The 57,671-nt window shown below is 64.4% G+C and carries 50 protein-coding genes (1 of these 50 running past the window's edge); 22 read left to right on the top strand and 28 right to left on the bottom strand.

The window, feature by feature from the left end; all coding sequences use genetic code 11:
* Positions 1–2,857, top strand: partial view of an autotransporter outer membrane beta-barrel domain-containing protein gene (locus tag A7Q26_RS06910; protein ID WP_066858565.1) — the 3' portion only. The gene continues 359 nt to the left of window position 1, outside the view; 2,857 of the gene's 3,216 nt are visible here — the last part of the coding sequence; its start codon lies beyond the left edge, outside the window; its stop codon occupies positions 2,855–2,857.
* A gap of 147 nt (positions 2,858–3,004) precedes the next feature.
* Here A7Q26_RS06910 and A7Q26_RS06905 read toward each other — a convergent pair whose 3' ends face one another.
* Genes A7Q26_RS06905 through gatC form a run of 4 tightly spaced genes read right to left on the bottom strand, consistent with a single transcriptional unit; the run spans position 3,005 to position 7,219 of the window.
* Complete coding sequence (locus A7Q26_RS06905; RefSeq protein ID WP_198162861.1) at positions 3,005–3,892, bottom strand: hypothetical protein; 888 nt, start codon at positions 3,890–3,892, stop codon at positions 3,005–3,007.
* 51 nt (positions 3,893–3,943) lie between these two features.
* A complete protein-coding gene (gatB, locus tag A7Q26_RS06900) occupies positions 3,944–5,446 on the bottom strand; it encodes an Asp-tRNA(Asn)/Glu-tRNA(Gln) amidotransferase subunit GatB (RefSeq protein ID WP_066858558.1) in 1,503 nt (500 codons plus the stop codon).
* A gap of 1 nt (position 5,447) precedes the next feature.
* Positions 5,448–6,932 (bottom strand): Asp-tRNA(Asn)/Glu-tRNA(Gln) amidotransferase subunit GatA, encoded by a 1,485-nt coding sequence (gene gatA, locus A7Q26_RS06895; RefSeq protein WP_066858555.1) that lies wholly within the window; start codon positions 6,930–6,932, stop codon positions 5,448–5,450.
* The gene (gatC, locus tag A7Q26_RS06890) at positions 6,932–7,219 is read right to left on the bottom strand and encodes an Asp-tRNA(Asn)/Glu-tRNA(Gln) amidotransferase subunit GatC (protein ID WP_066858551.1); all 288 of its coding nucleotides are present in this window, start codon (positions 7,217–7,219) and stop codon (positions 6,932–6,934) included. Before gatC ends, gatA begins: the two co-directional genes overlap by 1 nt.
* 105 nt (positions 7,220–7,324) lie before the next feature.
* On the opposite strand from gatC, the gene A7Q26_RS06885 reads away from it, so the two are divergent.
* The 3 genes from A7Q26_RS06885 to A7Q26_RS06875 all read left to right on the top strand — a co-directional run bounded on the left by A7Q26_RS06885 (position 7,325) and on the right by A7Q26_RS06875 (position 9,436).
* Entirely contained in the window at positions 7,325–8,443 is a 1,119-nt protein-coding gene (locus A7Q26_RS06885; protein WP_066858548.1) for a DUF3089 domain-containing protein, read from the top strand.
* Between the two features lie 36 nt (positions 8,444–8,479).
* Positions 8,480–8,947 (top strand): Holliday junction resolvase RuvX, encoded by a 468-nt coding sequence (gene ruvX, locus A7Q26_RS06880; RefSeq protein ID WP_198162865.1) that lies wholly within the window; start codon positions 8,480–8,482, stop codon positions 8,945–8,947.
* An 87-nt stretch (positions 8,948–9,034) separates the two neighbouring features.
* Entirely contained in the window at positions 9,035–9,436 is a 402-nt protein-coding gene (locus tag A7Q26_RS06875; RefSeq protein WP_066858542.1) for a Rap1a/Tai family immunity protein, read from the top strand.
* A gap of 37 nt (positions 9,437–9,473) precedes the next feature.
* Here A7Q26_RS06875 and A7Q26_RS06870 read toward each other — a convergent pair whose 3' ends face one another.
* Positions 9,474–9,857 carry a MerR family transcriptional regulator gene (locus A7Q26_RS06870; RefSeq protein WP_066858539.1) on the bottom strand — a complete coding sequence of 128 codons (384 nt, stop codon included), beginning with the start codon at positions 9,855–9,857 and terminating at the stop codon, positions 9,474–9,476.
* 66 nt (positions 9,858–9,923) lie between these two features.
* On the opposite strand from A7Q26_RS06870, the gene A7Q26_RS06865 reads away from it, so the two are divergent.
* Positions 9,924–10,673 carry a MauE/DoxX family redox-associated membrane protein gene (locus A7Q26_RS06865; protein ID WP_066858535.1) on the top strand — a complete coding sequence of 250 codons (750 nt, stop codon included), beginning with the start codon at positions 9,924–9,926 and terminating at the stop codon, positions 10,671–10,673.
* Positions 10,674–10,682: 9 nt separating this feature from the next.
* Here the strand turns inward: A7Q26_RS06865 and A7Q26_RS06860 are convergent, their stop codons facing one another.
* From A7Q26_RS06860 to serB, 3 genes are all read right to left on the bottom strand, one after another.
* Positions 10,683–12,170 (bottom strand): L,D-transpeptidase family protein, encoded by a 1,488-nt coding sequence (locus A7Q26_RS06860; RefSeq protein WP_066858531.1) that lies wholly within the window; start codon positions 12,168–12,170, stop codon positions 10,683–10,685.
* Between the two features lie 68 nt (positions 12,171–12,238).
* Positions 12,239–12,493 (bottom strand): hypothetical protein, encoded by a 255-nt coding sequence (locus tag A7Q26_RS06855; protein WP_066858528.1) that lies wholly within the window; start codon positions 12,491–12,493, stop codon positions 12,239–12,241.
* A gap of 151 nt (positions 12,494–12,644) precedes the next feature.
* Positions 12,645–13,523: a phosphoserine phosphatase SerB gene (gene serB, locus A7Q26_RS06850; protein WP_066858525.1), complete on the bottom strand. Its 879-nt coding sequence runs from the start codon at positions 13,521–13,523 to the stop codon at positions 12,645–12,647.
* Here serB and miaA point away from each other — a divergent pair.
* The 8 genes from miaA (at position 13,522) to leuA (ending at position 21,667) form a co-directional block, all read left to right on the top strand.
* A complete protein-coding gene (gene miaA, locus A7Q26_RS06845) occupies positions 13,522–14,478 on the top strand; it encodes a tRNA (adenosine(37)-N6)-dimethylallyltransferase MiaA (protein ID WP_066858522.1) in 957 nt (318 codons plus the stop codon). The two genes, serB and miaA, sit on opposite strands and share 2 nt — an antisense overlap.
* Positions 14,479–14,579: 101 nt before the next feature.
* Positions 14,580–16,331 (top strand): acetolactate synthase 3 large subunit, encoded by a 1,752-nt coding sequence (locus tag A7Q26_RS06840; RefSeq protein WP_066858519.1) that lies wholly within the window; start codon positions 14,580–14,582, stop codon positions 16,329–16,331.
* Positions 16,332–16,341: 10 nt separating this feature from the next.
* A complete protein-coding gene (locus tag A7Q26_RS06835; RefSeq protein ID WP_066858516.1) occupies positions 16,342–16,698 on the top strand; it encodes a hypothetical protein in 357 nt (118 codons plus the stop codon).
* Positions 16,698–17,213: an acetolactate synthase small subunit gene (gene ilvN, locus A7Q26_RS06830; protein ID WP_066858513.1), complete on the top strand. Its 516-nt coding sequence runs from the start codon at positions 16,698–16,700 to the stop codon at positions 17,211–17,213. The genes A7Q26_RS06835 and ilvN overlap by 1 nt, the downstream gene beginning before the upstream one ends.
* Positions 17,214–17,392: 179 nt before the next feature.
* Positions 17,393–18,412, top strand: a complete 1,020-nt coding sequence (gene ilvC, locus A7Q26_RS06825; RefSeq protein ID WP_066858510.1) for a ketol-acid reductoisomerase — start codon at positions 17,393–17,395, stop codon at positions 18,410–18,412.
* Between the two features lie 113 nt (positions 18,413–18,525).
* Complete coding sequence (locus A7Q26_RS06820) at positions 18,526–19,143, top strand: YceI family protein (RefSeq protein ID WP_066858507.1); 618 nt, start codon at positions 18,526–18,528, stop codon at positions 19,141–19,143.
* A 3-nt stretch (positions 19,144–19,146) separates the two neighbouring features.
* Entirely contained in the window at positions 19,147–19,761 is a 615-nt protein-coding gene (locus tag A7Q26_RS06815) for a YceI family protein (protein WP_232313707.1), read from the top strand.
* Between the two features lie 232 nt (positions 19,762–19,993).
* Positions 19,994–21,667 (top strand): 2-isopropylmalate synthase, encoded by a 1,674-nt coding sequence (gene leuA, locus A7Q26_RS06810; protein ID WP_066858502.1) that lies wholly within the window; start codon positions 19,994–19,996, stop codon positions 21,665–21,667.
* 109 nt (positions 21,668–21,776) lie between these two features.
* On the opposite strand, the gene A7Q26_RS06805 is transcribed toward leuA, so the two are convergent.
* Positions 21,777–23,144: a M20/M25/M40 family metallo-hydrolase gene (locus A7Q26_RS06805; protein WP_066858499.1), complete on the bottom strand. Its 1,368-nt coding sequence runs from the start codon at positions 23,142–23,144 to the stop codon at positions 21,777–21,779.
* A gap of 245 nt (positions 23,145–23,389) precedes the next feature.
* Here A7Q26_RS06805 and A7Q26_RS06800 point away from each other — a divergent pair, with 245 nt between their 5' ends.
* Positions 23,390–24,700: a dicarboxylate/amino acid:cation symporter gene (locus tag A7Q26_RS06800; RefSeq protein WP_066858496.1), complete on the top strand. Its 1,311-nt coding sequence runs from the start codon at positions 23,390–23,392 to the stop codon at positions 24,698–24,700.
* A gap of 46 nt (positions 24,701–24,746) precedes the next feature.
* Here the strand turns inward: A7Q26_RS06800 and A7Q26_RS06795 are convergent, their stop codons facing one another.
* Positions 24,747–25,970, bottom strand: coding sequence for a polyhydroxyalkanoate depolymerase (locus tag A7Q26_RS06795; protein WP_066858493.1), 1,224 nt, complete (start codon positions 25,968–25,970; stop codon positions 24,747–24,749).
* A 126-nt stretch (positions 25,971–26,096) separates the two neighbouring features.
* On the opposite strand from A7Q26_RS06795, the gene A7Q26_RS06790 reads away from it, so the two are divergent.
* Together A7Q26_RS06790 and A7Q26_RS06785 are read left to right on the top strand one after the other, a co-directional pair.
* A complete protein-coding gene (locus tag A7Q26_RS06790; RefSeq protein WP_066858490.1) occupies positions 26,097–26,753 on the top strand; it encodes a glutathione S-transferase in 657 nt (218 codons plus the stop codon).
* Positions 26,754–26,795: 42 nt separating this feature from the next.
* Complete coding sequence (locus A7Q26_RS06785) at positions 26,796–28,448, top strand: M28 family metallopeptidase (RefSeq protein ID WP_066858487.1); 1,653 nt, start codon at positions 26,796–26,798, stop codon at positions 28,446–28,448.
* Between the two features lie 34 nt (positions 28,449–28,482).
* On the opposite strand, the gene A7Q26_RS06780 is transcribed toward A7Q26_RS06785, so the two are convergent.
* From A7Q26_RS06780 to A7Q26_RS06745, 8 genes are all read right to left on the bottom strand, one after another.
* Positions 28,483–29,832 (bottom strand): glycoside hydrolase family 27 protein, encoded by a 1,350-nt coding sequence (locus A7Q26_RS06780; RefSeq protein ID WP_066858484.1) that lies wholly within the window; start codon positions 29,830–29,832, stop codon positions 28,483–28,485.
* A gap of 74 nt (positions 29,833–29,906) precedes the next feature.
* Positions 29,907–30,608 carry a glutamine amidotransferase gene (locus tag A7Q26_RS06775; protein ID WP_066858481.1) on the bottom strand — a complete coding sequence of 234 codons (702 nt, stop codon included), beginning with the start codon at positions 30,606–30,608 and terminating at the stop codon, positions 29,907–29,909.
* Between the two features lie 150 nt (positions 30,609–30,758).
* Positions 30,759–33,428, bottom strand: a complete 2,670-nt coding sequence (gene acnA, locus A7Q26_RS06770; protein ID WP_066858477.1) for an aconitate hydratase AcnA — start codon at positions 33,426–33,428, stop codon at positions 30,759–30,761.
* Between the two features lie 506 nt (positions 33,429–33,934).
* The gene (locus A7Q26_RS06765) at positions 33,935–36,700 is read right to left on the bottom strand and encodes a bifunctional aconitate hydratase 2/2-methylisocitrate dehydratase (RefSeq protein ID WP_066858474.1); all 2,766 of its coding nucleotides are present in this window, start codon (positions 36,698–36,700) and stop codon (positions 33,935–33,937) included.
* 165 nt (positions 36,701–36,865) lie between these two features.
* On the bottom strand, positions 36,866–38,620 hold the full coding sequence (locus tag A7Q26_RS06760) for a DUF885 domain-containing protein (RefSeq protein ID WP_066858471.1): 1,755 nt from the start codon (positions 38,618–38,620) through the stop codon (positions 36,866–36,868).
* 42 nt (positions 38,621–38,662) lie between these two features.
* Positions 38,663–38,866 carry a DUF5818 domain-containing protein gene (locus A7Q26_RS06755; RefSeq protein WP_066858468.1) on the bottom strand — a complete coding sequence of 68 codons (204 nt, stop codon included), beginning with the start codon at positions 38,864–38,866 and terminating at the stop codon, positions 38,663–38,665.
* 5 nt (positions 38,867–38,871) lie between these two features.
* Positions 38,872–39,057, bottom strand: coding sequence for a DUF1328 domain-containing protein (locus A7Q26_RS06750; RefSeq protein ID WP_066858674.1), 186 nt, complete (start codon positions 39,055–39,057; stop codon positions 38,872–38,874).
* 76 nt (positions 39,058–39,133) lie between these two features.
* The gene (locus A7Q26_RS06745) at positions 39,134–40,132 is read right to left on the bottom strand and encodes a 2-hydroxyacid dehydrogenase (protein ID WP_066858465.1); all 999 of its coding nucleotides are present in this window, start codon (positions 40,130–40,132) and stop codon (positions 39,134–39,136) included.
* A gap of 130 nt (positions 40,133–40,262) precedes the next feature.
* On the opposite strand from A7Q26_RS06745, the gene A7Q26_RS06740 reads away from it, so the two are divergent.
* Positions 40,263–40,733 (top strand): SH3 domain-containing protein, encoded by a 471-nt coding sequence (locus A7Q26_RS06740; RefSeq protein ID WP_232313706.1) that lies wholly within the window; start codon positions 40,263–40,265, stop codon positions 40,731–40,733.
* Positions 40,734–40,770: 37 nt separating this feature from the next.
* Here A7Q26_RS06740 and A7Q26_RS06735 read toward each other — a convergent pair whose 3' ends face one another.
* The 9 genes from A7Q26_RS06735 to A7Q26_RS06695 all read right to left on the bottom strand — a co-directional run bounded on the left by A7Q26_RS06735 (position 40,771) and on the right by A7Q26_RS06695 (position 50,685).
* The gene (locus tag A7Q26_RS06735; RefSeq protein ID WP_066858461.1) at positions 40,771–41,454 is read right to left on the bottom strand and encodes a Fe2+-dependent dioxygenase; all 684 of its coding nucleotides are present in this window, start codon (positions 41,452–41,454) and stop codon (positions 40,771–40,773) included.
* 16 nt (positions 41,455–41,470) lie between these two features.
* Positions 41,471–42,241, bottom strand: coding sequence for an energy transducer TonB (locus A7Q26_RS06730; protein ID WP_066858458.1), 771 nt, complete (start codon positions 42,239–42,241; stop codon positions 41,471–41,473).
* Positions 42,242–42,420: 179 nt separating this feature from the next.
* Positions 42,421–44,706, bottom strand: coding sequence for a TonB-dependent receptor (locus A7Q26_RS06725; RefSeq protein ID WP_066858455.1), 2,286 nt, complete (start codon positions 44,704–44,706; stop codon positions 42,421–42,423).
* An 81-nt stretch (positions 44,707–44,787) separates the two neighbouring features.
* Positions 44,788–45,057 (bottom strand): ribbon-helix-helix domain-containing protein, encoded by a 270-nt coding sequence (locus tag A7Q26_RS06720; RefSeq protein ID WP_066858452.1) that lies wholly within the window; start codon positions 45,055–45,057, stop codon positions 44,788–44,790.
* Positions 45,057–45,779, bottom strand: coding sequence for an acetoacetyl-CoA reductase (phbB, locus tag A7Q26_RS06715; protein WP_066858449.1), 723 nt, complete (start codon positions 45,777–45,779; stop codon positions 45,057–45,059). The genes A7Q26_RS06720 and phbB overlap by 1 nt, the downstream gene beginning before the upstream one ends.
* A 24-nt stretch (positions 45,780–45,803) precedes the next feature.
* Positions 45,804–46,802: a ferrochelatase gene (hemH, locus tag A7Q26_RS06710; protein WP_066858446.1), complete on the bottom strand. Its 999-nt coding sequence runs from the start codon at positions 46,800–46,802 to the stop codon at positions 45,804–45,806.
* Positions 46,799–49,078, bottom strand: a complete 2,280-nt coding sequence (locus A7Q26_RS06705; protein ID WP_066858444.1) for a molybdopterin cofactor-binding domain-containing protein — start codon at positions 49,076–49,078, stop codon at positions 46,799–46,801. The genes hemH and A7Q26_RS06705 overlap by 4 nt, the downstream gene beginning before the upstream one ends.
* A gap of 38 nt (positions 49,079–49,116) precedes the next feature.
* The gene (locus tag A7Q26_RS06700; RefSeq protein WP_066858440.1) at positions 49,117–49,551 is read right to left on the bottom strand and encodes a CoA-binding protein; all 435 of its coding nucleotides are present in this window, start codon (positions 49,549–49,551) and stop codon (positions 49,117–49,119) included.
* Positions 49,552–49,707: 156 nt separating this feature from the next.
* Positions 49,708–50,685 carry an Mrp/NBP35 family ATP-binding protein gene (locus A7Q26_RS06695; protein ID WP_066858437.1) on the bottom strand — a complete coding sequence of 326 codons (978 nt, stop codon included), beginning with the start codon at positions 50,683–50,685 and terminating at the stop codon, positions 49,708–49,710.
* 74 nt (positions 50,686–50,759) lie between these two features.
* On the opposite strand from A7Q26_RS06695, the gene hflK reads away from it, so the two are divergent.
* The 5 genes from hflK to A7Q26_RS06670 all read left to right on the top strand — a co-directional run bounded on the left by hflK (position 50,760) and on the right by A7Q26_RS06670 (position 56,511).
* Positions 50,760–51,884, top strand: coding sequence for an FtsH protease activity modulator HflK (gene hflK, locus A7Q26_RS06690; protein ID WP_198162860.1), 1,125 nt, complete (start codon positions 50,760–50,762; stop codon positions 51,882–51,884).
* Entirely contained in the window at positions 51,884–52,729 is an 846-nt protein-coding gene (hflC, locus tag A7Q26_RS06685; protein WP_066858431.1) for a protease modulator HflC, read from the top strand. Before hflK ends, hflC begins: the two co-directional genes overlap by 1 nt.
* A 123-nt stretch (positions 52,730–52,852) precedes the next feature.
* Complete coding sequence (locus tag A7Q26_RS06680) at positions 52,853–54,352, top strand: Do family serine endopeptidase (RefSeq protein WP_066858428.1); 1,500 nt, start codon at positions 52,853–52,855, stop codon at positions 54,350–54,352.
* A 99-nt stretch (positions 54,353–54,451) separates the two neighbouring features.
* Positions 54,452–56,083 (top strand): helicase HerA-like domain-containing protein, encoded by a 1,632-nt coding sequence (locus tag A7Q26_RS06675; protein WP_066858425.1) that lies wholly within the window; start codon positions 54,452–54,454, stop codon positions 56,081–56,083.
* 35 nt (positions 56,084–56,118) lie between these two features.
* Positions 56,119–56,511, top strand: coding sequence for a hypothetical protein (locus A7Q26_RS06670; RefSeq protein ID WP_066858422.1), 393 nt, complete (start codon positions 56,119–56,121; stop codon positions 56,509–56,511).
* A 188-nt stretch (positions 56,512–56,699) separates the two neighbouring features.
* On the opposite strand, the gene A7Q26_RS06665 is transcribed toward A7Q26_RS06670, so the two are convergent.
* Entirely contained in the window at positions 56,700–57,593 is an 894-nt protein-coding gene (locus tag A7Q26_RS06665) for a GGDEF domain-containing protein (RefSeq protein WP_269747229.1), read from the bottom strand.
* Between the last annotated feature and the right edge of the window lie 78 nt (positions 57,594–57,671).

The raw sequence follows: 57,671 nt of genomic DNA, 5'->3' as shown, positions 1-57,671 counted from the left end.
CGACGACACCGATGGTGCCTTTGCCGAAGGATCGGGCAAGAACGGCATCAGCGTCCAGTCCGGCGCGGCGCATGTCGGCAATATCGTCCAGAGCGGCACCATCACTATCGAGGGCAATGAATCCGCCGGCATCCGTCTCGACGGCGCACTGACCGGCAATCTATCCAACAGCGGCACCATATCCGTCACGGGCGACAACAGCTATGGCATCGTGGCCAACGATGTTACCGGCAACGTCACAGTGCAGGGCGCCGTCACTGCCGTGGGCGGAAACAGCGTAGGCGTCGCGCTGCTGGGCGACGTGACCGGCGCGGTGAAAATCCAGGGCAGCATCGTCAGCACTGGTTATCGCTACACCACCCGTCCCAGCGACACCACCGACCTGGATGGCGACGACCTCCTGCAGGCCGGGTCGGCCGTGGTGATTGCCGGCAATGTCAGCGCTGGCGTGATCTTCGACGTGCCGCCTACGGCGAGCGACGATGACGACGAAGATGATACCGACATCGACGACGACGGCCTGACCGACAGCAGCGAAGGCACTGCCTCGGTCGTGACCTATGGTTCGGCCGCGGCCGTGCAGGTGGGTGCGGCCGATATCGACACCGTCATCGGCTCGGTAGCGACCGACAGTTCGGGCTATGGCCTCGTCATCAATGGCAGCATCGCCGGCTATGGCATCTATGACGGTGTCGCCGCCAACGGCCTGGTCGTCGGTGGCCTGGGCGGCGCGGTCGACATCGCCAGCGGCATTTTGGTGGACGGCACCGTGGCAGCGGTGTCCTACGACAGCGACGCGACCGCTCTGCGCCTGGGATCGGGCGCAAGCACCGGCACGATCGAGGTGAACGGCACGGTCGGCGCCACCGGGTCCGCCAGCACGGGCACGGCAGCGCGGGGCCTGGTGATCGACGCTGGCGCGAGCGTCGACAGCATCGTCGTCAGCGGAACCGTCGGCGCTGTGGCGCTGGACGATGAGGACGGGACGGCAATAGCCATCCTCGATGCCTCGGGCACCGTTTCGCGCCTGAGCAACAGCGGCGCGATCGGGGCGACCGGCGGGCTGACCAACACCGCGATCGACCTCCGCGCCAACAGCAGCGGCGTCACCCTGACCCAGGCACTGGCGGACGCGGATGCCAGCGCACCCGCGATCACCGGCGACATCTATTTGGGGTCTGGCAATGACATCGTGACGGTATCCGCTGGCACCATTACCGGCGACCTCAGCCTTGGCGCGGGCAACGACAACCTGTCACTGTCCGGCACCTCCAGCCTGACCGGCGACGTCACCTTCGGCACCGGGGATGCGACGCTGACGCTGGCAGACAGCGCCGCCATCACCGGCGGCGTCGATTTCGGCGGCGGCAGCGGCACGTTGACGCTGGGCGGCACGTCTTCCCTGTCCGGCGCGATCAGCAACAGCAGCGGCATCGCCGTGGTGCTGAACGGCGGCACGCTGAACGCCACCAACACCGGCAGCGTCGGCCTCGCCTCGCTGTCGGCCAGCGGCACCTCCACCATCGGCGTCACCATCGACGCGGCCACCGGCACCCATACGGTCTATGACGTGACGGGCGCCGCCAGCTTCGCCAGCGGGTCGCAGGTGAAGGTCAACCTGACGCAGGTCGCAGGATCGGAAGGCGACTATGTCATCGTCCGCGCCGGCGCGCTCAACGGCACTCCCTCGCTGGATACCGACACCCTGCTGCCCTATATGTTCAAGGGCAGCCTGGCGAGCGACACCGGCGCCGGTACCGTAACCCTCTCGGTGGCGGCGAAGAGCGTTTCGGAACTGGGGCTCAGCGGATCGCTGGCGCGCGCCTATTCGGCGATCTTCAACGCCCTCGACAATGACAGCGACATCGCCAACGCCTATCTCGGCATCACCGATGGCAGCACGCTGACCGCCAACCTGCGTCAGATGCTGCCGGACCATGCCGGTGGCACCTTCGAAGCGGTGACGGCCGGGTCGCGCGCGACCGCGCGCATCCTGTCCGACCCCAACGGCATCTACCGCACGCGGGACGGCCGGCTCGGCTTCTGGCTGCAACAGGTCGCCTTCGGCAGCGCCAAGAGCGTGGGCAGCACCGCCTCCTACGACATCAACGGCTGGGGCGCGGGCGGCGGCGTGGAATATCTGACCGATCTCGGCGCCTTCGGTGGCTCGCTCGCCTACATTCATGGCAGCGATTCCAGTGGCAACTCCAACAATGCGGTCGATTCCGACCAATATGAACTGGCGGCGCACTGGCGCGGACAATGGGGTCCGCTGCTCGCCTTCGCCCGACTGTCCGCTGCGGCGATCAACTTTGCGGGTACGCGCCATTTCGAGAATGGCGACGTCACTCGCACCGCCAACGGCAGTTGGAACGGCAGGCTCTATTCCGCCACGGCCGGCGCCTCCTACCAGTTCCAGATGGGCCGCCTCAGCCTGCGGCCCGCTGTCGGCCTCGACTATTATCGCCTCAAGGAGGATGGTTATGCCGAAACCGGGGGCGGCGACGCGTTCAACCTGACCGTGCTCGGCCGCAACAGCGATGAGGCGACCGCCAGCGGCACGATCACGGCGGGCTATGACTTTGGCGCCCTCAAACGGGAGGATGGCTGGCTGCGTGTCGAACTGGAAGGAGGCCGCCGCCAGATCATTGGCGGGTCGCTTGGCGACACCATCGCCTATTTCAAAGGCGGCGATCAGTTCACCCTGGTGGCCGAAGACCGTACCAACGGCTGGACCGGCCGCGCGCGGCTCTACGGCGGGACCGACACGTTCCGCATCGGCGGCGAGTTCGGCGCGGAGGAACAACAAAATCACGTCGCCATCTCATTTAGGGCGACGGTTAATTTCGTCCTGTGACGTCTTGAGGATGAACAGGCGGGCCACACCCCACAGACCCTCCCGGTCCGCCTGTTCCGCTGCGGCATGATGTCCTTCCCCAGGGACGCCGCGCATAAAAGAGGGGCGTCGCCGGCCCCCGGCGGCGCCCCTTATGCTTTGGCGAACTCAGTGCTGAATCGAGAAATCGAAGATCCGTGAAGCACCGGTACCTCGGCTCCACATCCCAGGCCCCGTGCCGCCGCCGATGGCATAAAGGAAGCCATATTCGCCGGCCGGAAGGTCCGCCTTGAGAGACACTTTGAACACGCCCGGCGCAATCTGCTCATAGACGAATGCAATCCGATCCTTGTCCATGACGCCCGACTTCGCTCCCGCCAGGTTCATGCTCCCCACCCTCGTCTCGCGCCGATCCTTCTTGATCTCGAAGCTGACCAAAGTGAACTCATTGGGCGACGAGACGGCGGAAGCCGCTCCCGAGAGCCAAACCGAGCCGGCCGGCGGCTGAGAAGGCGCGCGGTTGGCCTCGTCGAAATAGAAATAGAAGGTCGGGCGGGATCGGTTTGCCTTGATGGGCGCCGTTACGTTCGGGATGACCGCCTTGATACTGAGCGACGCGATGCCGCCAGTAAACGCATAACCGAGCAGACCGCCGGTCTTGCTCTGGTTCGAAATCGTGGGATCCAGGCGGAACATTTTGGGCTGCGGAAGCCAGTCCGCCAGCATGTAGAGGCCAGACGGATGCGGGACCAACGGATCTGCAGAATATGCCGACAGCGCCGCCCTGGATGGCACGCCGCCCCTTGCATCCGCTTCGATCATCGCAGCGATGACCGACCCGGAAACGCCGCTTTTCTTCAAAATGATGAGATCGTTCGTCGCCAGATCATAGGTGGCGGTCGAAGCCCTGACCTTGGCGATAACGGCTTCGTCGCCAAGCCCCGCCATCACCAGATCGACCACATTTTTATTAGTCAGCGTTTCCGCTTCCAGGTCGGCCGCCGTCCCGATCGAAACCATGAGGCATAACCCCACAGCCAACAACCCTCGCTTCATCCGCGCGCCCCATAGTCGATCCCGGAGTTCCCCTCCGGGATCGACTATGGCTTAGTTCAATGCCTTGCGCACCAGCTCATTCACCACCTGCGGGTTCGCCTTGCCCTGCATGGCTTTCATCGTCTGGCCGACGAAGAAGCCGAACAGCGCTTCCTTGCCTGCCTTATACTGTTCGACCTTGTCGCCATTTCTGGCGAGCACGTCGGCGACCGCTGCCTCGATCGCGCCGGTGTCGCTGGTCTGCTTCAGTCCCTTTTCCTCGACGATCGCCGGCGCGCGGCCGCCGGTTTCGAGCATGATCTCGAAAACCTGCTTGGCGATGGTGCCGCTGATCGTGCCGTCCGCGACGAGGGCGAGCAATTCCGCGCCCTCTTCCGGGCCGACCGGGCTTTCGTCCAGCGACTTGCCGAGGCGGTTGAGCGCGCCATAAAGTTCCGACAGCAGCCAGTTGGCCGATGCCTTGGCGACTTCGCCCTCGCTCTTCTTCTGGATGCGCGCGCCTTCGGCCAGCAGCGCCTCGAACCAGCGGGCGGTATCGGCATCCGCCGTGAGGGTCGCGGCATTATAGGCGCTCAGCCCCAGATCCTGCTCATAGCGCTTCCGCTTGGCGTCAGGCAGTTCGGGCAGCGACCGGCGACATTCCTCGAGGAAGGCGTCGTCCAGTTCCAGCGGCAGCAGGTCGGGATCGGGGAAGTAGCGATAGTCATGCGCGTCCTCCTTCGACCGCATCGAGCGCGTCTCGTTGCGATCGGGATCGTAGAGGCGCGTTTCCTGGACCACCGTTCCGCCCGCTTCCAGCACGTCGACCTGACGGCTCGCCTCATGCTCGACCACGGCCATGACGAAGCGGACCGAGTTGACGTTCTTGGTTTCGGTTCGGGTGCCGAAGGGCTGGCCGGGCTTGCGGACCGACACGTTCACGTCGGCGCGCATCGACCCCTGGTCCATATTGCCGTCGCACGAGCCGACGTAACGCAGGATCGTCCGCAGCTTCGACAGATAAGCCCCCGCTTCCGCAGGCGAACGCATGTCCGGCTTCGACACGATCTCCATCAGCGCTACGCCCGACCGGTTGAGGTCGACATAGGAGCGGGTGGGATGCTGGTCGTGCATCAGTTTGCCGGCATCCTGCTCGACATGAATGCGCTCGACGCCGATCACCTTGGTGCTGGCTTCCGGGTTCTTCTCGTCCAGCACGATCTCGATCTGCCCTTCCCCCACGATCGGGTGATAGAGCTGGCTGATCTGATAGCCCTGCGGCAGATCGGCGTAGAAGTAGTTTTTCCGGTCGAAACGCGACCATTTGTTGATCTGCGCGTCGATCGCCATGCCGGTTCGCACCGCCTGGCGGATGCACTCGCGGTTCGGCACGGGCAACATGCCGGGCATGGCCGCGTCCACCAGACTGACCTGCGTGTTCGGCTCCGCGCCGAACGCAGTCGCCGCGCCCGAAAAGAGCTTCGCGTTCGACGTCACCTGCGCATGGACTTCCAGGCCGATCACGACCTCCCACTCGCCGGTTGCACCCTGGATGCGATAGGTTGATTCAGTCATATTACCACCACTTGGCCGGACGAGCCGTGAAGCCCGCACGTTCTTCAATCGCGAGGCTCGCGTTCAGCACGGTCTGCTCGTCCAGCGCCTTGCCGATGATCTGCAATCCGATCGGCAGCCCGGCCGAATCCAGCCCGCCCGGCACCGCCATAGCGGGCAGCCCCGCCAGCGACGCGGGAACAGTGAAGACGTCGTTCAGATACATGGCAAGCGGATCGGCCTGCTTCTCGCCCAGCGCGAAGGAGGCGCTCGGCGCGGTCGGCGTCAGCAGCAGGTCGCACTTTTCAAAAGCCTGCTCGAAATCGCGCGCGATCAGCGCCCGGACCTTCTGCGCCTGCGTATAATAGGCGTCATAGAAGCCCGCCGACAGAACATAGGTGCCGATCATGATGCGGCGCTTCACTTCCGGCCCGAAACCGGCGGCGCGGGTCGCGGCATACATGTCCTGCAAACCGGCCCCATCGGGCAGGTCGCGCTGACCATAGCGCACGCCGTCATAGCGAGCGAGGTTCGACGAGGCTTCGGCAGGCGCAATGATATAATAGGTCGGCAGCGCATATTTGGTGTGCGGCAGCGACACCTCGACCACCTCGGCACCCGCATCCTTCAGCCATTCGATCCCGCGATCCCACATGGCGGAGATTTCTTCGTTCAGGCCATCGGGGCGATATTCCTTGGGGATACCGACCTTCTTGCCCTTGAGATCGCTCGACAGACCGGCTTCCCACTGGGGCACGGCCAGATCGAGGCTGGTCGAATCCTTGGGATCGAAGCCCGACATCGCCTCCAGCAGGATCGCATTGTCGCGCACCGTCCGCGCCATCGGCCCGGCCTGGTCCAGCGACGAGGCGAAGGCGACGATACCCCAGCGCGAGCAGCGGCCATAGGTCGGCTTGATGCCGCTGATGCCGGTGAAGGCGGCAGGCTGGCGGATCGAGCCGCCGGTGTCGGTGCCGGTCGCCGCCGGGCAGAGCCGCGCGGAAATGGCCGAGGACGAGCCACCCGAAGATCCCCCCGGAGCCAGCGCGGCATTGCCGCCGTCATTGCGCCGCCAGGGCGAGATGACATTGCCAAAATAGCTCGTCTCGTTCGACGACCCCATGGCGAACTGGTCGAGGTTCAGCTTGCCGAGCATTCCCGCGCCAGCGTCCCACAGCTTCTTCGACACCGTGGACTCGTATGTCGGCACGAAGCCTTCCAGCATGTGGCTGGCGGCAGTCGTCTGCACGCCTTCGGTGCAGAACAGATCCTTCATGCCGATCGGCACGCCGGAAAGCGGCTTCAGCGCTTCGCCAGCCGCCTTCGCCTTGTCGGCGGCATCGGCCGCTTCCAACGCCTTTTCCGGCGTTTCGACGATGAAGGCGTTGAGCGCCTTGGCTGCGGCGACATTGGCATTGAACGCCTCGGCCACTTCGCGCGCCGAAAAGTCACCCGCGCGGAAGCCGTCGCGGATTTCCGCGACCGTCAGATCAGTAAGGTTGGTCATTATTCGATCACCTTGGGCACCGCGAAGAAGCCATGTTCGGCCTGCGGCGCATTGGCCAGCACCTTGTCGCGCACATTGCCATCGGTGATGGCATCGTCGCGCAGGCGTTGATGGTTGGGGATGACGGCGGTCATCGGCTGCACGCCGGTTACGTCCACCTCGCCCAGTTGCTCCACCCAGCCAAGGATGTTGTTGAGTTCCGGCACCATCGCTTCGGCTTCGGCGTCAGTCACCGAAATGCGCGAAAGGCTGGCGATCTTCTTTACGGTCTGAAGGTCTATCGACATGGGCCGCCGCTACCACCCGCGCCCGTCCGCTTCAAGCGGCTTTAGCGCCCCTTGCGCACGCCCACGCCATGCGCCAGACAAGCAGCACAATTACGGAGAGTGTGGGTGGCGCGCAAATTCCTCTATGTCATCGTGGCGCTGGTGGTGCTGGTGATCGCCGCGCTGCTGATCTACCGCGTCTGGGGAATGCAACTGATCCGCATGGCGATGGTGCCGCGCGAATCCTTCACCGCGTTGCAGCCACTGCCCGAAGATGCCTATATCGACGCGACGATGTGGATCGCCCGTCCGGACATCCAGAAGGACAATCCCGCGCTCTGGACGCCTGCCGGCGTGACCACGCTCAACGCGCCCCAGAAAGCCGCGATCTTCTTCATCCATCCGACCAGCTACATAACGACCTTCGGCGATGCACACTGGAACGCCCTGCTGGACGACAAGGACGCCGATGCCACCGCCCGCCGCTTCGTCATGAGCCAGGCCAGCGCCTTCAACGCTGCCGGCACCGTCTGGGCACCGCGCTACCGCCAGGCCAATTATGGCGCCTTTCTCACCGACAAACCGGAGGGCGATCAGGCGCTTGCCGCCGCCTATCGTGACGTGGCGCAGGCCTTCGCCGCCTTCGTGAAGGCCAACCCCACAGGCCCGCTGATACTGGCCGGGCACAGCCAGGGGTCACGCCACCTGTTGCAACTGTTGCGCGACCAGGTCGCGGGCAAGCCGGTCGCCGACCGCATCGCCGCCGTATATGCCGTGGGCTGGCCGGTCTCGGTGGAGGCGGATCTGCCCGCGCTCGGCCTGCCTGCCTGTGCGCGACAGGATCAGGCGCATTGCATCGTCAGTTGGCAAAGCTATGCCGAACCGGCTGATCCGTCTGCCGTCGTGGAAAGTTTCGAACGCAAGACCGGCTATACCGGAAAGCCACGCAAGGGCACGCACATGCTCTGCACCAATCCGATCACCGGCGCCTTCAACGGCGCCGCTCCGGCCAGCGCCAACAGCGGCACGCTCGACGCGCGGGAGGAAGGCAAGTCACCCACATTGCTCACCGGCATCGTCCCTGCGCGGTGTGACACCAGCGGCGTGCTGATGATCGGGCAACCTGTCGACATGGGGCCGTTCACGCTCCCCGGCAATAATTACCATGTCTATGACTACAGCCTCTTCTGGGGCAACGTGCGGCAGGACGCGCAGAAAAGATTGGCGGCTTTCCTGAAGAAGTGACAGAGGCATGGTCATGAGAGATTTTGGCCCATGACGCTGGTTACAACGGATCGCGTCGCCTTTCGCGAAGCCCTGCCGGCAGGCGGCCGGCTGATCGGCATGGATGTCGGCACCAAGACGATCGGCCTTGCCCTGTGCGATGCCGCCTGGACGATCGCCAGCCCTGCCTACACCGTCAATCGTGGCAAGTTCAGCAAGGACAAGGTCGGCCTCGCCGCCTTCATCGAGCAGCAGCAGGTGAAGGGCATCGTCATCGGCCTGCCGCTCAACCTCGACGGCACCAATTCACCGCGCAGCCAGGCCAGCTGCGCCTTCGCCCATAATGTCGCGGAGCTGGGCTATCCGGTGCTGCTCTGGGACGAACGCTGGTCGACCCAGGCCGTCACCCGCACTCTGCTCGAAGCCGACGCCAGCCGTGCCCGTCGCGACGAACTGGTAGACAAGCTCGCGGCAAGCTACATCCTGCAAGGCGCGATCGACGGGCTGGTGGCGGGGCTGGAATAGCCGCCTCGTCGGCGCGCGGCGCCACCCCGAGGCAAGTCGGGGTCTCCGGCAGCGCGCCATCGCCTGAAAGGAGGGAGAGACTTGACCATGTGCCCCCGAACTCTTCGCTACGCCGCCGCCCTGGCGACGGGCGCCCTTTCCCCGGACGCGGCCTATGCCGGTTTCTATTCGGGCGACGAACTCTATACCGTCTGCACGACCGACAAGGCCGAAAAGGATTTCTTCGAGAAATCCTACGAATGCGTGGGCTATATCAGCGGCGCGGTCGATGCGTTCAACACGACGCGGGAAGCGAACAAGCTCAAAAGCTGCATCCCCGCCGACGTGACGATAAGCCAGTTGCGCAGCATCACGGTCGACTATCTGGGCAAGAACCCGATAGACCGGGCCAAGTCGGCATCCTCGCAGGTCTTCGCTGCGACCCGAAAGGCGTGGCCTTGCCCCGCGACCAAGCCGGTGTCGAAGAAGGCGAGCAGGAAGAAGCGCTGAAGGGAGCAACAGCCTATCCGATCGCTCGCACCCACCCCTATCCCTCGAACGCCGCGATGATCGGGCAAGGCCCTTCCTCGCTTGCATGGCATTGCCGCGCCAGCCGCTCCAGCGCGGCGCGCGCCGCCTGCAATTCCGCAATCCTGACGTCCAGCGCCACGATCCGCTCCGCCGCCAGTTCGCGCGCCCGCGCCCGGTCCTGCCCGGCGTCGAGCTGGAGCAGCTCACCGATCTGCTCCAGGGTAAAGCCCGCCCCCTGGGCCGAACGGATGAACGCCAGCCGCCGCACGTCTCCCTCGCCATAGCGGCGCACCCCCGGCCCGCGTTCGGGCATGTCGAGCAATCCGCGACGCTGGTAATAGCGCACCGTTTCCACATTCACCCCGGCCGAACGGGCCAGCCCAGAAATCGTCATGGCCATACTTGACTCCGTACTATGGTACGGACCCTATATGGGGTGCATCCGCCCATAGCCAAGGATGCGTCGATGACCAGCCCTGCCCCCAAAAGTGCCAGCCTCTATCGTATGGTGATGCCCGGCCATACCTGCCCCTATGGGGTGAAGGCGCGCTGGCTGCTCAAACGCCGTGGCTATGTCGTGGACGATCACTGGCTCCGGAGCCGTGAGGAAACCGACGCGTTCAAGACACAGCATGACGTGACAACCACGCCGCAAATCTTCATCGACGGCCAGCGAATAGGCGGTCATGACGATCTGCGCCGGCACCTGGGCCTCAAGGTCCGCGATCCCAAGGCGACCAGCTACGTCCCGGTGCTTGCGGTCTTCGCTGTCGCCGGGCTGCTCGCGCTGGCGGTCAACTGGCTGACCTTCCTGCCGCTTGTTTCCTTCATGGCGCTGGAGCGCTTCGTCGCCATTGCGATGATGCTGCTCGCCATGCTCAAATTGCAGGATGTCGACAGGTTCGCGACCATGTTCCTGAACTATGACCTGCTCGCCCGCCGCCTGCCGCCCTATGGCGCGGCCTATCCATTCCTGGAACTGGGCGCGGGGGTGCTGATGCTGACGCGGGCGCTCGACTGGCTGTCCATCCCGGTCGCGCTGTTCATCGGTGGCATCGGCGCGGTGTCGGTCTTCAGGGCGGTCTATATCGAGAAGCGAGACCTCAAATGCGCCTGCGTCGGCGGCAACAGCAATGTGCCGCTGGGCTTCGTCTCGCTGACCGAAAATGTGATGATGGTGGCGATGGCGCTTTGGATGATGGCGGGACTCCACTGAGCCGCCCGGCTACTCTCCATCCCTCCCATAGACATCGGGCAGGAACTGAACCCCGAGCGCGGTCGGCACAGCGGTCAGATAGGTCAGATAGACCGGCACCGGCTGAGGCAGGGGCACATGCTGTTCGGGCTTTTCGCCATCCGTGCTCGGCATCCTGCCGAAGAACCAGCGGCCCAGCCGCTGCGCATCCTCCAGCCGGACACAACCATTGCTGAAATGGCGGTCCGCCTTCGCGAACAGGTCGCGCTGCGGCGTGTCGTGGAGGTAGATGCCAAGATCGTTCGGGAACATGAACTTGACCTTCCCCATTGCATTGTTGCCGCCCGGAAGCTGGCGCACCCGCACCTCCTGACGGCCCGCCGCCACCGCGTCCCAGTTGATCGCGCTCTGCGCCAAGGGCGCAGGATCAGCGCTCCAGTCGGCCAGCGCTTCATATCCCATCCCTTGCAATGACCCGCCGCTTAAGATTTTGGGCGCGACCTTGCGCTCCACAAGATCGGGCGGGATGTTCCAATAGGGATTCAGTGTTGCGTATCGGATCATGCCCGCCATCAGCGGCGTCTGCGTTTCCTTCGCCCCGGCGACGACCTTCATCGTGCCGTCCAGCGCGCCCTTGCTATAATACCAAAGGCGCGCCGAGGCGGCGTCGACCACCACATGCCGTGTCCACGGTCCCGGCAGAAGCCGCGCGCGCTCCAGGTTGAGGGACAGCAGGCGCGCATAGCGCGCCGGCCCCTGGTTGATCGCCGAAATCGTCATCGCCCCCGCGACGCCATCAGGCTTCAGGCCATGATCGGCCTGGAAGGCGCGCACCTTTGCGGCCAGCCCCTTGTCATAGGTGATGCCGTCGGCCAGCCCCAATCGACGGCGCAACATGCCGATCTCCGCCCCCTTGCCGCCCGGTCGCATCTTCACCCCTTCGGGCACGGCGACATCCGGCAGGCCACCCCATTTCTTGAGATAGCCGGCCCGCGCGGTCCGCAGCTTCATGTAGAGGGGGCTCATCCAGCCGGCGGTCGCGATATAATCCGTGAGCGACGGCGCCAGAGCAGCAGACCGCAATATGTCCGACGGGTCGGAATCGCGCGGTTCGACTTCCTTGTCGAGATAGCGGATCTTCACGCCCCTGGCCGGGCGGCGCATATCCGCAACCAGGCGAGCAAAGCTGCGCGACAAGGCCAGGTCGGCGCGCGCCAGGAGCTTTGGATCGTCACTGGCGTCCACCTCCTCGATCAGGCGCCGCAAGTCGCCCGGATCATAGTCGCGGGGATCAAGCCCGTCGGCTTCGCTCTGGTCGATCAGCGCCAGCAGCGCATCTGCCTGCGACCCGATCCGGCCCTTTTCCAGCCAGAGCGGCCAGTAACCGCGTGGCGCGTAGAAATCCTTGTATTTCCCGCCCAACTGGGCACGGATTTCCGCCCCAATGCTCGACTTTGCGGCCTGTTCGAGGTCAGGCTGCGCGACCGTTGCCTGGGGAACCGCGGCAGCGATCAGCAGGCAGGGAATGAGGCAATCGCGTAGCGAAGGGGCGCGGCGGACATGCCGCGCCCGAAAAACTGCATGGATCAGCCGCGTTCTCCCGAACGGGGCGGTGGCGGGGGCGGCGGCGGGGGACAGGGCGGCCCCTGGATCGCATGATAAATGCCATCGGTCGTATAATAGCCGTCGATGATGCCGTCGCCGTCGCGATCGGCGGCCACCGTACCGGCGATAGCGCCGGGGCCGACCGGCGGTGCCGTCGTGACCGGGGCCTCATTCTTGGAGCAGGCGCTCAGAGCCAGTAGCCCTGCAGCAGCCAATGCCATGGATTTGAATTGCATATACTCTCCCTGGACGCGGAACGGAAAACCGCCCGACGCCGTTAGACCTCCCACCACCATAAGGTGGCGGAGGGCCAACGTCTAAAGTTGCGAAACGAATCCATTACCCGACCGCAATGACGGCAAATGGTGCATTAACAGCGTCAGTCCGTTAGGGCGTCACCCAATCGGCCGAGGCGATACCCTGCGCATAGAGCAGCACCGACAGATCGCCATGCACGATCTCCGCTGCGGCGGCCGCGCGGGTCTTGGGCTTGGCATGATAGGCGACCCCCAGCCCCGCCCCCTCGATCATCGGAATGTCATTGGCGCCGTCCCCGACCGCCAGCGTCAGCGCGCGATCGATGCCACCGGCGATCGCCGCTTCCAGCTCCGCCCGCTTGCGCGCCGCATCGACGATCGGCGTAGTCACCGTTCCCAGCAACGCGCCGTCCGCAATCTCCAACTCATTGGCCACCGCCGCATCGAAGCCGATCTCCTCGGCCACCGGGCCGGTGAAGCGGGTGAAGCCGCCGGACACCAGCAGGGTCTTGGCGCCACGCGCCTTCATCGTGCGGACCAGCGCCCTGGCCCCCCCCATGATGACGACGCGCTCGTCGCGACACTGGTCGATGGCGCTGTCCGCCAGCCCCTTGAGCAGCGCGACCCGGCCGTGCAACGCGCCCGCGAAATCCAGTTCGCCTCGCATCGCCCGCTCTGTAATTTCGGCAATCTGCGGCTTGATCCCCGCATAGTCGGCCAGCTCATCGATGCATTCGACCGTGATCATGGTCGAATCCATGTCGGCGATCAGCAGCTTCTTCTCGCGGTTGGCGACCGGCTGAACGATGACGTCCACGCCCTGCCCCCAGTCGGTCAGCGCCGCGCGGGCCTGGACCGGATCGGCCGCGAACAAGAGGTCGGCTGCCTTGTCGCGGTCGAGCCAGGCCGTTTCCCCCGGCCGGCAGCCGGCATCACGCAGTCGGTCGGCGGCTTCGGAAATATCCCCCTGCCCGATCGAGCCACTTGCCACTAAGGTCGCGACGAACATGAACACTCCTGCACCAAATCCCGAAACCGGCCGGGGCGAATCCCGCCCACGGGTCGCGCTTATTGCCGGGCCGACCGCCAGCGGCAAGAGCGCGCTGGCCTGTCGCCTGGCCAAAGCGACCGATGGCGTCGTCATCAATGCCGACGCCAGTCAGGTCTATGCCGATCTGGCCATCCTGTCAGCACGCCCCTCGCCAGAGGAAATGGGTGACGTGCCGCATCGCCTGTTCGGCCATATCGACGGGGCGGAGGCCTGCACCGCGCCACGCTGGGCAGCCGAGGCGAAGGCGGAGATCGCCGCGGCCCATGCCGCCGGCAGGCTGCCTGTGCTGGTCGGCGGCACCGGCCTCTATATCCGCACCCTGCTCGACGGCATCGCCCCGGTGCCGGAGATCGACCCCGACATACGCACCGCCGTCCGCGCGCTGGCCGTTGCGGACGCCCACGCCGCCCTGACCCGCGAAGATCCGGAAGCTGCCGCCCGGCTTGCGCCTGCCGATACCACGCGCGTCGCTCGTGCGCTGGAAGTGGTGCGATCGACCGGCATCCCGCTCAAGACCTGGCAGCAGCATAAGGAAGGCGGCATCGGCGACCGTGTCAGCCTGGTGCCGATGATCCTGCGGCCGCCGCGCGACTGGCTGATCGAGCGTTGCGACCGGCGTTTCGTCCAGATGGTGGAGGGCGGCGCGATCCCGGAAGTGTCAGCGCTGCTCGCCCGCCAGCTCAACCCGGACCTGCCGGTGATGCGGGCGATCGGGGTGCCGGAAATCGCAGCCTTGCTGAAAGGCGACAGCGACATGGACACTTGTATCGCAAAAGGCAGCCTGGCCACGCGCCAATATGCCAAGCGGCAATATACCTGGTTCACCAACCAGCCCCCACAGAGTTGGCCGCGCGAAGAGCGCGAAATAGATGATAAAATTATCGGTGAATTAGCAATTAAATTACAACATTAGGGGTTGACCCGTCATTTTCTGTCCACTAGAGGCAGGCGCCTTGCCATTAAAGGCGCTTGGGCGCAAAGCACGCCCCCTTGCATCAACGGAGGAGTAACATCGTGGCCGAAAAGAGCGGCGCGGACATATTGGTCGAATGCCTGGTCGATCTGGGCGTCGAAGTCGTGTTCGGCTATCCGGGCGGCGCTGTGCTGCCCATCTATGACGCGCTCTACAATCATCCCACGATCAAGCATGTGCTCGTCCGCCACGAACAGGGCGCGACCCACATGGCGGAGGGCTATGCCCGCTCCACCGGCAAGCCCGGCGTCGTGCTGGTCACGTCCGGCCCCGGCGCGACCAATGCCGTCACCGGCATCACCGATGCGCTGCTCGATTCGATCCCCATGGTCGTCATCACCGGACAGGTCCCCACGCAGCTGATCGGCACCGACGCTTTTCAGGAAGCTGACACGGTCGGCATCACGCGCCACTGCACCAAGCATAATTATCTGGTGAAGACACCCGGCCGCCTGGCCGAGGTCGTTCATGAGGCCTTCCATATCGCCACCACCGGCCGCCCCGGCCCGGTCGTCGTGGACATTCCCAAGAATGTCCAGATCGCGACCGCGCCCTATGCGAGGCCGGAACTCAAGGTCCACGCCAGCTATCATCCGCAGACCAAGGGGGACGCCGCCGCAATCGACGCAGCGGTCGAGATGCTGGCCGCGGCCGAGCGCCCGATCCTCTACACCGGCGGCGGCGTCATCAATAGCGGTCCGCAGGCCAGCGCATTGCTGCGCGAACTGGCGGCGCTGACCGGTGCGCCCGTGACCTCGACACTGATGGGCCTGGGCGCCTTCCCCGCCTCGTCCGACCAGTGGGTCGGGATGCTGGGGATGCACGGCACCTATGAAGCCAATTGGGCGATGAACCAGGCCGACCTGATCCTGTGCGTCGGCGCGCGCTTCGACGACCGCGTCACCGGCCGGCTCGACGCGTTCGCCCCCAATAGCAAGAAAGTGCATATCGACATCGACCGCAGCTCGATCAACAAGATCGTCGATGTCGATGTCGCAGTGGTCGCCGACGTCGCCAGCGCGCTGGAAGATATGATCGCGCTTTGGAAACAGCGCGACCACCATAAGGCGGACCTGTCCGAATGGTGGGCGCGGATCGCCGGCTGGCGCGCGCGCAAGAGCCTGGACTATGTCGAGAGCGGCGCCGAGATCATGCCCCAGCGGGCGATCGCCGATCTGTACAAGGCGTGTCAGGCCACCGGCAAGGACGTCATCATCACCACCGAAGTCGGCCAACACCAGATGTGGGCGGCCCAGCATTTCGGGTTCGAGGCGCCCAACAAATGGCTGACCTCGGGCGGTCTCGGCACCATGGGCTATGGGTTCCCCGCCGCAATCGGCGCGCAGATGGGCAATCCCGACAGCATCAGCATCTGCATCGCCGGCGACGCTTCGATCCAGATGAACATCCAGGAAATGGGGACCGCGACCCAATATCGCCTGCCGGTCAAGATCTTCATCCTCAACAATGAATATATGGGGATGGTCCGCCAGTGGCAGGAACTGACCTATGAAAGTCGTTATTCCAACAGCTATTCCGACAGCCTGCCCGACTTCGTGAAGCTGGGCGAAGCCTATGGCTGGACCGGCATCCGGATCGAGGGACCGCAGGAACTGGAAGCCGGCATCCGCCAGATGCTGGAAACCGACGGCCCGGTGATCGTCGATTGCCGCGTGGCGAAGCTCAGCAACTGCTTCCCGATGATTCCGTCGGGCGCGGCCCATACCGAGATGCTCCTCGATCCCAACCAGATCGAAGGCGTGATGTCGGACGAGGCGAAGGCGCTGGTGTGAAGGCACGGATGTGACGCAACATCTGAAGCTCCGTATCCATGTGACGGAGCCATGGGATTTCGAGAGGGTCGCGGGGACCGCCGAACTGACCGGCTGGACCGTCGACCATGTCGATCCGGACAATGGGGAATGGGAAGTGCATCTGGACCAGGGGTTCGATTTCAACAAGCGGCATATCGGCACCCTGCTGGCCGGTCCCCGCTATGTCGGCGAACGACTGGACCGGATGTTCGACACGGTGACGGGCTTTCCGGTACGCCTTGCCCATCGCCTCGACGGTGACTGGCAGTTCGCCTTCGCCGCCACGATTTCGCAGCGCCCAGACAAGGTCAGGCGCGAAGACCAGGACAGCGGGACGACCATCTGATGCATATCCAGGAAGAACTGAGCCAGCGGCACGTCCTGTCGCTGACCGTTTCCAACGAGGCCGGCATATTGGCGCGCATCGCGGGCCTGTTCACCGCGCGCGGCTATAATATCGACAGCCTGACCGTGGCGGACATCACCGACGACCATGCGATCAGCCGCATCACCATCGTCACCAGCGGCCCGCCCAAGGTGATCGACCAGATCATCGCCCAGCTCGACCGGCTGGTGCCGGTCCACAAGGTGACCGACCTGACCGAGAACGGTCCCTTTGTCGAGCGCGAGCTGGCGCTGGTGAAGGTCGCCGGCACGGGCGAGGACCGGATCGAGGCGCTGCGCCTGGCTGACGTGTTCCGGGCCAAGGTGGTCGACACCACGATCGAAAGCTTCATCTTTGAAATTACCGGCACGACCGAAAAGGTCGATAATTTCGTCGGCCTGATGCGGCAGATCGGCCTGGTCGAGGTCGGCCGCACCGGCGTCGTCGGCCTGATCCGCGGCAAGGAGCCGAACTGAAGAAATTGCCCCTTTCCCCTCGTGGGAGAGGGAGGTCGAAAAGAGTCACGCGCCTCTTTTCGACATCGCATGGCGATGGGAGGGCGAGGGCAAACCCCTGCCCCGCGCGCGGGTGGTTCCCCCTCACCGCAAATCTCGGCTCCGCAAGGCGCCAATCGGACTGAAAGAAGGAACGTCACATGAAGGTTTACTACGATCGCGACGCGGACATCGGCCTGATCAAGGGCAAGAAGGTCGCCATTCTGGGCTATGGTTCGCAGGGCCATGCCCATGCGCAGAACCTGCGTGACTCGGGCGTCGCGGAAGTCTGCATCGCGCTGCGCGCCGGTTCGCCGAGCGCGAAGAAGGCCGAAGGCGCAGGCTTCAAGGTTCTGCCCAATGCCGAAGCCGCCGCATGGGCCGACGTCCTCATGATCCTCGCCCCTGACGAGCATCAGGCCGCGATCTACGCCGCCGACATTCACGCCAATCTGCGGCCCGGCGCGGCGCTGGCCTTCGCCCATGGCCTCAACGTCCATTTCGGCCTGATCGAACCGCGCGCCGACGTCGACGTCATCATGATCGCGCCCAAGGGGCCGGGTCATACCGTGCGCGGCGAATATGTCCGCGGCGGCGGCGTGCCCTGCCTGATCGCCGTCCATCAGGATGCCACCGGCAACGCGCATGACATCGCCCTCTCCTACGCGTCGGGCGTCGGTGGCGGCCGTTCGGGTATCATCGAAACCAACTTCCGCGAAGAATGCGAAACCGACCTGTTCGGCGAGCAGGCCGTGCTGTGCGGTGGCACCACCGCGCTGGTCCAGGCCGGCTTCGAAACGCTGGTGGAAGCCGGCTATTCGCCGGAAATGGCCTATTTCGAATGCCTCCACGAACTGAAGCTGATCGTCGACCTGATGTATGAAGGCGGCATCGCCACCATGCGTTATTCGATCTCGAACACCGCCGAATATGGCGACATCAAGACCGGGCCGCGCATCATTACCGAAGAGACCAAGAAGGAAATGAAGCGCGTGCTGGCCGACATCCAGTCGGGCCGCTTCGTCAAGGACTTCGTCCTCGACAACCGCGCAGGCCAGCCGGAACTCAAGGCCAGCCGCATCGCCGCCCAGCGTCATCCGATCGAGGAAACCGGGGCCAAGCTGCGCGCGATGATGCCCTGGATCAGCGCCAACAAGCTGGTGGATCAGGACAAGAACTGAGCCAGTCCGGCAGCATAACCGGAACGATCCGTTTCCGGTTACGCCTCTGGAACAATCGAGGGGCGCCGCATATTGTTGCGGCGCCCCTTGAGCGTTTTTCGGAGACCATTCTCATGCGCAAATTTCTGATCCCTGCCGCCGCCCTTGTCGCCATTGCCGGCGGCACTGCCCTGATTGCCCAGATGCCCGCCCCCGGCAGCAAGGACGTCGCGAAAGTCACGGGAGGCACATACAAGGTCGATGGCGGCCACAGCCAGGTCGTCTTCGCCTGGGATCATATGGGCTTCACCAACAATATGGGTACGATCGCCGAACCGACCGGCACGCTGACCCTCGACAAGGCAAATCCTGCGGCTTCGAAGGTTTCTGTCGAATTCACGGTCGCCAAGCTGCGGACCGGTGTGCCCAAGCTGGACGAGCATCTGATGACGGCGGATTTCTTCGATGCCGCCAAATTTCCCACCGCGACCTTCGTTTCGACTGCCGTCAAGCCCGAAGGGGCGACCGGGGCCGAGATCACCGGCAATCTTACCATCAAGGGCGTGACCAAGCCCGTGACGCTGGACGCCGAATTTTACGGTGCGGGCATTCAGCCGATGAGCAAGAAGGAAAATATCGGTTTCATCGCCACCGCGACGATCAAACGCAGCGATTTCAACATGAGCTATGGCGTCCCGATGGTCGGCGACGCGATCGAGTTGAAGATCATCGCCGGTTTCGAGAAGCAATAAATCATGCGTCTGCCGGCACAGGCAATCCTGCTTCTAGGCATGATGATGCTTGTGCCGGCAGCGGCCACGCCGCCGCCCGCGCCTCCGGCACAGGCGGCGCTTTACGTGCCCGGCCGCTATCAGGTGGATGGCGCCGCGACCAAGGTTCATTTTCATGTTAAGGCGCTGATCGGCAGCTATGAGGGTGATTTCGTTGATCCCGAAGGCGCTGTCGTGATCGACGCCGCACTGCCTGGCCGCGCCGCCATCGACATCCGGTTCCCGGTCGAAAAGCTGACCACCGGCGACGCATCGACCGACGCGATGCTGAAGGGCGAGAGCTTCTTCGACATGGCTCGCTTCCCGACCATCCGCTTCACCGCGCAGGACGCACCGCTCGCCAGCAGCGTTGCGACGACGTCGATTTCGGGCGAATTGACCATGCATGGCCAAAGCCACCCGATCACCCTCTCCGTCCGGCTGGTCGGCGTGACGCCGGATGAGGCGCCCGGCCTGTCGGTGCTGCACTTCGCCGGGACGACCTCGGTCGAGCGCAGCCAGTTCGGCATGGGTTTCGGACGCCCGTTCGTTTCCGACCGCGTCGACCTCGCCATCGACGCAATCTTCCGTCGCTCCTGAAAGGCCTTCTGCAAGAATCATCTTTACCCTGACCCTCGAAAAGGGTTATGGGGACGCATCATGCAGAGCCGCGCGCTTCTTACCCTGCTACGACTTACACGCCCTTAGGCGTGGCTTTTGTGCTGCCTTCCGGCTAAGGGCAGCGTTGATCCGCCTAAGGGCATCCATCACAGTCAAGTCGTATCCGTAGGGGCGAACATGCGCCCCGACCGCTGAGAAGTAGTTTGATCCCATGATGCTGACCGATCCCACCCTGAAATATCGCGCCTTCCCGCAGGTCGACCTGCCCGATCGCCAATGGCCGTCCAAGGTCATCACCGCGCCGCCGCGCTGGCTGTCGACCGATCTGCGCGACGGCAACCAGTCGCTGATCGACCCGATGAACGCGGAAAAGAAGCGCCGCTTCTTCGACCTGCTGCTCAAGGTCGGCGTCAAGGAGATCGAGATCGGCTTCCCCGCCTCGGGCGCGACCGATTTCGACTTCATCAGCGGGCTGGTGCAGAGCGGCGCGATCCCCGACGATGTGATGCCGCAGGTGCTGACCCAGGCGCGCGCCGACCTGATCGCCACCACATTCGATTCGCTGCGCGGCGCGAAACAGGCGATCGTCCACGTCTACAACGCCGTGTCGCCCGCCTGGCGCGACATCGTGTTCCAGATGGACCGGCCGCAGATCCGCGAGATCGCCGTCACCGCCGCCAAGCTGCTGCGCGACAATGCGGCGCGCCTGCCCGATACCGACTGGCATTTCGAATATTCGCCGGAAACCTTCTCTACCGCCGAATTGGATTTCAGCCTGGAGTGCTGCGAAGCGGTTATGGAGATTTTGCAGCCGACGCCGGAACGGCCGCTGATCCTGAACCTGCCCGCCACGGTCGAGTGCGCGACGCCCAATATCTATGCCGATCAGATCGAATGGATCTGCCGCAATATCAGCAAGCGCGACAGCGTGGTGATTTCGCTGCACACCCATAATGACCGCGGCACCGGCGTCGCCGCCGCCGAACTGGGCATCATGGCCGGCGCCGACCGCGTCGAAGGCTGCCTGTTCGGCAATGGCGAGCGCACCGGCAATTGCGATCTGGTGACGGTCGCGCTGAACATGTACACGCAGGGGATCAATCCCGGCCTGGACTTCAGCGATATCGACGAAGTCATCCAGACGGTCGAATATTGCAACCAGCTGCCGGTCCATCCGCGCCATCCCTATGCCGGCGAACTGGTGTTCACCGCCTTCTCCGGCAGCCATCAGGACGCGATCAAGAAGGGCTTTGCCGCACAGGAAGCGCGCAACGACCTGATCTGGAACGTCCCCTATCTGCCGATTGATCCCAAGGATCTGGGCCGCGACTATGAAGCGGTGATCCGCGTCAATTCGCAGTCGGGCAAGGGCGGCGTCGCCTGGGTGCTGCAACAGGACAAGGGCTATAAGCTGCCCAAGCGGATGCAGGCCGACTTCTCGAAGGTGGTACAGGCGCTGGCCGACGGGTCCAGCCGCGAACTGAACGCCGCCGATATTTCCGCCGCCTTCGACGAGCATTATCACCAGACCGACGACCAGCCCTATGCGCTGATCGACTATCACGAGGGCGGCGCGGCGGGCGACCGCATCTTCACCGGCAAGATCATTCACAAGGGCGGCGAACGTTCGATTTCCGGGCGCGGCAACGGCCTCATCTCTTCGGTGCTGGCGGCGCTGCGCGACGAACTGGGCGTGGAACTGGAAATCGCCGATTATAATGAGCACGCCATCGGCGCAGGCAGCGACGTGAACGCCGCCGCCTATGTCGAATGCCGCACGCCTGACGGCCGCACCGTCTTCGGCATCGGCACCGACAGCGACGTCGCGACCGCTTCGGTCAAGGCCGTGCTGTCGGCCGCGAACGGGATTGCGGTGCGGGGGTAAGCAGACTCCGTTCGCTTCGAGCCTGTCGAGAGGCTTTGCACGATGTTCGGCTTCGCTGAGCCGGGCACGCCTCGCTTCTCGACTTCGCTCGAAACGAACGGACGCTGTTCTACTTTGCCAAAGCCCGGATCACCCGGTCCCATTGCTCCAGTGATTCCCGGATGCCAGCCACGGGCACGCGCTCGTTCAGGCCATGGGCGAAGCCGTCCTCGGCCTTCATGAACAGGCTGGAGACACCATAGCTGGGAACGCCCAGCGCCCGGAAGTGGAGGCTGTCGGTCGCTCCGGCCGACATGCCCGGCATGACAGTGACACCAGGTGCCCGCGCCGTTACCGCATCCCTGACCGCCTTCATGACGTCGGCGCGCAGCGGCGAGGCGGCGCTGGCCAGCGGATCGCCCAGTGTCTTGACCGTCGCGCTGTCGTCATCCACCAGCTTCACCAGTTGCGCCCTGACCTCCTCAATGGTCACGCCGGGGAAGATCCGGCAGTTGACGCTGACTTTGGCGCTTTGCGGCAGAGCATTGAGCGCATGGCCTGCCTGCGCCATGGTCGCGACGCAGGTGGTGCGGACCTGACCGATAAATTCCGGCCGGGCCGAGAGCAGGTCCGCCGAAGCCGGGTCGCCGGTCTGCGCATAGCGCTGCATAGCCTCGCCAACCTCGCCGCCCATTCGGCCCGCCGACAGCGCCAGTGATGCCTTCGTCAGTTCGTTGCGCATCGGCGCAAACCGATAGGCCGCAATCCGGTCGATCGCCCTGGCCATCCGATAGATGGGATTGCCAGATGTCGGGGCGCTCGAATGGCCGCCCGCATCGGCGAAGGAAAATTCGAAATCGGCATAGGATTTCTCCCCCGCCTGCAACTGATAGAGGACCGGCTTGCCTTCCTCATTCAGCAATCCGCCGCCGCCGTCGCCGTTGAGCAGCAGGTCGACATCCCTGTATCGCATCGCCAGCGCCCTGGTCGTGACCATGTCGGTTTCCTCGTCGCCCGACAGCAGCAGGATGACGGAACGGCGCGGCCGCCATCCCTCCTTCTTCAACTGGGCAATCGTCGCGACCATCATCGCGACGTCATATTTATTGTCCTCCGACCCGCGCCCGTAAATATAGCCATTCTCCTCGATCGGCACGAAGGGATCGCGCGTCCAGTCGGCACGATTGGCGGCCACAACATCCATATGACCGATCAGGGCCATGGGCCTGAGCTTCGGGTCGCTGCCCCTGATCGTCGCGGCCAGCGTCGCCGTCTCGCCCATCGGCGTGATGACGATATCGGCATCGGCGAAGCCAGCCCCCTTCAGCACCGAGGTATAATAGGCTGCGAGCCTGGGCACCTGTCCTTCGCCCTGCACGGTCTTGAAGGCGATCGAGCGCATCAGCACCTCCTTGGCGGCTCCCGCATCGGCCGCCGCCTGCGCGCCTTGCGGCGCCGCCAGCACCGCCAGCCCAAAAAATGCGCGCCTCATATCCATATATTTGCACTCCCCGATGGACCGATGCTGCCTCTGTGACATAGCGGATAGACGCGGCCAATGCGTTTGGCCCTGTTGGGGTGATGTCGGAGGCGCCGGATGCTTCATCCGGCCTGACATCGCTCCGATCGACATACGGAAAGAGGGCCGCCTTATCCGTATTGAATCCCTTGAAAGAATTGCTTGCGCGCAATCGGACCTATCGCATCCGATATAGCCGCCGGTCGCCCAAAGGAAGATGAGCCATGGCCCTCAACTATCGCAGTTTCGGATTTCAGGTGCTTGCCGGCATGGCCGTCGGGCTCATCCTCGGCCTTGTCGCCCGCCAGATCGGCGCCGGGCCGGATGGCAGCCTCAACTGGCTGGCGACGACGCTGAAGACGGTCGGCTCCATCTTCGTCTCGCTGCTGAAGGCGATCGTTCCGCCATTGATATTCGCAGCCATCGTCGCATCGATCGCCAATCTGCGCGCGCTCGACAATGCCGCACGGCTCGCCGGCCAGACCCTGCTCTGGTTCGCCATCACGGCGCTGATCGCCGTCACCATCGGCCTTGCGATCGGCCTGGTGGTGGAACCCGGCGCAGGATTGCGCGGTACCCAGCTGGCGATGAAGCAGGCGGAATCGGTCGGCGGCTGGCTCGATTTCCTCAAAGGCCTGATACCCGGCAACAGCCTGGCGCTGTCGGGCAGCAGCAAGGCTGCGGAGGATGGTTCGATCACCACCAGCCTCTCCTTCAACATCCTGCAACTTCTGGTCATCTCGATCGCGGTCGGCCTTGCCACGCTGAAGGTCGGCGAGAAGGCAGACCCCTTCCTCGCCTTCGTCCGATCGTTGCTCGCCATCGTGCGCACGATCCTGAACTGGATCATCCGTCTGACGCCGGTCGGTTCGGCCGCGCTGATCGGCACGGCCATCGCGACCTATGGCTGGAGCGCTTTGGCACAACTCGGCAGCTTCACCGCCGCCGTCTATCTGGGCCTCGCGCTGGTCCTGCTGGTGGTCTATCCGGCGCTGCTGATACTGAACGGGCTCAAGCCCGGCCCTTTCTTCGCGACGGCCTGGCCCGCGATCCAGCTCGGCTTCGTTTCGCGTTCCTCCGTCGGCACCCTGCCCGTCACCGAAGCCGTGACCGAGAGGATGGGCGTCGACAAAGGCTATGCCGCCTTCGCCATTCCGTTGGCGGCGACGACCAAGATGGACGGCTGCGCGTCGATCTACCCTGCGCTGGCGGCGATCTTCGTCGCAGGCTTCTACGGCATCCCGCTCCATTTCATCGATTACGTCCTGATCATCTTCGTATCAGTGATCGGATCGGCGGCGACGGCCGGGTTGACGGGCGCGATCGTGATGCTGACGCTGACCCTGTCCACCCTTGGCCTGCCGCTGGAAGGCGCGGGCCTGCTGCTGGCCATCGACCCGATCATCGACATGGGCCGCACGGCGGTGAACGTCGCGGGCCAGGTGCTGGTCGCAACGATCGTGGCAAAGCGTGAAGGGATATTGGACGAGAGCGCCTATCAGCGCGAGGCGGAGGCAGTGCAGGCGATCGCCTGAGCCATCGACGGGTTGCCCGCCGGAACGGGCGCCCCCGACAGGACGGTCAGTTCATGGCGAGGATCATGTTCCGCACTTGCGGATAGACCTGCTTTTCCCACTTGCTGCCCGAAAAGACGCCATAATGGCCGACGCCCGGCTGGAGATGATGGCGCTTGAGATGCGGGCGCAGGCCGGTGCAAAGGCCGTGGGCCGCCGATGTCTGGCCCACAGCGCAGACATCGTCCCTTTCACCCTCGACGGTGAGCAGCGCGGTCTTGCGGATCATGCCAGGATTCACGGTGCGCCCACGGACTGTCAGTTCGCCCTTGGCGAGCAACGCGCGCTGGAACACCATGTCGACGGTTTCGAGGTAGAATTCCTTGGTCATGTCGAGGACGGCGAAATATTCCTCGTAGAAATCCTTTATCTTCTGCGCCTCGACCCGCTTACCGTCGGCGAGCAACTGATAAAGTTCGCGATGCGTCGACCCATGCCGTTCCATGTTCATCGACATGAAGGCCGAAAGTTGCAGGAAACCGGGATAGACTTCGCGCCCGCGGCCCGCATAGCGGAAGGGAACGACGGAAATCAGATTGTCCTCGAACCACTTGATCGGCTTTTCATTGGCAAGGTCGTTGACCACCGTCGGCGCCGCATTGGGATCGATCGGCCCGCCCATCAGCGTCATCGACCGCGGTGTCGCCCTGTCCTTGTCCTCCGACATCAGCGCGACCGCCGCCAGCGCGGGTACGCAGGGCTGGCACACCGATACCAGATGCGCGCCCTCGCCCAGTTCCTGAAGGAAGCGGATCACATAATCGACATATTCGTCGAAGCCGAAGCGCCCTGCCTCCATCGGCACATCGCGCGCATTTTTCCAGTCGGTGATGTAGACGTCATGGTCGCGCAGCAATGTTGCAACCGTGCTGCGCAACAAGGTGGAAAAATGGCCCGACATAGGGGCGACGACCAGCACGCGCGGCTGTTCAGCCTCCACCTCATCCTTTGCAAAGTGCAACAGATTTCCGAAGGGCAGGTCCAGCGCGATCTCCTCACGCACGGACACCTCTGCATTGCCGCTCGTGACGGTATGGATGTCGTAAGCAGGGCGCTTGTGCGTCAGTTTCGCGCCCTGAAACACGTCCATCAGGGCGAACATACGGCGCGGCATCGCCCAATCGGCCATCGGCCCCATCCGGTCGCGCATGGCAAGCGCGTACTGCGCACCAAGGCGCGCTGGGGCCAGCATGTCGTTCCAGGCCTGATAACCGCTGTAGAGCATCCGCATGATAGCAACCGTGCCTTATATTATTCCGTCAACCGAATCGGTCTTTTGCTGAAACGCTATACAGGCTTTTTGTGTTGCACCGCATCATCATTAATGGGAGGTTGGCCGAAAGCGGGAGGGAAAGCCATGGCAATTGCGGAACTCACACTTTCTAGCAAAAATTATTCCTCCTGGTCTTTGCGCGGATGGCTGCTTTGCCGTCTGGCCGGGTTGCAGGTCGTGGAAAAGCTGATCGCGCTCGACGATCCGGAAAACCGCGCGGAATTGCTGCTGCTCTCTCCCTCCGTGCTGGTTCCCCGCCTCACCCACGAGGGCGCGAGCGTGTGGGACACGTTGGCGATCGCCGAATATCTGCACGAATTATACCCCGATGCGGGCATGTATCCTGTCGATCGGATCGCGCGCGCGCACTGCCGTTCGGTATCAGGGGAGATTCATTCGGGTTTCGCCAATCTGCGCTCCGCCCTGCCCATGAACCTCAAGGTCCGCCATGCGCGGTTTCCGATCTTTTCAGGCGCCAAACCCGACATCGAACGGATCGAGACGATCTGGACGGAATGTCTGGACGATTATGGCGGCCCCTGGCTGTTCGGTGACGCGCCGACGGTGGCCGACGCCATGTTCGCACCGGTCGCGCAACGCTTCCTGACCTATGCCGTGCCCGTCACACAGAAAGGCGCCGCATATTGCCAGACCATCAACAGCTGGGCGCTGATGCGGGAATGGATCGAGGCGGCGCGGGCCGAGCCGGAAGAGATGGCGGAGCTGGAAATCGAGTTCTGACGCCCCCTTCCCCCTCCGTCATGGCGGGGCTAAGGCATCGCCATGACGATACGCACCCTTGCCCTGGCCCTTGGCCTGACCGCCGCCCTGCCTGTCCAAGCCGAGACCATCGAGCCACAGCGGCTCGAACAGTCCGTCCGCACGCTGGCCTCCGACCTGTTCGAGGGACGCGCGCCGGGCACCATCGGGGAAGAGCGGACGATCGGCTATCTGGTGGCGCGCTTCGAGGCGCTGGGACTGGAACCGGGCGGCCCTGACGGCCAGTGGGTCCAGACCGTACCACTGCTTCATACCCGGCTCGGGAAGGCCGAAACGCTGGGCCTGACTCAGGGAAGCGCGACGACGCCATGGATCTTCGGCAGCCAGGTCTATCTGTCCACCCTCCAGCCCAGGGACCATGTCGCACTGGAAAAAGCGCCGCTGGTTTTCGTCGGTCATGGCGTGTCCGCACCCGAACGGGGCTGGGACGATTTCAAGGGCGTCGACCTGAAGGGCAAGGTTGCAGTCTTCCTGATCAACGATCCCGACTTCGAGGCCACCGAGGGGGAAGATGCCGTCGGCAAGTTCGGCGGGCGGACCATGACCTATTATGGCCGCTGGACCTACAAGTTCGAGGAAGCGGCACGGCGCGGCGCGGTCGGCGCACTGATCGTGCATGACACTCCAGGCGCAGGCTATGGGTGGAACGTGGTCGTCAGCCCCGGCGGCGAAAATTACGACCTTGTGCGCGCTGCGGACAAGCTGACCAGCCTCCAGGTCCAGGGCTGGATCGAGGGCGAGACCGCAAGGGCGATGTTCGCCGGCGCGGGGCTGGATCTGGCGGCGCTGCGCCGGCAGGCGAGAAGCCGGACCTTCAGGCCGGTGGAACTGAAGGGTGCGGCCTTCTCCGCCGCCTTCCCTGTCAGCCAGGAGGTGGTGAAGAGCGCCAACGTCCTCGCCCGCATTCCCGGCGCCAGTCGGCCGGACGAAACGGTGATGTATGGCGCGCATTGGGATGCCTATGGCAAGGGCGCGCCCGACGCGCAGGGGCGCATCTACCGCGCCGGCGCCAATGACGACGCGCTCGGCATAGCGGCGATGTTCGAGATCGCGCGCGCGTTCAAGGTCGGACCCGCGCCCGACCGGTCGATCCTGTTCGCGGCCTGGACGGCGGAAGAGCGCGGCCTGCTCGGTTCAGAATATTATGCCTTCAATCCGGTCTGGCCGCTGGACCGGACCGTCGCCAACCTGACGATCGACATCCTCCAGACCGCAGGCAAGGCGAAGGACGTGATCCTGGTCGGCAAGGGACAGAATGGGCTGGAGGATGATCTCGCACGCTTTGCTGCGCAGCAAGGCCGCGTCGTGACGCAGGAAAGCCTGCCCGAACGCGGCCTGTTCTATCGCGCCGACCATTTCTCCATGGCCAAGCGTGGCGTGCCGGTGCTGCTGCTGATGGGCATCGCCGGCGCTTCCGATCTGGTCGAAGGCGGTCGCGCGGCCGGACAGGCGTGGGTCGATGCCTATACGGGCAAATGCTACCACCAGGCCTGCGACGCGGTGGACGAGACGTGGAAACTGGACGGCGCCGCGCAGGACGTGGACCTGATGCTTGCCATTGGCCGCGATCTGGCCGGATCGACGCGCTGGCCCGATTGGAAGGCCGGCTCCGAGTTCAAGGCGATCCGCGACAAGAGCGCGGCGGCGCGTAACTGATCCGGCCTCCGTTCGTTTCGACTGAGGGGATGGTTTAGCCGAGCCGATACAGCGCGCTGCCATGCGGCGGCAGGGTGGCGCTCACCCGCTCTGCCTGGCGGCCAAGCGCCTTGCCTTCCCACAGGTCGCGCACGGCGACCGGCCCGGACAGTCCGAGGTCGCGCAGCCTGATCCCCACGTCGCGCCGCTTGTCGCCGGGATTGAACAGGGCGAGATAGCGGTCGCTGCCGCCGTCCGCGATCGCCGACCATACCCGGACGCCGTCCTCGACGAAATGCGGGCAATTGCCGTTGCTCGCCTGATTGACGGCCAGCACCTCCCGATTGGTCAGCAACGCCAGGGTCGCCGCATCCAAATGGCGCAGGTCGCCGCCCATGATGAGCGGAGAGCGCGCGATCGCCCAGAGCGTCATCAAGGTTCGCTGCTCGTCCGGGGTGAAGCGCGTGTCGCGCTCGCCCAGCGCCAGGCGGCCCAGGGGCAGCATGTCGGCGTCTGGCCAACTCCCCGGAGCACGGTACGGCGTCCAGTTTTCTAGCCGCGTGAACTGCGCCTCCAGCATCGCCCAATCGTCCCAGAAATCGTCCGAGATGCGCCACATCTGTGCGAAGCGACGGACATGGTCGCCCCGGATCACCGGCGTCTCGCCGGGCGAGAGGCTGAGGATGATGGGGCGGCCGGTGGCGACGATGGCATTGTGCGCCGCCTCGACCTCCGGCGCATGAGCGTCATAGGGGCGGCTCATATCGTCCATCTTGACGAAATCGACGCCCCAGTCCGCATAGAGGCGGAAGATGCTGTCATAATAAGCCTGAGCGCCCGGCCGCGTCATGTCGACCCCATACATGTCCGGATTCCAGGAACAGATGCTCGTAGGGTCCGCGATGTCAGCCGCGCGGTAGCGGGTGCCCAGGATCGGCAGGTTCGCCTCCACCGCCGCGCGCGGGATGCCGCGCATGACATGGATGCCGAATTTCAGGCCAAGCGCATGGATGTCCCTGGCCAGCGGTGCGAACCCCATGCCTCCCCCGCTGGAAGGAAACCGGTTGGGCGCCGGAATCATCCGGCCATAGGCATCCATTGCGGGCCTGGGGCTGGCATTATAGGTGTAGCTGGATGCCTCCGGTTCATACCATTGGATGTCGACGGTGAAGATGTCATAGCCGAAAGGCAGCAGCTTTTCCGCCATGATATGCGCGGTTTCGCGCGCCTGCGCTTCGGTGATGGTGGTCGCAAAACTGTTCCAGCTATTCCAGCCCATCGGCGGACGAGGCGCCAGCGGCCCGCGCTTGCCCGGTTGCGTTTCGCCCGCGCGCGCCACGCCGGCGATCGCAAGCCCTGCCATGCCGACGCCAAGCAGATCGCGGCGGCTGGCCTTCCAAGTCATTCTCGTCATTTGTCGGAGTTAATAGGAAGAATGGCGCGAGATCAAGAGGGCGGACCGTTCCCGACCCACGACGATCAGGCTTGGATGCCCGCCAGCCACTCAGCGATCATCGCGCGCCCAGCCGCCACCGCAACGGGACCGTGCAGATCATGATCCTCGCGCAGGGCAATGCCGCACTGCTGCGCAACGTCGAGATCGGCCCAAAAATGCGTCAACCAATCCTCGAAACGGGGATCTTCGCCCATTTCGGCATGGAATTGCAGGGCCAGAAGGTTAGTCCCACGGCGGAATGCCTGATGGGCATATTTCCGGGTCGACGCCAGAAGTTCGACCCCTTCGGGCAGATCGAACGTGTCGCTGTGCCAGTGGAGGACCGGCACGTCGGCGATATGACGGAGCGGCGATGCGGTCCCGGCGCCGTTCATCATGACGGGCGCGAAGCCCAGTTCCATATGTCCGCCCGGATAGACCCGCGCGCCCAGCGCCGCTGCGATCATCTGGCTGCCGAGACATACGCCCAAGGTCGGACGGTCGGCGGCGAGGCGCGCCGAAAGCTTCTCGATCTGGAGGGGAATCCAGGGGTGTCGATCCTGTTCATAGACCCCCATCGGACCGCCCATCATGATCAGCAGGTCTGGATCGCACAGGTCGACATGCGCGAAATCCGGGCTGGCGACATCGATGCGGTCGATATGGTAGCCCGCCGCCTCGATCGGCTGGAGATACCCTGCCGCGCCTTCGCGCGGCACATGACGGACGATCAATGCTCTTTTCATTGCTGATTCGGAGGCTAGACAATCGCGCGTGCCGCCGCCACCCCAGCCCTTCTTGACGACCGGCAATCAGCGCTATCTCCGGTCTTGCGTAAAGCAAAAGGCTTCCCCCTATGGCAGAAGCCTTTTGCCTTGCGCCAGCGCGTCAGCCGATCAGGCGGCCAATTTGCGCAGCACATATTGGAGGATGCCGCCGTTCAGGAAGTAATCCAGTTCGTTGACGGTATCGATCCGGCACAGCGCGGTGAAGGTGAAGGTCGAGCCGTCGGCGCGCTTTACGATCACGTCCACATCCTGGCGCGGCTTGAAGCCCGCGACATTCTGGATGGTGAAGGTTTCGTCGCCCGTCAGGCCGAGCGTATCCTTGTTCTCGCCGTCCTTGAACTGCAGCGGGAGCACGCCCATGCCGACGAGGTTAGACCGGTGGATGCGTTCGAAGCTCTCAACGATGACCGCGCGGACGCCCAACAGGTTGGTCCCCTTCGCCGCCCAGTCGCGAGACGAGCCGGTGCCATATTCCTTCCCGCCGATGACGACCAGCGGCGTGCCGTCGGCCTTGTGCTTCATTGCCGCGTCGTAGATCGGCAGGACTTCGCCCTCATAGCGGGTCATGCCGCCCTCGACGCCGTCCAGCATCAGATTCTTGATGCGGATATTGGCGAAGGTGCCGCGCATCATGACTTCGTGATGACCGCGACGCGAGCCATAGCTGTTATAATCGGCCTGGGCGACCTGATGCTCGCTCAGCCATTTGCCCGCAGGGCTGCTCGCCTTGATCGAACCTGCTGGCGAGATGTGGTCCGTGGTGATCGAATCGCCGAAGATGGCGAGCGGTTTGGCTTCGATGATGTCGGTGACCGGCGCCGGGGTCATGCTAAGACCCTCGAAATAGGGCGGGTTGGCGACATAGGTGGAACCAGCGCGCCACTTGTATGTGTCCGAACCTGTCACGTCGATCGCCTGCCAGTGCGCGTCGCCCTTGTAGACATTGGCGTAGCGCGCCTGGAACATCGCGCGGTCCATGCAGCCCGCCATGGTCGAGGCGACCTCGTCATTGGTCGGCCAGATGTCCTTGAGGTAGACGTCATTGCCGGCCGCGCTGACGCCGATCGGGGTGGTGATGAAATCCTCGATCACCGTTCCCTTGAGCGCATAGGCGACCACAAGCGGCGGGCTGGCGAGGAAGTTGGCGCGCACGTCGGGCGAGACGCGGCCTTCGAAATTGCGGTTGCCCGAAATGACGGCCGCGGCGACCAGCCCATTCTCGTTGATGGCGGCGCTGATCGCGGGTGCCAGCGGGCCTGAGTTGCCGATGCAGGTGGTGCAGCCATAGCCGACCAGGTTGAAGCCGATCGCGTCCAGATGCTCCTGAAGCCCGGCCTTGTTGAAATAGTCGGTGACCACCTGCGAACCCGGCGCGAGCGACGTCTTGACCCAGGGCTTGGGTTTGAGGCCCAGTTCGTTCGCCTTCTTGGCGACCAGGCCCGCCGCGACCATGACGCTGGGGTTCGACGTGTTGGTGCAACTCGTGATCGCGGCGATGGTGACGTCGCCGTCGCCGATATCGAAATCCTCGCCCGCGACAGGCACGCGCTGCTGCGCCTTCTTGTAGGTGTTGGCCATGTCGGCGTTGAACACGTCATCGACGTCCGGCAGGGCGACGCGGTCCTGCGGGCGCTTGGGGCCGGCGAGGCTGGGGACGACGGTGGCGAGGTCCAGTTCCAGCGTGTCGGTGAACACAGGCTCGATCGAAGGATCGATCCAGAAGCCCTGTTCCTTGGCATAGGCTTCGACCAGCGCGATATTTTCGTCGGTGCGGCCGGTCAGGCGCATATAGTCCAGCGTCTTGTCGTCGATGCCGAAAAAGCCGCAGGTCGCACCATATTCCGGCGCCATGTTGGCCAGCGTCGCACGGTCGGCAAGCGACAGGCTGGCGAGGCCGGGACCGAAATATTCGACGAAGCGACCGACCACGCCGCGAGCGCGGAGCATCTGGGTGCAGGTGAGGACCAGGTCGGTGGCGGTTACACCCTCCTTCAATTCTCCGGTGAACTTGAAGCCTACGACCTCGGGGATCAACATGGAGACGGGCTGACCCAGCATCGCCGCTTCCGCCTCGATACCACCCACGCCCCAGCCGAGCACGCCCAGGCCGTTGACCATGGTGGTGTGACTGTCGGTGCCAACGCAGGTGTCGGGATAGGCGACGGTGACGCCGTCCGGGCCGGTGCTCGACCAGACGGCCTGCGCGATATTCTCCAGGTTCACCTGGTGGCAGATGCCCGTGCCCGGCGGTACGGCGTAGAAGTTGGCGAGGCTCTTGCTACCCCATTTCAGGAAGTCGTAGCGCTCCATGTTGCGCTGATATTCGATTTCCACATTCTGCCCGAACGCCTTGGGCGTGCCAAATTCATCGACCATGACCGAATGATCGATGACGAGGTGGACGGGCACCTGCGGGTTGATCTTGCTGGCGTCGGCGCCCAGCGCATTCATCGCGTCGCGCATGGCGGCGAGGTCGACCACGCACGGCACGCCGGTGAAGTCCTGGAGCAGCACGCGAGCGGGGCGATACTGGATCTCGCGCTCGGCCTTGCCTTTGTCATTCTGCCAGTCGACGATCGCCTGGATGTCGTCGGTGGTGACGGTGACGCCATCCTCGAAGCGAAGCAGATTCTCCAGCAGCACCTTCATCGAGAAGGGCAGGCGCGAAACGTCGCCAAGCTTCGCTGCGGCCTTCTTCAACGAATAATAGGCAATATCCTTGCCGCCGACATTGAGCATGTCTCGCGTGCCGAGGGTGTCCTGTCCGATTGCGGTCATAAGATGTGCGTCTCCTCGCATGGGTCCGGCCATGCGGAAGGAAGCGTCGCGTTCCCACCAGAAGCCACCATCAGGCAACAAGGTGGAGGGAGGCGCCCCAACCGATGGTCGAAGCAGGTGTGTCCCGATGAGCGGTGGCTTACAGATTGCCACCGCCGAGTCAAATGGACAAAATGGTCGGAAGAGCCTTTGTTTCCGTCATTTTCACTTACTGAAAATGGTTCGCACCGATCGGCACGACTGGCGCGGGTTCATTGTACGCAGGACCAAGAATTCAGCCTTCGTCCGACAGCCCCCATCGTGCTCACACGCGCGACCGGGCCATGGTCTTTTCGATCCGTTCACTGATGCAGGGCGGGCCTTGCGGCACGCCATCGCATTTGTGCCCCCCCTGCAAGAGAGCGGCCGAAAATTGGAAAGGGAGCGATGATGGCGCCCTCACTGCGCGAACCACCCCCGGCAGGGAATGGTTCGCGTCAGCCTGTCGGCAGATTTAGGGTGTCGACTCAGGCCGCCTGGGGCGGTGCGAACTTGGTCAGGTCGATACCGGCGACCGCGCTCTTATACTCGTCCATGTTCGGCGTGCGGCCCAATATGGTCGACAGCACGACGAGCGGGGTCGAGGCGAGGAGCGATTCACCCTTTTTATTCGCCGTGTCTTCCACGACGCGGCCCTGGAACAGGCGGGTCGAGGTGGCGAGGACGGTGTCGCCCTTGGCGGCCTTTTCCTGATTGCCCATGCACAGGTTACAGCCCGGACGTTCGAGATAGAGCGTATTCTCATATTCGGTGCGGGCCGCGGTCTTCGGCGCGACGTCGTCGAACTCGAAACCGGCATATTTCTTCAGCACGTCCCAGTCGCCTTCGGCCTTCAGTTCGTCGACGATGTTGTAGGTCGGCGGAGCAACGACCAGGGGCGCCTTGAACTCGACCTTGCCTTGCGCGGCTTCGATGTTCTTGAGCATCTGCGCCAGGATCTTCATGTCGCCCTTATGCACCATGCACGAGCCGATGAAGCCCAGATCCACCTTCTTCGTGCCACCATAATAGGACACCGGCCGGATGGTGTCGTGGGTGTAGCGCTTGGACACGTCGGCGTTGTTCACGTCCGGGTCGGCGATCATCGGCTCGTCGATCAGGTCGAGGTCGACCACGACTTCCGCAAAATATTTCGCGTTGGCGTCCGGGGCCAGCGCGGGCTTCTCGCCCGAACGGATTTCGGCGATACGCGCATCGGCCTTGGCGATCAGGCCGCGCAGAGTTCCGGCGGCGTTTTCCATGCCCTTGTCGATCATGATCTGGATGCGCGACTTGGCGATTTCCAGCGACTCGATCAGCGTTTCGTCCTGCGAGATGCAGATCGACGCCTTGGCCTTCATCTCGGCCGTCCAGTCGGTGAAGGTGAAGGCCTGATCGGCCAGCAGCGTGCCGATATGGACTTCGATGATGCGGCCCTGGAACACATTTTCTCCGCCGAACTGGGCCAGCATCTGCGCCTGGGTCGCGTGTACGACGTCGCGGAAGTCCATATAGGGCTGCATCTTGCCCTTGAACGTCACCTTGACCGACTGCGGGATCGGCATGGTCGCCTCGCCGGTGGCCAGCGCCAGCGCGACGGTGCCCGAGTCCGCGCCGAAGGCCACGCCCTTAGACATGCGGGTGTGGCTGTCACCGCCGATGATGATCGCCCAGTCATCCACGGTGATGTCGTTCAGCACCTTGTGGATCACGTCCGTCATCGCATGATAGACGCCCTTGGGGTCGCGCGCGGTGATCAGGCCGAAATTGTTCATGAAAGACATCAGCTTGGGGATATTGGCCTGCGCCTTCTTGTCCCACACCGACGCCGTGTGGCAGCCCGACTGATAGGCGCCGTCAACCAGCGGCGAGATGACGGTGGCCGCCATCGCTTCCAGTTCCTGTGCGGTCATCAGGCCCGTGGTGTCCTGCGAGCCGACGATGTTGACCTTCACGCGCACGTCCGAACCGGCATGCAGCACTTTGCCCGGCGTCACGCCCACGGCGTTGCGGTTGAAGATCTTTTCGACCGCGGTCAGGCCAACGCCATCGACGCTGATTTCCTTGTTGGGCGCGAAAACCGGGGTCGCTTCGACGCCGAGCGTTTCGGCGGCAAAGGTCTGGAGCTTCTTGCCGAAGACGATGGCATAGCTGCTGCCCGCCTTCATGAACTCCATCTTCTGCGGGGTGAAAGCGGAAGCGACGTCGACCAGTTCGTTGCCGGCCTCGTCCGTCAGCTTCTTGTTCCTGACGTCGATCTTCAGGACCGTGCCGGTCGCGACCGAGAATTTCTCCTCCAAGACCGGATTGCCGTCATTATTGAGGATAGCCTTGCCATCAGGGCCGGTCATCTTGGCCCAGTTCTGGAGGTTGATGCCGATACCGCCGGTCACGTCCACGGTGGTCGCGAAGATCGGCGAAATGCCGTTGGTGCCAGCGACGACCGGCGCGTAGTTGACGAAGGGAACATAGGGGCTCTGCTGCTTGCCGGTCCACAGCGCAACGTTGTTGACGCCCGACATGCGCGAGGAACCAACACCCATCGTGCCCTTTTCAGCGATCAGCATGACGCGCTTGTCGGGATGCTGGGCTTTCAGCGCCACGATCTGCTGCTGCGCTTCGGGCGAAATCATGCACAGGCCGTGCAGTTCGCGGTCGGAGCGCGAATGCGCCTGGTTGCCGGGGGACAAAAGATCGGTCGAGATGTCGCCTTCGCCCGCGATGAAGGTCACGACCTTGATCTCGTCTTCGACATCGGGAAGCTTGGTGAAGAACTCGGCCTTGGCATAGCTTTCCAGCACGTCCTTGGCGACAGGATTTCCCGACGCATAGGCGTCGCGCAGGCGGAACATGTCGGCATCGTAAAGGAATACCTGAGTCTTCAGGACTTCACCCGCCTGAACCGCAATCGCTGCGTCATTGCCCAGTGCGAGGTCGAGCAGCACGCGGATCGACGGACCGCCCTTCATGTGCGACAACAGTTCGAGCGCAAACGCCGGCGTGATTTCAGGAACGATCGCTTCGCCCAGAATGATCTGCTTGAGGAAAGCCGCCTTCACGGCCGCCGCGCTCGTGGTGCCCGGAAGGGTGTTGTAGATGAAGAATTTCAATGCATCCGGGCGATGCGCGCTACCCGAATCCTGGACCAGGGCGATGATTTCAGTGAGCAGTGCGCCGTCGTCGATCGGCTTGGGCGCAAGTCCCTGAGTTTTTCGGCTGTCGATCTCGGCCAGATAATCCAGGTAAATGCTCATCTTCTTCCCAACGTCATAAAGGGTACGGACTCGACGCGCAGCGCCACTTGCCGACTTTTATGCCCGGTCTGGGAGCTGACGCGCCCCGGTAGGCCAACCGACACGAATTGGCAAGTCGCCGCAGCGCAGCAAAAATGGGGTCGATGATTGATGGTTCGATCGCGGTCAGCGCGCCCTTTCCGCGACGACCCAGGCGTCGATCTGGCTTTCCAGAACGGTGAGCGGGACCGCCCCCTGCGCCAGGACTGCATCGTGGAAACGACGCAGGTCGAACTTCGTCCCTAACGCCTCCTCAGCCCTTTTCCGCAACTCGCGAATCCTGATCTCGCCCAGCTTGTAGCCCAGCGCCTGCCCCGGCCAGCTGATGTAGCGATTGACCTCCGCATCGATGTTGGCGTCCGAAAGGGCGCTGTTGGCCTTCATGAAGGCGACTGCCCTGCCCTTGTCCCAGCCCTTGGCGTGGATACCGGTATCGACCACCAGCCGGCAGGCCCGCCACATCTCGTAAGACAGGCGGCCCATCATCGTTTCGGGCGTGTCATAGAGGCCCATCTCTTCGCCCAGATATTCGGTATAGAGCGCCCAGCCCTCCACATAGGCGGTGAAGCCGGCAAGATATTTGCGGAAGGGCGGCAGCGGCAATTCCTGCTGGAGGGCGATCTGGTTGTGATGACCCGGCACGGCCTCATGCGCGGTAAGCGCGGGCAATTCCCAATAGGGACGCTGGCCCAGTTTCGACGTGTTGACCCAATAGGTGCCGGAAATCCCCGCCTCCGGCGCACCGGGACCGTAATAGGCGGTCGTGGTCCCTTCGGCCTCGGCGGCGGGAATGGGCTTCAGCCCGTAGGGCAGGCGCGGAAGGGTCGCGAAATAGCGGGGCAGCAGCCCGTCGATCAACTTCGCCTGGCGCGCTGCGACGCGCAACAGTTCCTCGGGTGTTTTCGCATAATAGGATGGATCGGTGCGCAGATGCTGGATATAGGCGGCGCGGCTGGGATAGCCGGCCCTGCTTGCGATCTCGTCCATACGCTTGCCGATGCGCGCGACCTCGTCCAGGCCGATTGCATGGATCTGGTCGGGCGTCAGGTCAGTGGTCGTGTGCGCCCTCACGCGGCTGGCATACCAGGCCGCCCCGCCAGGTAGCGACGATGCGCTGTCGCTCTTGCGGCAGCGGGGCAGATAGTCCTTCACGAACAGATCGTGCCATTCGCGATATTCGGGCGTCAGCACGTCTCGGATCAGCGTGACGGCGCGGGTCTGCATCGCGCTCCAGTCGGCATCGCTGATGTCGCGCGGCCGGGGCCGTTTGAACGGCTCGTAGAAGCGCGTCTCCTCTGGCTTGCCGTCGACGATGCCGCTGATGGTTTTCGCGTAATTTTGCAGCACCGAACAGGGCTGGACATAGCCGCCCCTGATCGCCTGCCGCGTGATGGCGAGCGCGTCGCCATTCTGCTTCGGGTAAAGGGCCAGGCGCTTCAGATAGCTGTCATAATCGGCGCGATTGTAGAAAGGCAGGCCGTCAGCCATGCCCGAAAAGCCCTGATGCCAGCCATAATAGGTCGTGAACAGCATCAGCCGTTCAGCAGGATGCCGGTCGCCGTCAATGTCGTCGCGCAGCATCCACAGCAGCACGTCCCGATTGACGCGGTCGGTCGCGTCCAGCCCTTGCGCCGGTATCGCCTCCAGCCGCGTGACAAAGCCCCGCTCCGCGCTGATGTGCGCGTCGCGCGCGGCGAGCGACATATCGTAGATGCGGTCGTCATAGTCGCGCACACCGCGCGCCGTCGCCTCGACCGGATGGGTGGACAGATACCAGGCCCAATGGTCATCGATGACTTTGGTCAGTTGATCGTGCGGCGTTTGTGCGTTTGTCACCACCGGCGACGCGACAGCGATCAGGAAAGACAGAATCTTGCGCATGGGCGCAATAGATCGCTCGCAACAGGGCGTTTGGCAAGAGGGTCAAGCCGCCGCCACGCCCTCCGCCTCGACAATGCCGTCACCAGCGTAGAAGCCGCGCACCCGAACCCGCTTTTCCACATGGTCGACCGGCACGCGCAGGAGAACGAGGCGATAGCTGCCGCCCAGATCGCGTTGAAGCAGGAAGCCCGCCTCGTCGCGCAACAACCTGCCGGTCTCGTCCACTCCGGCGCCGATCTCCATCATGATGGTCAGTCTATCGCGTCCTTGATGCCCTTGCCAGCCAGGATTCCCAGGACGAGGAACAGAACGAACATGGCAATCGTGATGAAGAATAGAATCTTGGCGATGCCGACGAAGGCTCCCGCCGCGCCGCCGAAGCCAAGCAGCGCCAGCACGGCGGCGATGACGAGGGAGATGATCGCGAGCTTGATCACAGAATTATCCTTCCGATGGAAATGCAATGCCTTCCCAACGGCCGGCGGGGGAGGCATGTTCCCGCCCCCGAACGGATCAGACCCAGCCTTCGAGCACCTGGTTGGGTGGGCGATGGCCATCGACCCAGGTGCGGATATTGGCGATGACACGCGCGCCGGTGGCGTCCCGGCCCTCGAAGGTGGCCGACCCCATGTGCGGCAGGAGGGTGACGTTGGAAAGCGCCAGCAACCGCGGGTTCACCGCCGGCTCATGGGTATAGACATCGAACCCCGCTCCGGCGATCCGGCCTTCTTCCAGAGCGACGATGAGCGCGTCCTCGTCCGTCACCTCGGCGCGCGAGGTGTTGATGATATAGGCGTCCGCGCCCAGCAGCGCGATGCGCCGCGCGTCGATCATGCCCCGGCTGTCGGCGTTGAGCGGACAATGAATGGACAGGATGTCACTGCTGGCCAGCAGCATGTCGAGTTCGCCATGCCATACCGCCTCCAGTTCCTGCTCCACCTCGAAGGGCAGCCGGTGCCGGTTGTGATAGGCGATGGACAGGCCGAAGGCGCGGGCGCGACGGGCGACGGCGCGACCGATGCGGCCCATGCCGATGATCCCCAGCTTCTTGCCGCCGATCCGATGGCCGAGCATCCCCGAAGGACTCCAGCCGCGCCATTCACCGGTACGCACCAGCTTCTCGCCTTCCGCCAGCCGACGCGGGACGGACAGGATGAGCGCCATGGTCATGTCGGCAGTGTCCTCGGTCAGGACGCCCGGCGTGTTGGTGACGATAACGCCCTTCCGGCGCGCGGCGGCGAGGTCGATATGGTCGACGCCGCTGCCGAAGCTGGCGATCAGTTGCAACCGGTCGGGCGCGCCCTCGATCAGCGAAGCATCGATCTGGTCGCTGATGGTGGGCACCAGAACGTCGCACTGGGCCATGGCGCGGGCCAGTTCGGTGCGGCTCAGCGCCACATCGCCGACATTGAAGCTGGCGTCGAACAGTTCGGCCATGCGCGCCTCCACATTGGGAGGCAGGCGGCGCGTGACGATGACGCGCGGCTTGGCGGGGCGCGGTTTTCTGGCCATGGACTAGGCCGCTATTCCCCGTCGCGGCGCGGGTCAAGCGGATATGGCGGGCCAGGCCATCGAAACACTGTCCCAGCGACGCGCAACAGGTTATGGGATGGCCATGGGTGACATGGGCAATGGATTTGGGATGAAGCGTTTGTGTTTGGGTGCGGGCGCGGCGGCGGCGCTGGCCGCGGCTGGCGCGACCCTTGCGGCCCCGGCCAAGCCGGTGCCTTACTGGGCCTCTCTGTCCCAGGACGAAGCGCGGATGCGCGTGGGCCCGAGCCTGGATTACCCGTCCAACTGGGTCTATCGCCGCCGGGATTTGCCGGTGAAGGTGGTGCAGGTACTGGGCCTGTGGCGCAAGGTCGAAGACCCCGATGGCGCGCAGGGATGGATGCATGTCCGGCTGCTGAGCGACACGCCCACCGCGATTGTGCGAGCGGAGACGGCGCCTCTGCGTGCCTCCGCCAGCGACGGCGCGCCGGCCCTGTTTCGCGCGGAGCGAGGCGTGGTCGGGCGGCTGTCCGATTGCTCGGCTGGCTGGTGCACCTTCGACGTGCATGGCCAGCGCGGCTATGTGAAGGCGGCCGATATCTGGGGCGCGACCGACAAATAGGCTGGCGCCAACACCGTGGCGACCCATCACAGAGAGGTCAGGCGTCGGCCCAGCGCCGCAGCAGATTGTGATAGACGCCGGTCAGGCGGATCACCTCATCATGATCCTGCCCCATCGCAGCCGCCACGCCCTGCACGCTGCGGTCGAGGTCGAACAGCATCTGCCGCGCGCCATCGTCGCGAATCATCGACTGAAGCCAAAAGAAGCTCGCCACGCGCCGCCCGCGCGTCACCGGCTCGACCCGATGCAGCGAGGAAGAGGGATAGAGAACCGCATGGCCGGCGGGCAGCTTCACCTGCTGCACGCCGAAATTCGTTTCGATCGTCAGTTCCCCGCCATCATAGGCGTCCGGTTCCTCCAGAAACACGGTGATCGACAGGTCGGATCGCACGCGAAAGCCGGTGCCCGCCTGGATGCGTACCGCATTGTCGACATGAACGCCGAACGCCTGCCCGCCGGCATAGCTGTTGAACAGGGGCGGAAAGATTTTGAGCGGCAGCGCGGCGGCGATAAAAAGCGGAGAGCGTCCCAGCGCATCGAGGATCATCTGCCCTGCCCGCTTCGCCGCGTCGCATTCTTCGGGCAATTGCAGGTTGCGCTTGGCGAGCGCGGACTGGTGCCCAGACGTGACATTGCCGTCCACCCAGTCGGCGGCATCGATGATGGCGCGGATGGCGGCGACACCCTGGGCGTCGATCAGATCGGGTATGGCAATCAGCATGGCAAAGGCATGTCCGTCAGGCGGCGTCGGTCCGCAGGATGAAGGGGATTTCGACCACGCCCTTGACCCGCACCGGCTGGCCGCTGCGCAGGATCGGTTTCCAGCGCCAGTTCTTGACCGCGTCGCGCGCAGCATTGTCGAGCCGCGAAAAGCCGCTGCTCTGCGACACGCTGATACTCTCGACGGCACCGTCCAGCCCCAGGATTAGCGTTAGCACGACCGTGCCCTGCTCGCGCTTGCGCCGGCTTTCGACCGGATAGCGGGGCGGCTTGCCCGCCACCATCTGGGCGCCTAGGTCGCCGGCCTGGACGATGCCGGGCGCAACCGGTGGCGCGACGGGCGCCGGCGGACCTGGCACGGAGACGGCGACCGGCACAGCTGCCGGTACCGGAACTGGATCAGGCGTAGTCTGTACGGGCACGGGCGGTGCGGGCGTCTGCACGATCGGCGGAGGCGCAACGACCTGCGGCGTGGAGGGCGGCGGTGGCGGGGCCTGCGCGGCCGGGGGCGGAGGCGGCGGCGGGCTGAGATTGACCACCGTCAGCTTGGCTTCCTCCACGCGTTGCACATGATTACGCACCTGGACCAGCGCGCCGATCGCCACCGCGTGGAGCATCAATATGGCTGCAATGGCGGGCAGATTGGGACGGGACCGGGCGCGATAACGTCCCACCGGCGGGGGCGCTGCCGGCTGCACCAGCGATACCGACGGAGCGGAAACCGGATCGAGCGCCGGTTCCGTCGTGGCCATCTGGTCGTCGATCGGCTGGCTTGCGGCTTGCAGCATGGAAGCGCCTCCCTTTCCGCGCCCATAACGCGAAGCCTAATGCGAATCAATTGCGCCTTGTCAAAATGGCAAGGTTCGGACGGGCGGCGACCCGAGGAGGGATGGCCATCGGCCAAGGAGTGCATCGCCGCCCGCCCGTCACCCCGGCCGGGACGAGGCCGGGGAGATGGTTTCAGTCGTTACAGCTTGTAACCCAGCGTCAGCACCCAGGACCGCCCCTCTCCCGGATTGGCCCAGCCATTATTGCGAATGCTGGTATAATATTTCTCGTTGGTGAAGTTCTGGACATTGAGCTGGGCGCTGAACCTGTCCGTCACCGGATAGGACAGCATCGCCCGGTGGACGAGATAGTCATCCGCCTTGTACATCGTCGCGCCGGTCACGTTGGTCAGGTACCAGCTACCCTGATAGGTCAGACCATAGCCCAGCTCCAAGCCAAAGGGCAGCTTGTAGGTGGTGAAGAGGCTGCCCGAATGTTTCGGGTTGTTGGTCATCGGATTGCCCGCCTGGGTGTCGATCACGCCCTGCGACTTCTGATAGTCCGAAATGCTCTGGATCACCTTGGTATCCAGATAGGTGTAGTTGGCGAAGATCGTCCAGGCATCGCTGATATTCCCCGTCGCGCCGAGGGACACACCATCCACCCGATTGCGACCGTCATTGACCGGCAGGGCGCCGATCAACGGATCGTTGCTGGCGACGCGGTAGTTGGTGCGTTCGTTACGGAAGAGAGCCGCCGTCAGTTGCAGCTTCGCGTCAAACAGGTCGATCTTGCCGCCAATCTCATAATTGACGGCCTGTTCGGGCTTTGCCTCACAGGCGTTGTTGACGCCGCCGGTCCCTGTGATCAGCAGGCCGCAGCCCGAGCGGACGGTCGTCGCGGTCGGGGTCTTGCTGTTGCCATAGGCGATGTAGAGGCTGGCATTCTCCACAGGCTTGTAAACGAGGCCGATGCGGTAGGAGAAGAGATTGTCGGTCGCGTTCTGCTGCGCCCCGGTGGTGTAGGCGCCGCCTGCCGCGGGCGTGGCAATCGTGTCGGCACGGAAACGGGCGCGATTATGCTCCCAGCGCACGCCGCCGTTGATCTCGATCTTCTCGACGATCTTGACCGCCGCGAAGGCATAGGCCGCGATGTTGAAAAGGTCGCCGTCCTGATGGGCGGTGCGGGTCGGGTTGACCGGGCCGGCATAGTCGGTCGGCACGCCGATGATGATCGGCGTCATGGTCGGCGTCGTGCCATCGGCATTGCGCTGCACATTGCCGCTGTCGAGGAGATAATCCTCCTGCAACATCGAGGTACCCAGCACCAGCGAATGGCCGCCGGGGATGGAAAATGTCAGGTCCAGTTGGTTGTAGAGCGTCTGGTTCTCGGAATTGCGGAACGTGCCGCGCGGACCGCCGGGCAGGTAGATGCCGGGGGTGGAGCAGGATGCGCCAGCCTGGGTCCGGCCGTTCGACAGGCAGTAGGTACCGCCCTGGGGCGGATTGACGACCAGATTTTGTTCGACCCGCTGCCAGCGCGACAGGTTGCGGATCGACAGAAGGTCGCTAAACTTGTGGTCGAAGATCGCCGTTGCCTGGTCGATCGTCTGATCCTGCCGATCCATGTTCGCATAGCCCAGATAGGCGCTGTAGGGCACGCCGGGCAGCGCACCGTCATAGACGCCATTCTTGTAATAGGGCACGCCGTAGAGCGGCGTATTCTTGTCCTCCTGATGCGTGTAGAGCAGTGTCAGCGAAGTCGGGCCGTCTACGCCGAACTTGACCGAGGGGGCCACGCCCCAGCGCTCGTAGCGATCCACCTGACGGGCCGGCACGTCATTTTCATGATACATGGCGTTGAGCCGTACCGCGACGAAGTCCGACACCCGTACATTGCTGTCGATGGTCGCACGATAATAGTCGGACGTGCCGACGCCCGCCTGCACCAGCGTCTCATCATAGCCCTTGGGTCGCTTGGTGACGATGTTGATGCTGCCGCCGATCGAACCGGAACCGCCGTAAACGGAGTTGGCCCCGTTGGTGACCTCGATCTGCTCGACATTGAACGGGTCGGTACGGCTATATTGCGCGCTGTCGCGCACGCCATCGATGCTGATGTCGGTATTGGCGCTCTGGCCGCGCAGATTGATGCTGTCGCCATAGCCGCCGCCACCTTCGCCCGCGCCGAAGGTGATGCCCGGAATGGTGGACAGCACGTCGCGCAGGGTGAGAAGATTTTGCTTCTGGATGGTCTGGTTGCCGATCACCGTGATGGTCTGCGGCATGTCCAGCAGCGGGCGCACATATTTGGGCGATTCCGGCTTTTCCACCTTCACTGCGGATTCGTCGATCGCGGTGTCGGTCACGGTCATGCCGCCCAGCTTGGGCCCCCGATCGGCCTCTTGGGCATGACCGGCTGCGGCGAAGGCCAGCGCACCGACGCAGCCGAGCGCCAGAAATGATGTCGATGCAGTCTTATTCATGGAGCGGACTCCCCCTCTGTTTTGATTGGGGCGCCTGCTATTGCGAATCGTTCTTATAGTCAACGCTAATGCGAATAATTCTTATAATTGTGATGGAAGCCCATGATCGAAAAGCCAGCATCGGATCGCGCTCGCCAGGTTCGGCGCCGGGTCAGCCGCCAAACGCGCGACGTCGATGCGCGCGATCAGGGCGTTGACCGGCACTTGCTCGTGGGCGGCGACGCGGCGCAGCGCATCCCAGAAAATCGGTTCAAGACTGATCGCCGTCTGATGACCGGCGATGGTGACGCTCCGCTTCACCGGCGGAGCGAAGGGCGGCCCGGAGGATCGCACAGGACCGCCCTGCTGCATCAATACATATGCTGGCCGCCGTTGATCGACAGCGTGCTCCCGGTCACGAAGCCGCCATCCTCGCTACAGAAGAAAGCGACGCCTCGGGCGATTTCATGGGCCTGGCCGAGGCGGCCGACCGGGATCTTGGCGACGATCTTTTCCAGTACCGGGGCAGGCACCGCCGCGACCATGTCGGTGTCGATGTAGCCGGGCGCGATGGCGTTGACGGTCACGCCATATTTCGCGCCCTCCTGCGCCAGCGCCTTGGTGAAGCCGTGAATGCCCGACTTGGCGGCGGCATAGTTGACCTGACCATATTGGCCAGCCTGTCCGTTGATCGAGCCGATATTGACGATCCGGCCCCAGCCGCGCTCCCGCATTCCGCCGAAGGTCGCCTTCGCCATGTTGAAGCAGCCGCCCAGGTTGATCCGCATCACTTCGTTCCAGTCGTCGAAGCTCATCTTGGAGAGCACGCCATCGCGGGTGATGCCGGCATTGTTGACGACGATGTCGACCGGGCCGAGCGCTTCGGCAACCTGTGCGCAGCCGTCGAGGCAGGCCTGATGATCGCCGACATCCCATTTGAAGGACGCGATCCCGGTCGCGTCGGTGAAGGCCTTGGCCTTTTCCTCATTGCCGCCATAGTTGGCAGCGACCTTATACCCCAGATCCTTGAGCGCCAGGCTGATCGCCTCGCCGATGCCCCGCGTTCCGCCCGTCACGATCGCCACTCTCGACATATTGGCCTCCTCTTCCAACCGGGGTCAGTCCATCCAACCCGAAAGCTCGCGGCTCATCAGCCTCTGGTACAGAGTGATAGCTTCCGGCGATGCGTTTAGACAGGGCAAATAGGCAAAATTTTCGCCACCATGGGCCAAAAAAACATCTTTCGCACGCAGGGCGATTTCCTCTAGGGTTTCAAGGCAGTCCGCCGCGAATCCGGGCGTCACGACCGCAATATTTCTGACACCGTCATTTACCAATTTGGCGAGCGTCGCCTCGGTTTCCGGTTCAAGCCATTTGGCCCTGCCGAAACGCGACTGGAAGCTCATATGAACGGGCAGCGCCAGCGCCTCACGCAGCAGACGGACGGTCTTCACCGACTGGCAATGATAGGGATCGCCCAGGTGCAACGTCCGTTCGGGCATCCCGTGGAAGCTGGCGAGCAGGGCGTCGGGGCTGAAATCCAGCGTCGCCAGATGGCCTTCGACCGAAGCCTTCAGCGCGCCGATATAGGCCGGATCGTCATGATAAGGCGGTAGGGTGCGGAGGGCTGGTTGCCAGCGCATTGCCTTCAGCGCCGCGAAGGCCGCGTCATTGGCGGTCGCGGTCGTCGCGGCGCTATATTGCGGATAGAGCGGCGCGAGCAGGATGCGATCGCAGCCTGCCGCCTTCATCGCCGCCAGCCGGTCCGATATGGCGGGATTGCCGTAGCGCATCGCCCAGTCGACCATGACTTGGGGCATCGCCTGTTGCAGCGCCTGCGCAGTCGCGCGGGTATGGACGGCGAGCGGCGACCCCTCCCCGGTCCAGACCTGTTGATAGGCATGGGCCGATTTCTTCGGCCGGGTCGTCAGGATGATCCCACGCAGGATCGGCTGCCACAGGAGCGGCGGGATTTCGACCACACGGCGGTCAGAGAGAAATTCGCCGAGATAGCGCCGCACCGATTTCGGGTCGGGCGCGTCGGGCGTGCCGAGGTTGATGAGCAAGACGCCGACCTTGGGCGTCGGGATGGGCGGATGATCGCTGGGCAGGGTCATGTCGTTCCCAAAAGAGGCAGGCTGCGCAATCGCTGGCCTGTCCAGGTGTAGAGCGCGTTGGCGACGGCGGGCGCGACCAGGGGCGCAGCAAGATCGCTGACGCCGGTCGGATCGGCGGTGCTGCGGATCAACTCGACCGTGACTTCGCCGATATCGGCAAGCCGCGGCAGGTTCATGCGGCCGAGGATCGCGCGGGTGGGAAGGCCACGCTCATAGGGCACGGAAGCCCCCATTGCATAGGCAAGGCCGTAGACCAGTCCGCTTTCGATCTGCTGGCGGGCGATGTCGGGATTGACCTGATCGCCGGCATCGACGGCAGCGACGATCCGGTTGACGGTGAGCCGGTCGCCGCTCATCGCGGCCTCCACCAGGATAGCGGCATAGGCGCCTCCCATCATGTGCGTCGCGATCCCCTGCCCGCTGCCGGCGATGCCGCCCTGCCATCCGCCCATGGCGGCTGCGGTCGAGAGGCAATGGGCAAGGCGCGGATTGCCGCCCAGCATCTGTATCCGGAAGGACATGGCCTCCATCTTCGCCAGATGGGCGAGTTCGTCGAGGAAGCTTTCGGTGACGAAGGCACTGGGCAGATGCACGTTACCGCGCGTGAAACCGACGGGAAGGCCGACATCGGCCGGGTAATGATCGACCGCCCAGTTGGGAATGGAATAGGGCGGCGCCATGCCGGCTACGGCAAGCCGGGTGGCCTTGTTCGCCGCCCCCTCCGCCGCCTCGTGCGGCAGCTTGCCATCGGCGATGCGCGCCCAGGTCTGGGTCATGGCGCAGGGCGTGGCGACCTTTGCCAGCCAACCCTCGATCGCGCCGTTGCGGCCGAGCCTGGCCGCCATGCGGGCATGGACAGGGGCGCTGGGCCGGTCCTGGATCACATCCTCCAGCCGCGACCATTGCAATTGCACCGGACGCCCCATGTCGCGGGCGATGAGCGCGGCCTGCACGCCCGCGTCCCAATCCATCCTGCGTCCGAAGGACCCGCCGGCGTGAAGCGGGTAGAGCGTCACCGCGCTGTCGGGCAGGTCCAGCGCGGAGGCAATGGCGCTGCGAGCGAGGCCGGGCGCCTGCGTCGCCATCCATATTTCCGCGCCCTCGTCGCTCACGCGGGCGGTGGCACACATGGGTTCGAGCGCCAGGTGCAGGCCCGCATCGACCTGATATTCGCTGGCGAGGATGGTTGCGCCCTCGAATATCGGAGCCAGATCGCCCTGCGAATAGAGGCGGCGGCCGGCCGCCCCGGAGAAGGCAGTTTCCAGCGCCTCCCCGATCCCGTCGCTGCTGACCGGACGACCGCGAAGGGTGAAGACGGGATCGGCCAGGTCCAGCGCCTTGTTGGCCGCCCACCAGTTGCTCGCCACCGCCGCGACCCAGCGTTCCTGCTTTACCAGCTTGAGGAACCCCGTGACGCCGCCCGCCGAACGTTCATCCAGTCCGGCCAGCACGGCGTCGCCGATCGGCCCCTGCCGGATCGAGGCATAGACCATGTCGGGAAGCCGGATGTCCGCGGCGAAATTATGGCTGCCGTCAATCTTGGAAGGCGTGTCGAGGCGAGGCAGATCCTGCCCCGAAAGCCGCCCATCCTGCCCCTGTCGCAACGGCAATATATCCGGCAGGTCGAAGTTCACACTGTCGCTGGCGACATCGCCGATCTTCATCCGGCGCTCCCCGCCGTCGGAGATGATGCCGTCCTGAATGTCGCAGCTTTCCCACGGAACGCCCCAGCGCGCCGCCGCCGCCTTGCACAGCAGGACGCGGGCGGCCGCGCCCGCGTCGCGATAGGCGTCATGGAACATCGGGATCGACGTGCCCCCGCCCGTCAGCATCAGCGCGCTGCGCGTCGCATATTGGCCGATCGCCCAGTCGCCCGCACTGCCCAGCAGCCGCGTCCAGTCGCTCGCCAGCCATTCGCGCGCCAGCAGGCTGTTGGCATAGAGCGGGCTGACCGGCGCGGCCTGCACCGCGACCGTGCGCCAGTCAGCGCCCAGTTCGTCTGCCAATATCTGCGGCAGGACGGTGGTAACGCCCTGCCCCATTTCGGTCTGGGGGACGATGACGATGACCTGCCCGGACCGGTCGATCTTGAGGAAGGCGTTGACGATCGTTTCGGTCGGACCAGCGTTAAGATTGGGCTTGTAGCTGCGCGGCCAGGCGCCCCAGGCGACCATCAGCCCGGTAGCCGCCCCGCCACCGACCAGCAGGGTCCGCCGGCTGATGCCCCCACGCCCACCGACGTTCCTGTCCGATTGCTTCCGCGGTAAGCGCGCCATATCCGCCTGATAGTCGGGCCTTTGCGCGCTGACTAGGACTATTCAGCAGAAATCGGCGCAAGTCCGATCCGGGGAATCTCGATCGCCGGGCAGCGGTCCATCACCACTTTCAAGCCCGCTGCCTCCGCGCGGGCGACGGCAGCCATGTTGATGACCCCGATCTGCATCCAGACGGATTTCGCACCGATCGCGATAGCCTCGTCCACTGCCTCGCCCGCCGCGCCGCTGCGGCGGAAGATATCGACCATGTCGATGGGCACGCCGATGTCCGACAGGCGACCCCAGACGAATTCGCCATGGACATGCTCGCCAGCGATCTGCGGATTGACCGGCAGGACGCGATAGCCATGATGCTGGAGGAAGCGCATCACGCCATAGCTGGGCCGGTCCGGCCGGTCGGATATGCCGACCAGCGCGATATTGCGGGTTTCACCCAGCAGCGTGGCGATGTCCTGCGGATCGGTGAGCGGCATGGCGATCTCCTTCGCGGCAAGAGATGGGAAGTCGCGGGGTGCTTGCAAGACATTCCCCTGTCGCTGCGGCTGGGACAGTCCCGCCCGAAGCCTTGTTCGCGCTCGACCTGTCGGGATTCCAACGCGCGGGCGCTTGTCGTGGCGGGAGACCCGCGATCAGGCAGCCCGGCCCAACCAGTCCGCCACCTTTTCCGCGATCGCGCGGAAGGCGTCGGCATCCGGGCCTTCGCCGGCCGCCGGGGGATCGCCCGCGTCGGAGCGGCGGCGAATGTCGATCGCCAGCGGGATGCGGCCGAGGAAGGGCATGGACAATTTCCCCGCGGCGCTTTCCGCGCCGCCCTGCCCGAAGGGATCCGAGATTTCGCCGCAATGGGGACAGGCATAGCCGGCCATATTCTCGACCAGGCCCACCATCGGAACGCCCGCCTGATGGAACAGGCTGACCGCGCGGGTGGCGTCGATCAGCGCCAGATCCTGGGGCGTGGAAACGATCACCGCGCCGGCGGGCTTGTGCTTCTGCACCATGGTCAACTGGATGTCGCCGGTGCCCGGCGGCATGTCGACGACCAGCAATTGCGTGTCGCCCCATTCCGCGTCGATCAGCTGCGTCAGCGCATTGCCCACCATCGGTCCACGCCAGGCGAGCGCCTTGCCCGGTTCGACGAGATGCGCCATCGACAGCATCGGGATGCCGGCGACGCCGGTGACGGGGACCAGCTTCTTGTCGCGGGCGACGGGCTTGCTGTCCTCGCTGCCCATGAGCTTCGCCTGCGAAGGGCCGTAAATGTCGGCATCGACCAGCCCGACCCTGATCCCCAGCCGATGGAGCGCAACAGCGAGATTGGCCGACAGGGTCGACTTGCCCACCCCGCCCTTGCCCGAGGCGACGGCGAGGATGCGCAAGGGCGCCGTCCCGCCCTGGCGTTCGGCGGTCATGGCGATGCGGACATCGGTGACGCCCGGCACCGTCAGGCCGCCTTCGCGGATCGCAGCGGCGAGGCCGTCGCGCTGTTCGGGGGACAGGCCGCCCACGTCGAGCGCAAGCGTCATCACGCCATCCTTGACGCGCGGGGCGCTGGCGCGGCCATCGGTCAGGGCGGTCAAACGGGCGGCAAAATCGGCAAGATCGGTCATGGCGACGCCCTGTAGGAAATAATCGCGGCCATTGGCACTGTTTTTCGTGAATAAGCCTTCCTATAGAAGATGCCATGAGAAGAATATTCGGGTGGATGCCCGCGATCGCAGCGATGGTCCAAGGCCCATGGGGCGGCAAGAATGACGGACCGGACGGGGACGGACAGAAGGGCGGCGGCGACAGCGGCCCCCGCAATCCGTGGACCCAGCCGGGCAAGCCCGGCGCGCCCAAGGGGCCTTCGGCCATCGAGGAGCTGCTGCGCCGGGGCCGCGAGAGCTTCGGCCAGGGCGGTGGCGGTCAGGGCGGCGGCTTTGGCGGCCTGCCCCCCCGCGCCAGCGGCAAGGCACTGTGGCCGATCGCCATCGGCCTGCTGGTCGTGCTGTGGCTGGTGCTGACCAGCTTCCACCGGGTCGGCCCGCAGGAGCGCGGCGTCGTCACCTTCCTGGGCAAATATAGCCGCACCCTCTCTCCCGGCATCAGCCTGACCCTGCCCGCCCCTTTCGAGGCGGTGACGACGGTCGATGTCGAGGAGATCCGCGCCATCGACATCGGGTCGGTGAGCGCGGAGAGCGAGAATCTGGTGCTGACCGGCGACCAGAACATCATCGACCTCGCCTATTCGGTGCGCTGGAACATCCGCAACCCGGAACTCTATCTTTTCCAGCTGTCCGACCCGGATTCGACGGTGCGCGAAGTGGCGGAAAGCGCGATGCGCTCCGTCCTCGCCAGCGTCAGCCTGGACGACGCGCTGGGCGCGGGGCGGACCAGCATCGAACAGCAGGTCGAGCAGCGGATGCAGGAGATTTTGGACGGATACCGGTCGGGCATCCGCATCCAGGGCGTCGCCATCAAGCAGGCCGATCCGCCGACTGCGGTGAATGACGCCTTCAAGGCGGTGTCGGCCGCGCAGCAGACCGCCCAGACCTACCTCAACGAAGCGCGCGCCGCCGCCCAGCAGGTGACGGCCAAGGCCCAGGGTGAGGCGGCGGCCTTCGACAAGGTCTACGAACAATATCGGCTGTCGCCCGACGTGACCCGCCGGCGCATGTATTATGAAACCATGGAGGGCGTGCTGTCCAACGTCGACAAGACCATCGTCGAAGGCAATAATGTAACGCCATACCTGCCCCTGCCCGAAATGAAGAAGCGGGCGCAGCCGGCGGCTGCCGCCGCCGCCAGCAGCGCGGAGGGCCAGTGATGCCGATCCTGCGCCATCCCGTCGCCCTGGCCATCACCGCGCTGATCGCGCTCATCATTCTGGGCAGCACGATCGCGATCGTGCCCGAAACCCGCCAGGGCGTGATCGTCCGCTTCGGCGAGCCGAAGGCCATCGTCAACCGCTATCGCGCCAATGAGAGTTTCGGCCAGACCGGTGCCGGCATCATCGTCCGGGTGCCGTTCATCGACCAGATCGTCTGGATCGACAAGCGCGTGCTGTCGGTCGAGATGGAGCGGCAGCAGGTGCTTTCGACCGACCAGTTGCGGCTTCAGGTCGACGCCTTCGCCCGCTACCGCATCGTCGATCCGCTGCGCATGTACATCGCCGCAGGAAGCGAGGAACGGGTGTCCGACGCGCTGCGCCCGATCCTGGGATCGGCGCTGCGCAACGAACTGGGCAAGCGGCCCTTCGCCGCCCTGCTCTCGCCCGAACGCGGCCAGGTGATGCAGAATATCGAAACCGGCCTCAACCGCGTCGCCCGCCAATATGGCGCGGAGATCGTGGACGTGCGGATCAAGCGCGCCGACCTGCCCGACGGCACGCCTCTGGAAAGCGCCTTCACTCGGATGCGTACCGCGCGCGAGCAGGAAGCCCTCACCATCCGCGCGCAGGGCGCCAAGCAGGCGCAGATCATCCGCGCCGAGGCCGACGCCAACGCCGCGCGCATCTACGCCGAGAGTTTCGGCAAGGATCCCGACTTCTACGATTTCTATCGGGGGATGCAGAGCTATCGCTATACCTTCTCGCCCGACCGCAGCGGGCAGACCAGCATCATCCTGTCGCCGGACAATGAATTCCTGCGCCAGTTTCAGGGACGGCGCTGATCGTTCCGGGATCATTACGGAACCAGCGCCATTCAATGAGGGTTAAGGCAAGGCGGCGCATGTCAGGATTTCCCCGGAGTCCCGCCTTCCATTTTCCTGAAGACCAGAAGAGGACCGTCACGAGTGCGTTACGCTTATGCCATTACCGGCGCCCTGCTGCTCGGCGGCACCGCCATCGCCGTTACCACCAGCTCCAATGTCGGCGCGCAGGTCGCGCAGAATGAAGGGTTGCAGGCGGCGGCCCCGCAGGGCGCCCCGGCCAGCCTGGCCGACATGGTCGAGAAGCTGCAACCGGCCGTCGTCAATATTTCCACCAAGCAGCGCGTCCAGGTGCAGAATCCCTTCGCCGGCACCCCGTTCGGCGAGCTGTTCGGCCAGCGCGGCGGCCAGCCCCAGACCCGGCAGGCCCAGTCGCTGGGATCGGGCTTCATCATTTCGGCCGACGGCTATATCGTCACCAACAATCATGTCGTGTCGGCCGGCGCCGAAGGCGCGACGGTCGAGCAGATCACCGTCACCCTGACCAACAAGGAAGAATTCACCGCCAAGCTGGTCGGCCGCGATCCGGCCACCGACCTGGCCGTGCTCAAGATCGAATCGTCCAAGCCGCTGCCCTTCGTCAAGTTCGGCGACAGCACCAAGTCGCGCGTCGGCGACTGGGTGGTGGCGATCGGTAACCCCTTCGCCCTGTCGGGCACGGTGACGGCGGGCATCATTTCCGCGGTGCATCGCGGCACCGGCGGCACCTATGACAAGTTCATCCAGACCGACGCGTCGATCAACCAGGGCAATAGCGGCGGCCCGATGTTCGACATGCGCGGCAATGTGATCGGCATCAACAGCCAGATCCTTTCGCCGTCGGGCGGCAATGTCGGCATCGGCTTCGCCATTCCTTCGGAACAGGCGGCACCGATCGTGCAGACGCTGATGAAGGGCCAGGCCGTCAAGCGCGGCTATCTGGGCGTGCAGATCAGCCCGCTGGGCGAGGATCTGGCCGACTCGCTGGGCCTGGCCAAGAATCGCGGCGAGTTCGTGCAGGGCGTCGAACCCGGCAAGGGCGCCGAGAAGGCCGGGATCAAGGCGGGCGACGTCATCGTCAGCGTCGCCGGGCAGGAGGTCAGCCCCGACCAGAATCTGTCCTCGATCGTCGCAAGCCAGCCGATCGGGTCGCGGGTGCCGATCGTCCTCATCCGCAACGGTCAGCGCCAGACGGTGACGGCCGTGGTGGGCGAGCGCCCGTCCGAGGACGAGCTGAACAGCTTTGCCCCGCAGCCGGATGAGGATTTCAGCCAGCAGGAGCAGAATCCGGGCCAGGCGGCGCAGCAGTCGCTCGGCATTTCGGCGATCCCGCTGACGCCGGGCATCATCCGCCAGCTGGGCATCGCGGCCGACACGCGCGGCATCGTCATCACCGCCGTCGATGCGTCGACCGACGCGGGCACCAAGGGGCTGCGGCGCGGCGACGTAATCATCACCGCCAATAATCGTCCGGTGACGACCCAGGCGGAGCTGGACGCACAGGTCAAGGCGGTGGGCAGCCAGGGCCGCAACGCGATCCTGCTCCAGGTGCTGCGCCGCGGCCAGCAGCCGATCTTCCTGCCGGTGCGCCTGCGCGACAAGTAAGTGAAATTCCTCCCCTTGTGGGAGGAACAGATGTGCGTTTTATTCCGTCATCCCCGCCTTTGCAGGGATGACGGATTTTTTGTTGGGGAAGGATCGGGGATGAGCGACGGTATCTTCATCGGACTGGGCGCGCCGGAAAAGGATGGCGGCGTTCCCCAGACGCTCAACCTGCGCCGCGCCAACCGCCATGGGCTGATCGCGGGGGCGACCGGCACCGGCAAGACCGTGACGTTGCAGGGCATTGCCGAAAGTTTTTCAGCGCGCGGCGTGCCGGTGTTCATGGCCGATGTGAAGGGCGACCTGGCCGGCATCGCCATGGCCGGCTCCCCCACCGCGAAAAATGCCGACAAGCTGGTGGCGCGGGCGACGGAAATCGGCCTGAGCGATTACAGCTATGCCGACAATCCCGCGATCTTCTGGGATCTCTACGGGCAGCAGGGCCATCCGATCCGCACCACGGTGAGCGAGATGGGGCCGCTGCTGCTCGCGCGGCTGATGGGCCTCAACGAAACGCAGGAAGGCGTGCTGTCGATCGCCTTCCGATATGCCGACGAGGAAGGGCTGTTGCTGCTGGACCTGGGCGATCTTCAGGCGATGCTGGCATGGTGCGCGGAGAATGCGGATGACCTGTCGGCCCGCTACGGCAATGTCACCAAGGCGAGCGTGGGCGCGATCCAGCGGCAACTGCTCCAGCTCGATTCACAGGGCGGCGACCATTTCTTCGGCGAGCCGGCGCTCGACATACATGATTTCCTGAAGGTCGACGATCAGGGGCGCGGCTATGTGAACATATTGGCCGCAGACAAGCTGATGCAGAGCCCCAAACTCTATGCGACCTTCCTGCTGTGGCTGCTGTCCGAACTGTTCGAGACGCTGCCCGAAGTGGGCGACCCGGACAAGCCGGTGCTGGTCTTCTTCTTCGACGAGGCGCATCTGCTGTTCGACGACGCGCCCAAGGCGCTGACCGACAAGATCGAGCAGGTCGTGCGGCTGATCCGGTCCAAGGGCGTGGGCGTCTATTTCGTGACCCAGAACCCGATCGACATTCCCGAGGAAGTGGCGGGCCAGCTGGGCAACCGGGTGCAACATGCGCTGCGCGCCTTCACCCCGCGCGACCAGAAGGCGATCAGGGCCGCCGCCGAGACGTTCCGCATCAACCCGGACCTCGACGTGGAGACCGCGATCACCGAACTGAAGGTGGGCGAAGCGCTGGTGTCGCTGTTGCAGGAGGATGGATCGCCGGGCATCGTCCAGCGCACGCTGATCGCCCCGCCCCGATCGCGGCTGGGGCCGGTGGAGGCGAAGGAACGGGCGATCATCCAGTCCATCTCCCCCTGCGCGGGCACATATGACGAGACGGTCGACCGGGAGTCGGCGGAGGAGATACTGGCGGCGCGCGGCAATGCGGCGGCGGCCGCCGCGCAGGCGAAACAGGCGCAGGCCGAGGCGGAAAAGGCTGCCGCCGCGCAGGCCAGGGTGGAGGCGAAACAGCGCGAGGCGGACCTGAAGGAGCAGGCGCGGCGCGACGCGGCCGCGGCGCGGGAAGCGGCGAAGCCCTCCTCCCTCGACAAGGCGGTGCAGTCGGCGGCGCGATCCGCCGCTTCCTCGGTCGGGCGGCAGGTCGCCAACGAACTGGGCCGCGCGGTGTTCGGCGGATCGAGCCGCCGATCCTCCTCGGGCGGAATCGCCGGCAAACTGGTGCGCGGCATATTGGGCAGCCTGTTCAAATAGGGTAGGATGGCGCGCCGGCAGGGAGGCGGCGCGGCATGAAAGCGACTACGATCTGGACAGGTGTGGCGATGTTGGCGACCAGCCCCATCCATGCCCAAATGGTTATTCATCCCCGCGACATCGTGGGCGCCGCGATCGCCAGCGACATCGTGCGCGACCGGCAGGCCGAGCGCGCGGCGCGGCGCACCCCCTATGCCGCGCCCGGCCATGGCCCGATCGCAACCGCCACCGCCGCGCGCGACGCCTGCGCGGCCAAGGCGCTCGACCAGGCCGGCCCGGACGCGAAGCTGATCGGCAAGGCCCGCGCCAGCAGCATGTCGACCGGATGGGAAGTGGAAGGATTGATCGCCCTGCCCGCCGGCGGGGACCTGCCCTTCGTCTGCTCGGTGCGCAACGGATCGGTCAGCGGCGTGCTGTTGCGGCGGTAGGAGGGCAACGGGGCGCGGATGGCCGGGATGCGGGCTTTCGCGGCATAGGGGGCATGGGCCGGTTTGCGCCACTTGTTGCCATCGAGCGCCTCATTTCCGTTCCCCGGAAGCAGCCATCGCTTAATTGGGAGGCCGCCCGTATTTGCGAATTTTCGCCGTGCTGCGGGCGATTGCCACTATCTCCGGTGTCAGAATGCAATCATTTGATTGCGGCCTGCGCTCTTGGCCTCGTATAAAGCGCGGTCCGCGCATTCGAGAAAGTCTGATGCCGTCCAACCTTCACTATAGCGTGTCACGCCGCAACTGATACTGATGTGGATCGAGCTTCCTGATGGTAGGTTGACCGGCGTATCACGCATGGCGGTTACCAGGCGTGCGCATATCTCCTGAGCCTTTTCCCAAGAGCATTTGGGCAGAAGAACGAGGAACTCGTCCCCACCCAGACGGCCTACAGCATCGCTGCCACGCGTATGTGCGGAAAGCCGGCGACCAATTTCCTGTAAAACGATGTCCCCAGCAAGGTGACCACCGTTATCGTTGATCATCTTGAAGCGATCGACATCGATAAGGGCAAGGCAAAGATTTGCCTGATGGCCCTGCGCAATTGCTCCATCGAGACGCTGCAAGAACCCCTTCCTGTTCAGCAGTCCGGTGAGGGCATCGGTACTAGCCGAATGAAGCAATGCTTTTTCTTGCTGCTTGCGAGCGGTGATGTCGTGGATTGAGGCCAATATGCCCAGAACATTACCATCATCGTCCGTCCGGGCACGGAACTTGGCCTCAAGCCACAAATCTTCCCGATGAAGAGGAACGAACTCGACCACAAATAATCCGTCGATTTCCTTCAACGCCTGCTCTTCAGCTTTCAGAAGCGATCCGGGATCAAGGACTAGATCGTCGATACGTTGCCCCACGAAACTTTCCTCGTTTCGCCCAAACAGCGACTGGGCCGCTCCCAGCGCATATTGGCAGAATCCCTTTTCATCGAAGCTGATCAAGAGATCCGGCGATTGCGATGCAAGCATCCGCATGGCGCGTTCCTGATCCGCGAGCTTTCCCGTAAGACTTTTCTGCGCCGACAGGGCCGCCCCGATAGGCAGTTCCGCGACGAGAAGCGACGCCAGAAAGAACTGGAAGATGTCAAACGGCGTTCAAAAGGG

This window comes from Sphingobium sp. TCM1, from assembly GCF_001650725.1.
Lineage (GTDB): Bacteria > Pseudomonadota > Alphaproteobacteria > Sphingomonadales > Sphingomonadaceae > Sphingobium.
Note: the sequence above shows the minus strand (reverse complement) of the source record. Positions and strands in the feature narration are given on the sequence as shown.

Bases quoted from the DNA above. Each gene is read 5' to 3' on its own strand.
- A7Q26_RS06905 (WP_198162861.1), bottom strand. From the start codon at position 3,892: ATGAAGCGAGGGTTGTTGGCTGTGGGGTTATGCCTCATGGTTTCGATC.
- gatB (WP_066858558.1), bottom strand. From the start codon at position 5,446: ATGACTGAATCAACCTATCGCATCCAGGGTGCAACCGGCGAGTGGGAG.
- gatA (WP_066858555.1), bottom strand. From the start codon at position 6,932: ATGACCAACCTTACTGATCTGACGGTCGCGGAAATCCGCGACGGCTTC.
- gatC (WP_066858551.1), bottom strand. From the start codon at position 7,219: ATGTCGATAGACCTTCAGACCGTAAAGAAGATCGCCAGCCTTTCGCGC.
- A7Q26_RS06875 (WP_066858542.1), top strand. From the start codon at position 9,035: ATGTGCCCCCGAACTCTTCGCTACGCCGCCGCCCTGGCGACGGGCGCC.
- A7Q26_RS06870 (WP_066858539.1), bottom strand. From the start codon at position 9,857: ATGGCCATGACGATTTCTGGGCTGGCCCGTTCGGCCGGGGTGAATGTG.
- A7Q26_RS06865 (WP_066858535.1), top strand. From the start codon at position 9,924: ATGACCAGCCCTGCCCCCAAAAGTGCCAGCCTCTATCGTATGGTGATG.
- A7Q26_RS06855 (WP_066858528.1), bottom strand. From the start codon at position 12,493: ATGCAATTCAAATCCATGGCATTGGCTGCTGCAGGGCTACTGGCTCTG.
- miaA (WP_066858522.1), top strand. From the start codon at position 13,522: ATGAACACTCCTGCACCAAATCCCGAAACCGGCCGGGGCGAATCCCGC.
- serB (WP_066858525.1), bottom strand. From the start codon at position 13,523: ATGTTCGTCGCGACCTTAGTGGCAAGTGGCTCGATCGGGCAGGGGGAT.
- ilvN (WP_066858513.1), top strand. From the start codon at position 16,698: ATGCATATCCAGGAAGAACTGAGCCAGCGGCACGTCCTGTCGCTGACC.
- ilvC (WP_066858510.1), top strand. From the start codon at position 17,393: ATGAAGGTTTACTACGATCGCGACGCGGACATCGGCCTGATCAAGGGC.
- A7Q26_RS06820 (WP_066858507.1), top strand. From the start codon at position 18,526: ATGCGCAAATTTCTGATCCCTGCCGCCGCCCTTGTCGCCATTGCCGGC.
- A7Q26_RS06815 (WP_232313707.1), top strand. From the start codon at position 19,147: ATGCGTCTGCCGGCACAGGCAATCCTGCTTCTAGGCATGATGATGCTT.
- leuA (WP_066858502.1), top strand. From the start codon at position 19,994: ATGATGCTGACCGATCCCACCCTGAAATATCGCGCCTTCCCGCAGGTC.
- A7Q26_RS06805 (WP_066858499.1), bottom strand. From the start codon at position 23,144: ATGGATATGAGGCGCGCATTTTTTGGGCTGGCGGTGCTGGCGGCGCCG.
- A7Q26_RS06800 (WP_066858496.1), top strand. From the start codon at position 23,390: ATGGCCCTCAACTATCGCAGTTTCGGATTTCAGGTGCTTGCCGGCATG.
- A7Q26_RS06795 (WP_066858493.1), bottom strand. From the start codon at position 25,970: ATGCGGATGCTCTACAGCGGTTATCAGGCCTGGAACGACATGCTGGCC.
- A7Q26_RS06790 (WP_066858490.1), top strand. From the start codon at position 26,097: ATGGCAATTGCGGAACTCACACTTTCTAGCAAAAATTATTCCTCCTGG.
- A7Q26_RS06785 (WP_066858487.1), top strand. From the start codon at position 26,796: ATGACGATACGCACCCTTGCCCTGGCCCTTGGCCTGACCGCCGCCCTG.
- A7Q26_RS06780 (WP_066858484.1), bottom strand. From the start codon at position 29,832: ATGACTTGGAAGGCCAGCCGCCGCGATCTGCTTGGCGTCGGCATGGCA.
- A7Q26_RS06775 (WP_066858481.1), bottom strand. From the start codon at position 30,608: ATGAAAAGAGCATTGATCGTCCGTCATGTGCCGCGCGAAGGCGCGGCA.
- acnA (WP_066858477.1), bottom strand. From the start codon at position 33,428: ATGACCGCAATCGGACAGGACACCCTCGGCACGCGAGACATGCTCAAT.
- A7Q26_RS06765 (WP_066858474.1), bottom strand. From the start codon at position 36,700: ATGAGCATTTACCTGGATTATCTGGCCGAGATCGACAGCCGAAAAACT.
- A7Q26_RS06760 (WP_066858471.1), bottom strand. From the start codon at position 38,620: ATGCGCAAGATTCTGTCTTTCCTGATCGCTGTCGCGTCGCCGGTGGTG.
- A7Q26_RS06755 (WP_066858468.1), bottom strand. From the start codon at position 38,866: ATGATGGAGATCGGCGCCGGAGTGGACGAGACCGGCAGGTTGTTGCGC.
- A7Q26_RS06745 (WP_066858465.1), bottom strand. From the start codon at position 40,132: ATGGCCAGAAAACCGCGCCCCGCCAAGCCGCGCGTCATCGTCACGCGC.
- A7Q26_RS06740 (WP_232313706.1), top strand. From the start codon at position 40,263: ATGAAGCGTTTGTGTTTGGGTGCGGGCGCGGCGGCGGCGCTGGCCGCG.
- A7Q26_RS06735 (WP_066858461.1), bottom strand. From the start codon at position 41,454: ATGCTGATTGCCATACCCGATCTGATCGACGCCCAGGGTGTCGCCGCC.
- A7Q26_RS06730 (WP_066858458.1), bottom strand. From the start codon at position 42,241: ATGCTGCAAGCCGCAAGCCAGCCGATCGACGACCAGATGGCCACGACG.
- A7Q26_RS06725 (WP_066858455.1), bottom strand. From the start codon at position 44,706: ATGAATAAGACTGCATCGACATCATTTCTGGCGCTCGGCTGCGTCGGT.
- A7Q26_RS06720 (WP_066858452.1), bottom strand. From the start codon at position 45,057: ATGCAGCAGGGCGGTCCTGTGCGATCCTCCGGGCCGCCCTTCGCTCCG.
- phbB (WP_066858449.1), bottom strand. From the start codon at position 45,779: ATGTCGAGAGTGGCGATCGTGACGGGCGGAACGCGGGGCATCGGCGAG.
- hemH (WP_066858446.1), bottom strand. From the start codon at position 46,802: ATGACCCTGCCCAGCGATCATCCGCCCATCCCGACGCCCAAGGTCGGC.
- A7Q26_RS06705 (WP_066858444.1), bottom strand. From the start codon at position 49,078: ATGGCGCGCTTACCGCGGAAGCAATCGGACAGGAACGTCGGTGGGCGT.
- A7Q26_RS06700 (WP_066858440.1), bottom strand. From the start codon at position 49,551: ATGCCGCTCACCGATCCGCAGGACATCGCCACGCTGCTGGGTGAAACC.
- A7Q26_RS06695 (WP_066858437.1), bottom strand. From the start codon at position 50,685: ATGACCGATCTTGCCGATTTTGCCGCCCGTTTGACCGCCCTGACCGAT.
- hflK (WP_198162860.1), top strand. From the start codon at position 50,760: ATGAGAAGAATATTCGGGTGGATGCCCGCGATCGCAGCGATGGTCCAA.
- hflC (WP_066858431.1), top strand. From the start codon at position 51,884: ATGCCGATCCTGCGCCATCCCGTCGCCCTGGCCATCACCGCGCTGATC.
- A7Q26_RS06675 (WP_066858425.1), top strand. From the start codon at position 54,452: ATGAGCGACGGTATCTTCATCGGACTGGGCGCGCCGGAAAAGGATGGC.
- A7Q26_RS06670 (WP_066858422.1), top strand. From the start codon at position 56,119: ATGAAAGCGACTACGATCTGGACAGGTGTGGCGATGTTGGCGACCAGC.